The sequence below is a fragment of the Streptomyces sp. NPDC058257 genome (assembly GCF_042881845.1).
In the GTDB taxonomy this organism is placed as follows: Bacteria; Actinomycetota; Actinomycetes; order Streptomycetales; family Streptomycetaceae; genus Streptomyces.
Map to the genome: position 1 here is coordinate 194929 of NZ_JBHVXJ010000004.1, position 56969 is coordinate 251897.

Sequence of the window (56969 nt, forward strand, 5' to 3'; positions counted from 1 at the left end):
TATCACCTGGGCCCCCCCCCCCCGTCCGCCCGGCCCCCCCCGCCCCCCCCGCCCGCCGCCCCGCCCGCCGGGCCCACCCCCCGGCCGCCCCCCCCCCCGGGGGGGGGGGGCGGCCTCCCTGGTTCCCACGATTCCCGTGGCCCTCACGAGTGGACCTTCGCCCGAGAGCTCCTTGAACAGGGCCTGCGGGCCCCGACCACCAGCGGCGACGTGCGCATCTGGCCCTGTGGGCGGGTCCAGACGGTCATGGAGTTCCACTCGGCGCAGGGGGTGGCGGTCGTGCAGTTCGACGCTCCGGCGCTGGTCCGCTTTCTGCGCCGCACGTACGCGGCCACTCCCGTCCCCCACTGACGACCCAGAGGACGCAGACGGCACAGACGGCACAGAGCGGGGGCGGCGACGAGCGGGGGCGGCGACGAGCGCGTTCCCTCCTGCGCTCGTCGCCGCCCCCGCTCCCGAGACTCCGCTCCCGAGACCTCTCAGACCCCTACCGGCTCCCGGTCGGCGTCCGAACCCCGGCCCGCGTCCTTCTCGGCGTCCGTGCGCAGTCCGTCGCCCTCGACGTCCACGTTCGGCAGTGCGCGGTCCAGCCACTTCGGCAGCCACCACGCCTTCTTGCCGAGCAGCGCGAGCACGGCCGGGACCAGCGCCATGCGCACGATGAACGCGTCGAAGAAGACGGCGATCGCGAGGCCGAAGCCGATCATCTTCACCATCTGCTCGCTGGATCCGATGAACCCGGCGAACACCGCCATCATGATCACGGCAGCCGCCGAGACCACCCGCGCCCCGTGCCTGAAGCCGGTCACGATCGCCTGTCCGGGCCGCTCCCCGTGGACGTACGCCTCGCGCATGCGGGTCACGAGGAAGACCTCGTAGTCCATCGCGAGGCCGAAGACGACGCCCACCATGAAGATCGGCATCATGCTCATGATCGGGCCGGTCTGCTCGACGCCGAAGAGCGAGCCGAGCCAACCCCACTGGAAGACCGCGACGACAGCGCCGAGGGCCGCCAGGACCGAGAGCAGGAAGCCGAGCGCCGCCTTGAGCGGGACCAGGATCGAGCGGAAGACGACGATCAGGAGGAGGAAGGCGAGTCCGACGACGAGTGCCAGGTAGGGCAGCAGGGCGTCGTTCAGCTTCTGGGAGACATCGATGTTCATGGCCGTCGAGCCGGTGACCATGACGCTCGCACCGGTGTCGGACTTGATGTCGGCGCCCGCGCCACGGATCGCGTGCACGAGGTTCTCGGTCTCGATGCCGCTGGGCTTGGAGGACGGGACGACGCTGATGATCGCCGTGTCGCCCGCCTTGTTGATCATCGGCGGGGCGACCGAGAGGACGTCGTCGAGCCCGGAGATCGTCTTGGTGATCTCACCGGCCGCGGCCTTCGGGTCGGCGGACCCCTTGAGGTCGGCGACCGTCATCAGCGGGCCGTTGAAGCCGGGGCCGAATCCGTCGGAGACCAGGTCGTACGCCTTGCGCTGGGTCGTGGACGTCGGCTGCGCGCCGTCGTCCGGGAGGCCCAGTTCGAGGGAGGAGACGGGCAGCGCGGCGGCGCCGAGGCCGATGACACCGACGAGCAGGACGGTGAGCGGACGGCGCACGACGAAGCGTGCCCAGCGGGTGCCGAGGTTGTCCTTCTTCGCCCCGGCCTTCTCCGCAGCACCCTCGGCGGCACCGTCGGCTGCCGCCGCCTTCTTCTTGCCCCCGCCGAGCACCTTGCTCTTCTCGCCCATCGGCTTGACCTTCTTGCCGGCGTAACCGAGCAGCGCCGGGATGAGGGTGAGCGCGATGAGTACGGCGATGACGACCGTGCCGGCCGCCGCGAAGCCCATCTTGGTGAGCATCGGGATGTTCACCACGGCCAGGCCGACCAGCGCGATGACGACGGTGAGCCCGGCGAAGACCACGGCCGATCCGGCCGTCCCCACCGCTCGGCCCGCCGCGTCCTCGCGGTCGCGTCCGTCGGAGAGTTCGCCGCGGTAGCGGGAGACGATGAAGAGCGCGTAGTCGATGCCGACCGCGAGGCCGATCATCATGGCGAGCGTCGAAGTCGTCGTCCCCAGGTCGAGCGCGCTGGCGAGCGCGGTGATCGAGGAGACACCGATGCCCACTCCGATCAGCGCGGTGAGCAGCGGAAGACCCGCCGCGATCAGCGAACCGAAGGTGATGATGAGCACGACGGCCGCGATCGCGATGCCGATGACCTCGGTGGCCCCGGTCTCCGGCATGGCCTGCAGCGCGTCGCCGCCGACCTCGACCGTGAGCCCGGATTCGCGCGCCTGGTCGGTCGTCTTCTCAAGCGCGTCACGGCTGTCCTCGGTCAGCTCCATCGAGGTGACCTTGTACGAGACCGACGCGTACGCCGTGGAGCCGTCCTTGCTGACCGTCTTGGCCTGGAAGGGGCTGTCCGCCCGCGCCACCTCGTCCGAACCGGACTTGAGGGCGGCGACGGTCTTCTGGATCTGGGCCTTGTTGTCCGGATCGGTGACCTTCTCGCCGTCCGGTGCCTTGAAGACGACCTTGGCGCTCGCACCGTCGGCACTGGCTTCGGGCACACGGTCTTCGAGCAGGTCGAAGGCCTTCTGGGCCTCCGTCCCCGGAATGGAGAAGGAACTGGAGGCGGCGGTGGGCGCGGACGCGGCGCCGACTCCGGCGAGCGTCAGGAGCGCCACCCATATCAGGGCGACGAAGTGCCGCCGCCTGAAGGCGAGTCGGCCCAGCTTGTAGAGGAAAGTGGCCACGAGGGCGTACTCCCGGTCAGGTCGTGGTGGCTACGGGGCAGGGGGGACCAGCCCGACGGCGTAGGGGAAACCGCCCATGCCCTCAAGGCAATGGGGAGGTCGCGTCAGGTGGAACGTACGTACTGGGGAGGGGAGTCGGTCAGACGCCGAGAGCGGGGAGAATCACGGCGTCGATGTAGGAACGGAGGAACTCGCGGTCGACCGTGCGGTCCTCGATGAGGTCACGGGCGACGAAGCCGCCGATCATCATGTGGATGACGAAGCCGAGCGCCGGGTTGTCCGGGGACACTTCGCCGCGCTCCACGGCTCTGCGCAGCAGGGTGTTCAGGCCGGTGATCTCCGGCTCGATGAGCACCTGCCGCAGCGCGTGGTGGAGTTCGGGATTTCCGTGGATGACGTGGAACAGGCTCCGCATCAGCGCGGCGTCCTGCTCCATCTGACAGTCGTCCGACCGGTGCACGGATTCCATCAGGTCGCCACGGAGGGACCCGGTGTCGATGTCCGCGATGGACACCGGCTTGTTGTGCCGCAGTGCCCTGGCGATCAGCTCGGGCTTGCTCCCCCACTGGCGGTAGAGGGTGGCCTTGCTGGATTTCGTGCGGGCCGCGATGGCGTCCATCGTGAGCGCCTCGTAACCCATCTCGCGGAGCAGATCGAGCACGGCCGCGTAGATCTCGGCCTCGCGCTCGGGCGTGATCCGGCTGCGCCGCACCGTTGCCGCCTCAGCCATGACCCCTCCGCTCCTCGTCGAGTCTGCGTCGAGTCCCTGTCGGACCCTTGTCGAAACTGTTTCGTACGCCATGACTCTACTCGGCCCCTTAACGAAACGAAACCGTTTCGTACGTGTGCTGCGTCACGCGCCATGTTCGCGCCTGTCCGACCGCATGTACGAGTTGCCGGGCCCCGCACACCGGAAAAGCATGGTGAAGTGACCGACGCGCGCGATGAAGCCCACGCTGAACTTGCCGACCACGCCTACCTGCGATTTCCGCACCTCAGCGGCGACCGTCTCTGTTTCGCGGCCGAGGACGATCTCTGGGTGGCCCCGCTGAGCCCGGACTCGGAGCCCGCGGGCCGGGCCTGGCGGGTGACCGTCGACCGGACCAAGGTGAGCCACCCGCGCTTCTCGCCGGACGGCCGCCACATCGCGTACACGACATGGCGAAGCCTCGATCCGGAGATCCATCTCGCCCCGGTGGACGGCGGCCCGGCCCGGCGCCTCACCTACTGGGGGAGTACGGACACCCGGGTCTGCGGCTGGTCCCCGGACGGCGACATCCTCGCCGTCTCCTCGCACGGCCAGCCCTTCTCGTACTACTGCTGGGCCTACAGCGTGCCGACCGACGGATCACCCGGCGGCAAGCTGCCCTGGGGCCCTGTGTACGACATCGCGGTCAACGACATCGAGGGCGAACGCAAGACGCTCCTCCTGACCGGGAAGCCGCCCCACGAGCCCGCCGCCTGGAAGCGCTACCGGGGCGGCGCTAAGGGTCGCCTGTGGCTGCACGGCGACCAGCTCGTGCCCGACCTCGACGGACATCTGGACACCCCGATGTTCGTGGACGGCAGGATCGCCTTCCTCTCCGACCACGAGGGCGTCGGCAACCTCTACTCCTGCCTGCCGGACGGCTCCGACCTGCGGCGGCACACCGATCACGACACGTTCTACGCGCGGCACGCGTCCAGCGACGGCGCCCGCGTCGTCTACCAGTGCGCGGGCGACGTCTGGCTGGTGGACGACCTGTCCGCCGACTCCGTGCCGCGCCGCCTCGACGTACGCCTCGGCGGGCCGCGCGCCGGCCGGCGGATCTATCAGGTGCCGGCCGCGCAGCACGTCGACTCGCTCTCCGTGGACACGACGGGCCGGGCCAGCGCCGTCGTCGTACGGGGCAGCCTGTACTGGCTCACACACCGGGACGGTCCCGCCCGCACCATCACGGACACCCCGGGCGTGCGCGTCCGGCTCCCGGAGATGCTCGGCAAGGGCGGGCAGGTCGCCTACGTCACCGACGCGGAGGGCGAGGACGCCGTAGAGATCGCCTATCTGCCGCGCGCGAGCGGCACGCGCCTGCCGCGCAGGCTCGCGCAGGGGAAGCTCGGCCGGGTCCTCGAACTGCTCTCCGACCCCGAGGGCGAACGGCTCGCGATCGCGTCGAACGACGGCAGGCTCCTCCTGGTCGACGCCACGGAGGAGTCCGACGGCGAGGTGACGGAGCTGATCCGCTCCCTCAACGGCCCGGTGCGTGACCTGGCGTTCTCCCCGGACGGGGCCTGGCTGACGTGGTCGCACCCCGGCATCGGACGCTCCCTGCGCCACATCAAGATGGCCCGTATCGAAGGTCCTGGCTGCCGCATCATCGTCGACGTCACCAACGGCCGCTTCGAGGACGAGAACCCGGTCTTCACCCGCGACGGCCGCTATCTGGCCTTCCTGTCCTGGCGCGGCTTCGACCCGGTCTACGACGTGCACACCGGCGATCTGTCCTTCCCGCTCGGCTGCCGCCCCTACCTCGTCCCCCTGTCCTCGGCGACCCCCTCGCCCTTCGCCCTCTCCCCCGACGGCCGCCCGGCCGCGGGCGGCCTCGACCCGGCCGACGGCAGGCCGCAGGACGGCGCCGTCATCGTGGAGGTGGAGGGCCTGGAGAGCAGGGTGACGCCGTTCCCGGTGTCGGCGTCGAAGTACTCGGCGCTCCACCCCGTCAGCGGCGGCGGCCTTGTCTGGCTGCGCTGGCCGATCTCGGGCGCGCTCGGCGAGACGTTCGCCAATCCGGCGGACACCTCGGGGCGCCCGACCCTGGAGTACTTCAACATCACCAAGGGCAAGAAGTCCGCCCTGGTCGACCATCTCGACTGGTTCGCGCTCAGCGGTGACGGCTCACGGCTCGTGGTGGTCGACGACAGCGAACTGAGCGCGATCCCTTCGACGGAGGTCGGCGACATCGACACGACCGTCTGGATCGACCTGCGCCGCATCATGCACGAGGTCGACCCGGCGGCCGAGTGGCGCCAGTCCTTTGACGAGGCGGGCCGCCTCATCCGCGCCTACTTCTGGGAGCCGCACATGTGCGGCATCGACTGGCCCGCGGTCCTGAACCAGTACCGGCCCCTTGTGGAACGGGTCGCCTCCCCCGACGAGTTCGCGGACCTGCTCCGCGAGGTCCTCGGCGAGCTGGGCACTTCCCATGCGTACGTCTCCGCCGCCCGCCGCAACGAAGGGCCGCCGCACTATCAGCGGGCGATGGGCCTCCTGGGCGCCAACCTGGTCTGTCGTGACGGCAGTTGGGTGATCAAACGGATCCTGCCCGGCGATTCCTCCGACTCCAAGGCGCGTTCGCCGCTCGCGGGCGCCGGCATCCGCGAGGGCGCGGTCCTCACGCACATCGACGGCCGCCCGGTGGACCCGCTGACGGGCCCCTTCCCCCTGCTCGCGGCGGCGGGCGGCACGACGGTCGAGCTGACGTTCGAGGCGGCGGAGACGGAGGGCAGGCCGAGGAGGGTGGCGATCGTCCCGCTCATCAACGAACGCCCCCTGCGCTACCAGGACTGGGTGGCCAAACGACGTGAGGTCGTACGGGAGTTGAGCGAGGGGAAGTGCGGCTACCTGCACATCCCCGACATGGGCGGATCGGGCTGGGCGCAGTTCAACCGCGACCTGCGCCTGGAGGTCGCGCGTCCCGCCCTGATCGTCGACGTGCGCGGCAACGCGGGCGGCCACATCAGTGAGCTGGTGGTCGAGAAGCTGACGCGGAAGATCCTGGGCTGGGACCTGACACGGAACGCCCAGCCGGTCTCGTACGCGTCGAACGCACCGCGCGGGCCCGTGGTGGCCCTGGCCGACGAGGCGACGTCGTCGGACGGCGACATGATCACCGCGGCCTTCAAGCTGCTCGGCCTCGGCCCCGTGGTGGGCCTGCGCACGTGGGGCGGAGTGGTGGGGATGACCGGGCGGCACACCCTCGGGGACGGGACGGTCATCACGGTGCCGATGAACGCGGGGTGGTTCGACGAGTACGGCTGGTCCGTGGAGAACCACGGCGTGTCCCCGGACCTGGAGGTGCTCCGCACGCCCCTGGACTGGGCGGAGGGGCGGCACGCCCAGCTCGACGACGCGGTGCGGGTGGCGCTCGACCTGCTGAAAGACCGGCCGGCGGCGACACCGCCGGGGCTCGGGGACGTACCGGACCGGCGGCGTCCGAAGCTTCCGCCGCGGGGCGAGTAGCGGGGCTCTTCACGGGGCTTCCCGGCGGGCCTCTCGGGGGCCTTCCCGGCGGCCTCTCGGGGGCCTTCTCGGCGGCCTCTCGGGGGCCTTCTCGCGGCCCGTCACTGCCCGTTAATGATCGAAATGCGAGGTAGGTCCCCCCATGTAAGTCTGGTCGAGGCCCCTCCAACCTCACCCTCTAGGAGTGAACAAGCATGGGCATCAAGGACCAGTTCCAGGACAAGTCCGGCGAGCTGCAGGACCGCGCCAAGAAGGCCATGGGCGACAAGAAGGACGAGGCGGGCGAGCGCGCCTCGCAGGGCCGCGACGACGCGCAGGAGCGCGGCCAGCAGGCCCCTGACCAGGCCAGGGACGCCGCGCAGGAGCAGCAGGACAAGTTCAACCAGGACTACGACGCCTGACGCTGCGCCGAGCTGGACCAGATGAGGCCCACCCGGGACGCCGGGCGGGCCTCATCGCCGTGCGGGGCCGGGTCAGCCGGTCAGCCGGTCAGCCGGTCAGCCCTTGGAGCCAACTACCGCCCACTGCGCACCTGCTCATCGGCGGAGCCCCCCGCCCCCACGAGCCCCGTGGAGACCGACCCGAGGCGGGGTTCGAACCGCCGCATCTCGCGCTGGCCGACCGAGCCGATGACCCCCGGCAGGTATCCCCGGATGCCCTGCATGCCCCGCAGCCACCACTGCGCGTACACATGGCTGGAGCGACGCTCGATACCGGCGACGATCCGGTCGACGGCCGGGCCCAGCGGGTACGTCTTGTTGGACGGCCACGGCAGGCGCTGCCGCAACTCCCGCATCACGTCGTCCTGATCGGCCCCCCGCACCATGTCCGTGTCCGTCCAGGACAGGTAGCCGACGCCGACCTTCACACCCTTGTAGCCGACCTCGGCCCGCAGACAGTGCGCGTACGCCTCGACGCCCGACTTCGACGCGCAGTACGCCGTCATCATCGGCGCCGGCGTGATCGCGGCCAGCGAGGCTATCTGGAGCAGATAGCCCCTGCTCTCCATCAGGACCGGCAGGAACGCCCGCCCCGTCACCGCGCTGCCGATGAGGTTGACCTCGATCACCCGGCGCCACGCCTCGGGGTCGGACTCGACGAACGGACCCCCGTTGGCGACACCCGCGTTGGCGACGACGATGTCGACCTTCCCGAACCGCTCCTTGACCTCCTGGGCGACCCGGGCCATCGCGACATGGTCCGTCACGTCCGCGTGCCAGGCCTCGGCCTCGGTGTGCAGCCGCCCCGCCACCTGCTTCAGCTCGTCCGGCTCAAGGCCGACGAGCGCGATCTTCGCACCCCGCGCCGACAGCTTCCGCGCGAGCAACTCCCCCACGCCCCGCGCCGCCCCGGTGACGACCGCGACCTGGCCCTCCAGGCTGACCTTGCTCATGCGCTGCTCCCCTCAAGCCCTTCAAGCCCGTGCACCTGCTGACCGTCCACCCGTACGTACCTCTTCGCCAGCTCCCTGATCCTGCCCGTGACCGCCTCCGGCGCCTCGACCGGCGTCATGTGGCCGAGCCCCGGCAGCTCGGTGAGACCGAGGGAGTCCGGCAGCATCCCGGCGATGCGCCGGGCGTGCGTGACGGGCGTCATCCGGTCGGCCGTGCCCGCGATGACCGCGGTCGGCACGTTCAACTCCAGTACACCCGCGTCGAGTTCGAGCTCGTCGAGCACGTGGGACCAGCGGTAGCGCACCACCCTGGGGCACCCGTGCACTATGTGCGCGCACACGTCGACCCGGTCGGGGGCCGAACCCGGCCCCATCGTCGCGTACTTGAGGATCTTGCGGGCCATCGGCGTCACAGGCCCCAGCGGGGCCTTCGCGCCGAGGACCGACCGCGTGATCCGCGTCCGCAGCCGCCCGGCCCGCACCGGCACCACGAGCGACTCGGCGACAAGGCGCGAACTCCCCGTGCTGCACAGCAGAACCGCCGCCGCGTGCTCCAGGAAGACGGGCCGCGTACTCGCGGCCATGATCGTCATGCCGCCCATCGAGTGCCCGGCGAGCACAGCCCGCTCCCCCGGTTCGAGGGTCGCCGCGAGCACCGCCTCCAGGTCGTCGGCGAGAGCGGTGGTGCTGTAGCCCTCGACGCCGTCCGGCGCGACACTGCGCCCGTGCCCCCGCTGGTCGTACGCGATGACCCGGTGATCGACGGCCAGGTCACGTATCTGCGCCGCCCAGAAGGCGGTCGAGCACGTCCACCCGTGCGCGAGCACCACCGCGGGCGCGTCCTGGGGCCCGTGCACCTCCGCGTGCAGCCGCGCGCCGTCCGCCGACACGACGGTCAGCTCCCGCGCCGCGGCAGGCGGCGCGAAGGGCCCGCTCGTCACATGCGTCAGCCTGCTCATGCCCCTGCCTCAGCCTTCTTCGCCGTACGCGACGTGCTCTTCCCCGCGTTGGCGGGCTTCGCCGCCGCGCTGACCTTCGGCGGCCGCACCACCTCGTACTCGGCGAGATCCACCCGCCGCGTGGCGTTGCGGAACTCCGTCGTCGTGCCCGGCCAGATCGTCGTGTTCACGCCGTTCTCGTCGAGGTACCAGCTGTTGCAGCCGCCGGTGTTCCACACGGTGCGCTTCATGCGCTCCTGGACCTTGTCGTTCCAGGCGTTCACGGCGCTCGTCCGCACGGCAAGCGCGGCCCGGCCGCCGAGTACGTCCAACTGTCTTACGTAGTCGGCGAGATAGTTCAACTGAGCCTCGATCATCAGGATCATCGAGGAGTTGCCGAGCCCGGTGTTCGGGCCGATGACCGTCATGAAGTTGGGGAAGCCCGCAGCGGTCGCGCCGCGCAGGGACTTCATCCCGTCCTTCCAGGTCTCCATCATCGTCACGCCGTCGGCACCCACCACGCGGTTGGCGATCGGCATGTCCGTCACATGGAACCCCGTACCGAAGATGATCGCGTCGACCTCGGTCTCGGTGCCGTCCGCGGCGACGACGGTGTTGCCGCGGACCTCGCTGAGCCCGCTGGCGACGACGTCCACATTGGGCTGCGCGAGAGCCGGGTAATAGGTGTTGGAGAGCAGGATCCGCTTGCAGCCGATGCGGTACGACGGCGTCAGCTTGGCCCTCAGCGCCGGGTCCTTGACGGCGCGCGCGATGTTGCGCTTGCCGATCTGCTCGACCGCGCCGAGCTCGTTCGGCCGCTTGGTGAACGCCTGGACCTGCAACTCCCTTATGCCCCACAGGATTCCGCGCCGGGCCTGCGTGGTGAACGGCAGCTGGCGGTGCAGCCAGCGCTCGGCCTTGCTGATGGCGCGGTCCATGCGCGGAAGGACCCACGGCGGGGTGCGCTGGAAGAGAGTGAGCCTGCCGACCTCGCGCTGGATGGCGGGCACGATCTGGATGGCGGAGGCCCCGGTGCCGATCATCGCGACGCGCTTGCCGCGCAGGTCGTAGTCGTGGTCCCAGCGCGCGGAGTGGAAGACCTCGCCCTCGAAGGTGTCGAGGCCGGGGATGTCCGGCAGCTTGGGGTCGGAGAGCGGCCCGGTGGCGGAGACGACGATGTCGGCGATGAGAGTGCCCTTGCTGGTCTCGACCTCCCACCACAGCTTCTCCGCGTCCCAGCGCACGAGCTCCACCTCGGTATCGAGGCGGATGTGCGAGCGGAGCCGGAAGGTGTCAGCGACCTGCTCCAGGTACGCGTGGATCTTCTCCTGGCCGGAGAAGGTGCGCGGCCAGTCGGGGTTGGGCGCGAAGGAGAACGAGTACAGATGCGAGGGCACGTCACACGCGCAGCCCGGATAGCTGTTGTCCCGCCAGGTACCGCCCACCGCACCGGCCCGCTCAAGGACGACGAAGTCGGTAATGCCTTCCCGGCGCAGCCGGACCGCGGCACCGAGCCCACCGAACCCGGACCCGATCACAGCTACCCGCACATGCTCGCGCTCCTGCCCCTGCCCCTGCTCCTGCTCCCTCTCCCGCTCCTGCCCCTGCTGGCGCCCGTCCTCATCCTCGGCCATGCCGCCGCCTCCCGAACTGCCTCACGACTCTGCCAGTGACCACTGGCGCAATTGGGAGAGTAGAACAGCTGCGTACTGATGGGTAGGGGTCTGGCGCACCGAGTTACCGCCGGTAGAACCCGCGCACGGCGCTCCCGACGCGGCAGCACATAGGCTGCTGCCGTGGCAGATACACGCGAGTACCGCATGGAGGAGCTGGCCAAGGCGGCCGGCATCACGGTGCGCACCGTGCGCTTCTACCGTGAGCGCGGCCTGATCCCGCCGCCCCGCCGCGAGGGCCGCATCGCCTGGTACGACGACCACCACCTGGCCAGACTGCGGACGATCGCCGCCCTCCTGGAGCGCGGCCACACCCTGAGCGGCATCGCGGAACTGGCGGAGGCCTTCGAGAACGGCCGCGACGTCGGCGAACTCCTGGGCATCGGCGAACCCACCGAGGAGACCCCGGTCCGCCTCACCCCCGAGGAACTGGCCGACCACTTCGCGGGCGAGGTCACCCCCGAGAACCTCGCCGCGGCCCTGGACCTCGGCTACCTCGGCACGGACGGCGACGAAATCGTCCACGTGAGCCGTCGCCTCCTGGACGTCTCATCGGCACTGGTCCGCGAGGGCATCCCACTGGCGGCGGTCCTGGAGGCGGGCCAGCGCGTACGCGAACACGCGGACGCGCTGGCGGAGTTGTTCATCACGATAATCCGCACCCACACCCCGCCCGAAGCAGACGACGTAAGCATCGAGCGCCTGCGCCCCCTGGCGAAGAGCGTGGTGGAAGCGGAACTGTCGATGGCACTGGACCGCCGCTTGGCTTCGGAGAAGCCGGAAGAGTAGTGCCGACCGGCCGGGCGCTCGGGATCTTCAGCCTGTCCGGCGCTTGAGGACGAACGCGGGATTATCAGCCCGTCCGACGCCTGAGGACGAACGCGGGATTATCAGCCCGTCCGACGCCTGAGGACGAACGCGGGGTTATCAGCCCGTCCGGCGTTTGAGGACGAACTCGGCGAAGCCGGTGATGACGGTACGCCCAAGGCCCTCGCGCCGAGCGAGTTTTCGGGAAGGGGCGGGGTTGGGGATGAAACCGCCGGAGGCAAAACCAGCCCCCCTGCCCCCCCTGCCCCCTGCCGCCCCCCCCCTACCGAGGCAGGAACCACCGAGCCTTATAAATCCCGCCCCCCACCAGCTCATACGCCCCCCGCGGCCGATGCACACTCACCTTCCGCGTCCACCACGTCTCCTCAAGCCCACCCTCCGGCACGGTGGTGACAACCTGCCCCGTCCGCGGATCATCACCAACAGCCTTCACCGACTTCCGGACGATCTCCTCACGCCCAGCGAAGTCCTGCACAAAGGCCCCGCTCCCGATGTCGTACTGAAAGACAGACGCGTTGGTCGTCACCCAGAGCCGCCCGGAACCCCCCGACCGGCCCGACCACCCCGACCGCCCCGACGCCCCCGACGCCCCCGACCGTCCAGCCACAGGGAAAAGGTCATGACCCCCCGGCGTCTTACCCGGCGTCCCGACAGGAAGCCCCACCGAGGAAAGCTGCCGAAGCGAGGGCCGAGCCCGCGACCCGCCCACCTCGTACGTGACCAACTCATCGTCACCGATGGCCCACAGCACCTCACGCGCACCGTCCCAGTGCAGCCCGTGCGCCCCCTTGAGCTCCACCTCGGCATACCGCGAGGCCCGCGGCCCCTGTGAGGCCGCGTAAAGCCTGACCACCGCCCCCGTACTGCACGCCACGGCGACGTTGCCGTCAGGCAGGATCTCCGCGCTGTGCGGATTGAAGAGGTCGTCGCCGGGACCGATCGCCGCGCCCCAGTAGCGCTTGCCCGAGGGGTAGTGGACAACGGCGACGAAGCCGAAGGACGCGGTCGTCAGAACGTACGTATGCCCCTGGTGCCTGCGCACCTTGGACTCGCTCGGATACACCCAGCTGTACTCCGGATCAAGGTCCTCGTACCCCGCGTGCCTCATCGGCGAGAACTCCCACCGCACGACGGACGAATCGGCCTCCTCGTCCCAGACCCTGCGCCGCGGATCGAGCACGAGAATCCGCTGGGTCGCCTGCTCCGTGAGAATCACGGGCGGCGTATGCCGCGGCACCCCACCCGAGGCACCGCCCCCGCCCCCGGCCCCGGCGGGAGACGCGGCGGCCAACGGCAGCCCCGCCCCGAGCCCGACGCCCAGGGCCCCGAGCAACACACTCCGACGAGACGACTTCGACAACGACATCCCGGACATGAAGTCTCCCCCACACGCGGCCACACACGGCGGACAGTTGAGTCATTGTCAGGTACGTGCCCGCAACAAGCCATGCCGCCGCGCGGCGTCACATGTCGTAGACCACCGTGACGGGCGCATGGTCCGACCACCGCTCCTCATGACTGGCCGCCCGCTCCACGAACCCCTTGACCGCGCGCTCCGCGAGCCCCGGCGTCGCCACGTGGTAGTCGATGCGCCAGCCTGCGTCATTGTCGAAAGCGCGCCCCCGGTAGGACCACCACGAGTAGGGCCCCTCGACGTCGGGATGCAGCGCGCGCACCACGTCGACGTACCCGGCACCCCCGTCGTCGGCGTCCCCCTCGAAGACCTCGCTGAGCCAGGCACGCTCCTCGGGCAGGAAGCCCGAGTTCTTCTTGTTGCCCTTCCAGTTCTTGAGGTCGGCCTCCTGGTGCGCGATGTTCCAGTCACCGCAGACCACGACCTGGCGCCCCTCGGCGGCGGCGCGCTGCTTGAGCCCCTTCAGGTAGGTGAGGAACTCCCCCATGAAGCGGATCTTCTCGTCCTGCCGCTCCGTGCCGACCTCGCCGGAGGGCAGATAGAGGCTCGCGACCGTGACGCCGGGCAGATCGGCCTCGACGTAGCGCCCGCTGCCGTCGAACTCCTGCGACCCGAACCCGACCCGCACCCGGTCCGGCTCACGGCGCGTATAGAGGGAGACACCCGCGCGCCCCTTGGCGGCGGCCGGCGCGTGCGTGACGTGCCAGCCCTCGGGCTCCCGCACCTCCTCGGGCAACTGCTGCGGCTCGGCCCGTACCTCCTGGAGGCAGAGCACGTCGGCCGATGTCTCGGCGAGGAACTCCACGAAGCCCTTCTTGGCGGCGGCGCGCAGCCCATTCACATTCACACTGGTCACGGTGAGCATCCCGGAACGATACCGGCACACTTGATGAATGACCTCACCCCACCGCATAGAAGTACGATGGTTCGCATGAGTATCCAGTCACCGCCGCAGCGGCCCTCCGTCGAGCTGCGCCCCACCCCTTTCGACCACCCCGACGCGGTCGAGCTCAACGACCGCGTGCAGCTCGAGTACGCGCAGCGGTACGGCGATGAGGGCGACGTCACCCCTCTCGACCCGGCCATGTTCGCCGCACCGCTCGGGCTGTACCTCCTCGCCTACGACGAGAACGGCACCCCGCTGGCCACCGGCGGCTGGCGCGGCCACGAGGAGAACGACGAGGGGTACGCGGACGGCGACGCCGAGATCAAGCGCATGTACGTCACCCCGGAGGCCCGTGGCCTCGGCCTGGCCCGCCGCATCCTGGCGACCCTGGAGGACGACGCGAGGAGCGCGGGCCGTACGCGCATGGTCCTGGAGACAGGCACGAAGCAGCCTGAGGCCATAGCCCTGTACACCTCGGCCGGCTACACCCCGGCCCCCGCCAAGTTCGGCCACTACCGCTTCGAGGACCTGAGCCGCTGCTTCGCGAAGCGGCTGTAGCTCCCCCACGCTTCAAATCTGGGGCACAGCAAAGATCCCGCCCAGTTCGATGAACTGGACGGGATCTCATGTGCAGTGGACCTGTGGGGATTTGAACCCCAGACCCCCTCGATGCGAACGAGGTGCGCTACCAGACTGCGCCACAGGCCCTTGCAACGAGTGAAACTCTAGCATCCCGATCCGGGTGCTCGGAAATCCGTTCCTGGCTGGTCACCCGGCCGGTGACCCGGCCGCTGACCTGCCCGCCGACCTGCCCGCCGACCTGGCCGCCGACCTGACTGGTCAGCCTCACTCGTTGGCGGCCCGCGGCCGCTCCCCTTCGTCGTACTGATCGAAGAGCGGCGTACGTCCGCGCTCGCGCGCCCGGCGGGCGGAAGCGGCCCGCCGTGCGTCACTGCGGCCGTCGACTCCGTCCACACCGTCGGCACCTTCCGCGCCATCGGCGTACTCGGCGTACTCCGCGCCCTCGCCGTACCCACTGCCGTCCGCCTCGCCCTCCGCCTCGTCGGCGGCGGGCTCCACGGAGCTCGACCGCGCCGAGCTCCAGGCGTCGGGCGCGCCCAAGTCGACGTCACCGGTGGCCCGCGGGGCGACCGGCGCGGTCACGTACGTCGGCAGGGGCACCGGCACCGGGTCCCAGCTGTCGCCGTGCCCGGGTCGGCGCTGCCGCTCGCGCTGCTGGTCCACCCACTCGGCGTGGTCGGTCTGCTCGACCAGGGCGCGGCGGTCGGCGGCGAGCGCCGAGAGACCGGTCTCCGTATCGGGCGCCGGTCCTTCCTCCGCGTCGTCGACAACGGCTTCCGCGCCGCCCGACGCGCGCCTGCGCGGCTGGCGTTCCCGCAGCCGCTGCGCCGCGACCTCGGCCCTGCGCCGGTCCATGGTGTAGGTGAAGCGGCGTCGCTCCTGGCCTCGCAGGTACACGATGTACGCGCTCAGGAGCGCGGCCGGTGCGGCGGGCGCCCAGAGGAACGCGAGCCCGCCCACCGCGGCGACGACCGCGCCGAGCGAGAAGGCGACGAACAGCATCACCGTCGTACGCCGACGGCGCGCGAGCACCTTCGAGCGCCGTGCGCGCGCGGCGGCTTCCGCCGATGCGGCCCGCTGGGCGGGCGACTGCTGAGGCCGTGCGCCGGTCGGCGCCGGGGTCGGGGTCGGGGTCGGCGCCGGGGTATTCACCTGCGCCCGTACAGAGGGCTTGGCCGGGGACTTCGCCGCGGGCTGCGCCTGGGACCGCCGCGAAGGCTGCTGGGTCTGGGCCCGCGCCGGCGGTCTGGCCGAGGGCTGCTGTGCCTGGGGTTTGACCGGCGCCTGGGGTTTGACCGGCACCTTGCCCTGCGGCTCGGACCGCTCTTCCTGTCCGCCCTGGCCGCCGTGTCCGCCCTGGCCGCCCGGTCGATCCTGTCGATGCGGGGGCGCGACGAAGGCCCGGACGTCCACCGAGCCGGTGGCGTTGTCCGGTTCGCGCGACTCCTCCTCTTCAGGCGAGCGCGCTTGCAGGTCCTTGGCGTATCGGCGCTCCATCGCCGCCCGTCCGGACAGGAGCCGGATGGCGGTGCTGAAGCGTTCCGTCGGACGGGCTTCATTGAGCTCGTCCTGCCTACGGAGCCACATCGGCACCAAGTAGGCGGCCCAGGCCCCGACGATGACTGCGTAGATGAGGCCGCTGCTGCTCACGCCTCACACGGTAGAGGGGTTTGCTTGAGGCCATCTGCCAATTGAGCCGGTGTGTCGCACGATCTGCCTGATATCTCGAACTTTTTTTGTGACTGATGCGATCAACAGGTCACCGGGAGCGTGAAATTAATGCTCTAGAGGGACCAAGTCGGGTCTCAGACGGTCGATCACCGATTAATTTCAAACACTTATTCTATTTACGCGGTCTTCCGGGGTCGTGCCTGGTGCCAGCGCCGGAGCAACCCTTCCGGTGCCTCTTCCGCGGTGAGCGCGAAGACAAGATGGTCGCGCCAGGCGCCATCGATGTGGAGATATCGTGGACGAAGCCCCTCCTCGCGGAATCCGAGTTTCTCCACGACCCTGCGGCTCGGCCCGTTCTCCGGGCGAATACAGACCTCGATACGGTGCAGCCCGACCGATCGGAAGCAATGGTCGACCGCGAGAGCGACGGCGGTCGGCATCACGCCGCGGCCCGCGACCGACTGGTCCACCCAGTAGCCGACATGGCCCGAGCACATCGATCCCCAGGTGATCCCGGCGACCGTCAACTGCCCGACAAGCCGCCCCTGATACTCGATCACGAACGGCAGCATGCGCCCGGCGTGCGCCTCGGCGCGCAGGTGCCTGACCATCTGACGGTAGGTCGGGCGGTGCACGATCGGGCCGCTGGGCGTGGGCGGCGGGATCGTCGCCTCCCAGGGGCGCAGCCAGTCCCGGTTGCGCCGGTTGACCTCACGCCATGGCCTCTGGTCGCGCATCTTTATCGGGCGGAGGGCAACATCGCCGTCCGTCAGCTCGACCGGCCAGGAAGGGCTGTTCAGCTCGCACCACCAGGCGGTACCTCCCAGGCCTTTCGGGCACTGGGGGAGGGTCTGGGATGGTCGCCGCCCCTGAGCTGCTCGATGGCGTGCGTGAGGAGGGGTTCCAGGACTGCGATCCCGTCCCGTACGCCACCCGTGGAGCCCGGCAGGTTGACGATGAGCGTGCGTCCCGCCACTCCGGCGAGACCGCGGGACAGCGCGGCCGTGGGCACCTTCTGCCTGCCGTACGCGCGAATCGCCTCCGGGATGCCCGGCACTTCGTGGTCGATGACGGCGCGGGTGGCTTCGGGGGTGCGGTCGGTGGGCGAGATGCCGGTGCCGCCTGTGGTGAGGATCACGTCGTATCCGGCGTCGGCTCCGGCGCGCAGGGCCTGCTCGACGGGTTCGCCGTCGGGGACGACCTGGGGGCCTTCGACCTGGAAGCCGAGCGCGGAAAGGGCGTCGGCGATGATCGGCCCGCCCCGGTCGGCGTAGACGCCTGCGGAGGCGCGGTTGGAGGCGGTGACGACGAGCGCGCGGTAGGCCGTCATGCGCCGGCTCCTTCGCGGCTCCAGTGCCCGGACTTACCGCCCGACTTCTCCTCGACGCGTACGTCCGTGATGACCGCGCCCTTGTCGACGGCCTTGACCATGTCGATCACCGTGAGGGCGGCCACGGTCACCGCGGTGAGGGCCTCCATCTCGACGCCCGTACGGTCCGTCGTCTTCACCGTGGCGAGGATCTCGACGGCGTCGTCCGCCACGGAGAGGTCGAGTTTCACTCCGGAGACGGCCAGCGGATGGCAGAGCGGGATCAGGTCGGGCGTGCGCTTGGCGCCCATGATGCCCGCGATCCGCGCGGTGGCGAGGGCGTCGCCCTTGGGGACGCCCTCGCCACGCAGCAGCTCGATCACGCGGGGCGAGACCAGGACGCGGCCGCTGGCACGGGCGACGCGCGCGGTCACGTCCTTCGCGGACACGTCGACCATGCGGGCGGCGCCCGCCTCATCGATGTGCGTCAGACTCTGGTGCTCAGAGGGTCCGGGGGTCTCCCCCCGGGAAATCGCGGTCATGTGCTGTGGCGCTCCCGGTCCGGGCCTCCCGCGGTGCGGCGCAAGGGGGCCTATGTGCGCGACACCGTACCGCGCGGGCGCCCCTCTCAGCCGAGCAGGACCACTTCGACGTCGGCGCCCGGCTCCACCGATGTGGTGTCCTCCGGGACGACGATCAGCGCGTCCGCGTGTGCGAGGGCCGCCACGAGGTGGGAGCCCGCGCCGCCCACGGGCCGCACGCTGCCCGCGTCGGCGTCGTACTGCCCCCGCAGGAACTGCCGCTTCCCACCGGGCGAGGTCAGCGTCTTGTCGGCGCTGAGCACCGCACGCGCCGTGGGCCGGTGGACGTCCGGGAGGCCCATCAGGGCGCGCACGGCGGGGCGTACGAAGAGCTCGAAGGAGACGTACGACGACACCGGGTTGCCCGGCAGGGCAAGCAGCGGGGTGTGGTCGGGGCCGATGGAGCCGAAGCCCTGCGGTTTGCCCGGCTGCATGGCGAGCTTGCGGAACTCGATGCCGCTGCCCGCCTCGACCCCGTCGTCTGCGTATCCCACGGATGAGAGGGCTTCCTTCACGACGTCGTACGCGCCGACGCTGACGCCGCCCGTGGTGACGATGAGGTCGGCGCGGATCAGCTGGTCCTCGATGGTGGAGCGCAGTGTCTCGGCGTCGTCGGCGACCGCGCCCACGCGGTAGGCGATCGCTCCGGCATCGCGGGCCGCGGCGGTGAGGGCGAAGCTGTTGGAGTCGAAGATCTGGCCCTTGGCCAACTCCTCGCCGGGCTGGATCAGTTCGCTGCCGGTGGACATGACGACCACGCGGGGGCGCGGGCGCACCTTGACCGTGCCACGGCCGATCGCGGCGAGCAGGCCGATCTGCGGGGCGCCGAGGACCGTGCCCGCGGTCAGCGCGCGGTCGCCTGCCTGGACGTCGCTGCCACGCGCGCGCACGTGTGCGCGTGCCTCGGCGGGGCGGTACACGCGGACCTCTCCAAAGGCTCCGTCAGGGGCCGCGCTGTGCGCGCGCATCCCGGAGACGGGGCCTTCGCCGAGGCCTCCGTCGGTCCACTCCACGGGCACGACGGCCTCGGCACCGGGCGGCAGCGGGGCGCCGGTCATGATGCGTGCGGCCTGGCCCGCGCCGACTTCTGGCTGCTCACCCTGGCCGGCGGCGACGTCGCCGATGACCGTCAGGACGGCGGGGAACTCCTCGCTCGCGCCCGCGATGTCGGCGACCCGGACCGCGTACCCGTCCATGGAGCTGTTGTCGAAGGGCGGCAGCGAGACGGGCACCGTGACGTCTTCGACGAGGACGCATCCCTGGGCGTCGAGGAGTTGGAGCTCGATGGGCTCCAGGGGGCGGACGGATCCGAGGATGTCGTCCAGGTGCTCACTCACCGACCAGACGTGGTCCTGGCCGGTGGCTTCGGTCGTCGCGCTGCTGGTCAAAGTGCTACATCTCCTCGGACACGTAACTGCGGAGCCAGGCCTGGAAGTCCGGGCCCAGGTCTTCACGTTCGCACGCGAGTCTGACAATGGCACGCAGATAGTCGCCACGGTCACCGGTGTCATAGCGGCGGCCCTTGAAGACGACGCCGTGCACGGGGCCGCCCACCTTCTCGTCGGCGGCGAGCTGCTGGAGGGCGTCGGTGAGCTGGATCTCGCCGCCGCGGCCCGGCTCGGTCTTGCGCAGTATGTCGAAGACGTGGGGGTCCAGGACGTAGCGGCCGATGATCGCGTAGTTGCTGGGGGCGTCCGCCGCGTCGGGCTTCTCGACCAGGCCGGTCACCTTGACGACGTCGCCCTCGTCCGTGGCGTCCACGGCCGCGCAGCCGTAGAGGTGGATCTGCTCGGGGGCCACCTCCATGAGGGCGATGACGCTGCCGCCGTGCCGCTCCTGGACCTCGACCATGCGGGCGAGCAGCGGGTCGCGCGGGTCGATCAGGTCGTCGCCGAGGAGCACCGCGAACGGTTCGTTGCCGACGTGCGGTGCGGCGCACAGGACGGCGTGACCGAGTCCCTTGGGGTCGCCCTGGCGTACGTAGTGCATGGTCGCGAGGTCGCTGGACTCCTGGACCTTCGCGAGTCTCGCCTCGTCGCCCTTCTTGAGAAGGGCCGACTCCAGTTCGTAGTTGCGGTCGAAGTGGTCCTCCAGGGGGCGCTTGTTGCGACCCGTGATCATGAGGACGTCATCGAGGCCGGCGGAGGCGGCCTCCTCGACCACGTACTGGATCGCCGGCTTGTCGACGACCGGCAGCATCTCCTTCGGAGTGGCCTTGGTGGCCGGCAGGAACCGGGTGCCCAGACCTGCCGCGGGGATGACAGCCTTGCTGATCCTTGGGGGGTGAGACTCAGTCATGTCCGTAACCATAACCGGTGAGTATGTGCGAAATCTGTGGGTGAGAACATTTTGTTCTCATATGAGCGCACCTGGAAGGATCTGTGAGCGCATCATGGAAGAAACCGGCTCGGACCAGCCAACCAAGCGCACGTTGCGCGGAGAATTCCTCGCGGTGAGGCGCCGGTTGACTAGGGATGACGCGCAGAAGGCCGCCGCGGTTCTCGCCGAGCGCGCGCTGGAGCTGCCGGAGCTCGCCGGGGCGCGCACGGTCGCGGCGTACGTCTCCGTGGGGAGCGAACCGGGGACCCACGCGCTCCTTGACGCCCTCCACGCGCGCGGGACGCGGGTTCTGCTGCCGGTGCTCCTCGCGGACAACGACCTGGACTGGGCCGCCTATGAGGGCGGCGCCTCGCTGGCCCCCGTGCAACACCCGGGAAAGATCGAGCTCTTGGAGCCCTCGGGGGCGCGGCTCGGGCCCGACGCCGTCCTGGCGGCGGACGCGGTGCTGCTGCCCGGCCTGGCCGTGGACGAGCGCGGGATGCGGCTCGGGCGCGGCGGCGGGTCGTACGACAGGGTGCTCGACCGGCTCGGGCGCGCCGGGGCCGATCCCGCCCTGGTGGTGCTCCTGTACGACACGGAGGTCGTCGCCCGCGTCCCCCAGGAGGCGCACGACAAGCCGGTGCACGCCGTCGTCACCCCGTCGGGAGTACGCCGCTTCCGCTGAGCGGCCGCCGCTGCGTCCTGTGACGCCGAAAGGGCCCTCCACGCGCGCGTGGAGGGCCCTTTCACTGATCCGTACGGCTGCTCAGGGGCGCAGCACCAGAGTGTCGTTCGTACTGCCCTTCACGGCCTTCTCGGAGAAGGACCACGGCAGCAGCTCGCCCTTGACCCACTTGCTGGTCTGGTCGGTGTAGTGCGCGCTGTAGGCGTGCCCCGAAGCGCCGGTGAGGTTGATCCACTTGGACTTGTCGAGGTCGTCGAGGTTCACCACCATGCGCATCGACGGCACCCACTGCACTCCGTAGCCGCCCGCCGCGTTCCAGCCGGTGGCGTTGACCGCCGCCTCGCCGCCGCCCAGCTTGAACGGGCCGCGGTTGAGCATGAACTGGAGCCAGCCGGGACCTTCGACGCCCAGGGTCTGATTCTTCAGGGTCAGCCGGTGCAGGCGGCCCCAGCTCCAGGTGTCGACGTCCTTGCCGAGCTTGGCCGTCAGGTCCCAGCGCGCGTCCTCAAGGGCCCGGCCGAACAGCTGGTCGCGGGTCTTGGTCGCGGCGTCCGTGCGGGTCTTCGGCGACTTCCACCAGTCGTTGTCCTCGTCGTCGAGGATCGACCGGATCACTTCGTAGTAGCGGTCGCCGCCATCGGGCTGCGCGGATTCCGCGTCACGCTGGCCGCACTCGCGCACCGGCTCGGCCTCGTCGGCGGGGCCCGTGTTCCCTGCGGGGTCGACGTTCAGGCACTGGCCCTTGACCCGCAGCTCCTTGGGCAGCTTGTTGCCGATGGTGAGCTTGAGGATGTTGCGCCAGACCGAATTGAAGTACGCGGCGGCAGCCGAATCGGGGTCCTGGGTGTAGTCCCAGCCCTCCAGGAGCTTCTGCGCCTCACGGACGTAGCTGTCCTTGACGTCGATCTTCAACAGCTTGGGCACCAGCACCTTGGCGATCTCGCTGCTGTTGTCCATCTGCATCGTGCGCATGTCCTCGGTGGAGACCTTCCCACCGTTCTTGATCTTCGACTGGATCAGGTCGGTGATGCGCTGGCTGCGCGCCCCGTAGCCCCAGTCCGACGTGAGCTTGTACGGGTAGTCCTTGCCGATGACGGCCTGGTTGGCGGTCACGATGTAGCCGCGCTTCGGGTCGTACTCGTAGGGCAGCGCGGTCTGCGGGATGTAGCCGGTCCAGCGGTAGTCGGAGTCCCAGCCGGGCGCGGGCAGTGCGCCGTCGCCCTTGCCGCGTACCGGGATCTTGCCCGGTGCCTGGTAGCCGATGTGACCCTTGGTGTCCGCGTAGATCAGGTTCTGCGAGGGCACTTCAAAAGAAGCGGCCGCCTTGCGGAACTGCGTGAAGTCCTTCGCCTTGTTGAGCTCGAAGACGGCGTCCATCGACCTGCCCGGCTTCAGGGCGGTCCAGCGCAGCGAGACTCCGTAGCCGTCGCCCCGGTCGGGGGCGGCGCTGTCGACCGTGGCCTTCTTGCCGACCTTCCGCAGTTCGTCGTCGCGGTCGGACAGCAGTGGTCCGTTGCCGGTCTCCCGAACGGTGATCTTCTTGGATTTGCCACCCGCGACCTTGATCGTCTCCACGCGGGACTTGAAGGGCAGCACCTTGTCGTCGTACTCGTAGCCGTCGCCCGCGAACTTCTCCAGGTAGAGGTCGGTGACGTCGGCGCCGAGATTCGTCATGCCCCAGGCGATGTCCTGGTTGTGGCCGATGACCACGCCGGGCATCCCGGCGAAGGTGTAGCCGGAGACGTCGTACTGGCAGTCCTTGGAGACCGACCGGCAGTGCAGGCCCATCTGGTACCAGGTGGAGGGCAGCTGCGGCGACAGGTGCGGGTCATTGGCGAGCAGGGGTTTCCCGGTGATCGTGTGGTCGCCGGCGACCACCCAGGAATTGGAGCCGATGCCGTTGCCGTTCGGCCCGAGGCCCGCGTCAGGGACGCTGTCCAGGATGTCGGAGAGGCCCGACAGCTGGGACTGCAGTCCGTCGGGGGCCTGGGCGTTGCCCGCGAGGCCCGTGCCCGCCGCGCCGCCGGTCTGTGACTGGGACTGACCGCCCGCGCTGCCCTTGCCCTCGTACTCCTTGGTGACGCTGTTGTAGGCGCCCTCCTGGACGATGGGCTTGTTCCGGTCGTACGGGTACTCCGGGTACAGGTCCTTGATCTGGGACGGGCCTAGGCGGCTGGTCATCAAGGAGCGGTCGATCTCGTCCTGCATGTTGCCGCGCAGGTCCCAGGCCATGGCCTTGAGCCACGCCACGGAGTCGACGGGGGTCCACTTCTGGGGCGCGTAGTCGTTGGTGAAGCCGAGGGCGGCGTACTCCAGGGAGATGTCCTTGCCGCTCTTGTCCTTCAAGTAGGCGTTGACTCCCTTGGAGTACGCCTGGAGGTACTTCTTCGTCTCCGGCGAGAGCTTGGAGTCGTACTCCTTCTGCGCCACACGGTGCCACCCGAGTGTCCGCAGGAATTCATCGGTCTTTACCTGACTCTTTCCAAACATCTCGGAGAGCCGACCGGAGGTCGTGTGACGGCGGACGTCCATCTCCCAGAAGCGGTCCTGCGCCTGCACGAAGCCCTGCGCCATGAACAGGTCGGCGTCGGACTCGGCGTAGATCTGCGGGATGCCGTTGCCGTCGCGCTTCACGTCGACGGGACCGGAGAGGCCGTCGAGTTTGATCGTCCCCTTCGTCTGCGGGAAGGAGGCGCGCACCGTGTCGACGCTCCAATAGGCGCCGTAACCGATGCCCGCCACGATGGCCAGGACCAGGACGATCACGATGAGGCGGGCTCGGCGCCCCTTCTTCTTGCCGGACTTATGACCGGAAGAGGCGGTGGTATTCGACGGCATCGCTGTCCTTGCTGTCCTTACGCGAGCGGCAGGGCTGGCTGGGCGGTGGTGGGAGCGCTGGAGCAACCATAGGCGCAGGGCACCGCGGCCCCGGACGCGGAGTCAGGAACCTACATCGCGACTTATCGTATGGACGTTCGAAGGCGTCAAGAAAGCGTTAACAATTAGGTAAGGTAACGAAGTACTTGGCTCACACGGAGGAAGGAACGGCCCCTGACTGTCCACCACCTCAACCAGCTTCTGCTCGTCTGCTCGCTCGTCCTGCTCGTCGCGGTCGCGGCGGTCCGCATCTCGTCGCGCAGCGGGCTCCCCAGCCTGCTTCTCTACCTCGGCATCGGCATCGCCATGGGCCAGGACGGCCTCGGCAACGTCACGTTCAACAACGCCGAGATGACGCAGGTCATCGGGTATGCGGCGCTCGTCGTGATCCTGGCCGAAGGCGGCCTCGGCACGAAGTGGAAAGAGATCAAACCCGCCCTGCCCGCAGCCGCCGTCCTGTCGCTCGCCGGCATCGCGGTAAGCGTCGGCGTGACGGCCGCCGGTGCCCATTACCTGGTCGGCCTCGAGTGGCGGCAGGCGCTCATCATCGGCGCGGTGGTCTCCTCCACGGACGCGGCCGCGGTCTTCTCCGTGCTGCGGAAGGTGCCGCTGCCTGCGCGCGTGACGGGCATCCTGGAAGCGGAATCGGGGTTCAACGACGCCCCTGTGGTGATCCTGGTCGTGGCCTTCTCCACGGCGGGACCCGTGGAGCACTGGTACGTCCTCATCGCCGAGATCGCCCTCGAGCTGGCGATCGGTGCCGCGATCGGCATCGCGGTGGGCTGGCTCGGCGCCTACGGCCTGCGGCACGTGGCGCTGCCCGCGTCCGGCCTCTACCCCATCGCCGTGATGGCCATCGCGGTCGCCGCCTACGCGGCCGGAGCCATGGCGCACGGCAGTGGATTCCTCGCCGTCTACCTCGCCTCGATGGCCCTCGGCAACGCGAGGCTGCCGCACTGGCCCGCCACCCGGGGCTTCGCCGAAGGGCTCGGCTGGATCGCGCAGATCGGCATGTTCGTCCTGCTCGGCCTCCTGGTCACCCCGCACGACCTGCTCGACGACACCTGGCCCGCGATCATCATCGGCTTGATCCTGACCATGGTGGCCAGACCCCTGGGGGTCATCGCGAGCCTCCTGCCGTTCCGCATGCCCTGGCAGGAGAAGGCCCTGATGTCCTGGGCAGGGCTTCGCGGAGCCGTGCCCATCATCCTCGCCACGATCCCGATGGTGAACGGCGTCGACGACAGCCAGCGGATCTTCAACATCGTCTTCGTCCTGGTCGTCGTCTACACCCTCATCCAGGGTCCTACGCTGCCGTGGCTGGCCAAGATGCTGCGCCTGGGCGACTCTTCGGGCGCCGCCGACCTGGGCGTCGAGTCGGCGCCTCTGGAGCGGCTCCGCGGACATCTGCTCTCGGTGGCGATCCCCAAGGGGTCGCGGATGCACGGCGTCGAGGTGGGCGAGCTGCGGATGCCCGCGGGGGCCGCGGTCACGCTCGTCGTTCGCAACGGCGAATCGTTCGTCCCGCAGCCCACGACCGTGCTCCAGCGCGGCGACGAGCTCCTGGTGGTCGCGACCGACCCGGTGCGGGACGCCGCGGAACGGCGGCTGCGAGCGGTCGGACAGGGCGGAAAGCTGGCCGGATGGCTGGGAACCACTGGTCACGAGACCAAAGAGCGGGGCAATCGCAGGTGACGGGCGCCTCAATCTCCGTATTCACAGGTCTCAGTGACCACATTCCCTGTACGCTGAATACACACTTCTTCTGTACTGACTGATCGAACCAACTCTGTCTGAAGCAGAGCTGGCGCCGACCGTATGGCGGCCGCGTGTCCTCGCAGTGGGCAACCGGCATCTACCGCAGTTCCGCGCAAGAGGACAGCTCTCGGCGCCGTCGCCCTGAAAAGGGGGCCGCGCTACCAGGCGGCAGAAAGGCACGGGCCGTGGCATCCACGGTCACCTCCCGCCCGGGATACGGACAGCTGCTGCGCACCCGCGGCGCCTGGACGTTTCTCCTGCCCGGCTTCGCGGCGCGACAGCCCTTCGCGATGCTGACCATCTCCATCGTCCTGCTGGTGCAGCACACCACCGGCTCGTACGGCGTCGCGGGCGCCGTATCGGCCGTCACCGGCGTCTCCATGGCCGTGTTCGCCCCCTTCGGCGGCAAGCTCGCCGACCGGTTCGGCCAGCGGGCCGTCCTGGTGCCGGGTGTGCTCGTGCACACGGTGTCGGTGCTCTCCCTGACGGTGCTCGCGCTCTCGGACGCGCCCTTGTGGGCGCTCTTCGTGGCGGCGGTGCCCACCGGCGCCTCACAGCCGCAGATCAGCCCCATGGTGCGGGCCCGCTGGGGCGTCAAGCTCCAGGACTCCCCGCTGGCGGGCACGGCGGCCGCCTTCGAGTCGGTCACGGACGAGCTGACGTTCGTCCTCGGCCCGCTCTTCGCGACGGCGCTGTGCACGACCATCGACCCGGCGGCCGGTCTCTTCACAGAGGCCGGACTCACCCTGGTGGGCGGCCTGCTGTTCGCCGCGCAGAAGAGCACCCAGCCCGAGCCCGCCTCCCGCGACGAGCACGCGCGCGTGGAGCACGTTTCCGCACTGCGGATCCCCGGTGTGCGGGTGCTGATCGCGACCTTCCTCGGCATCGGCGCCGTCTTCGGCGGCATGCAGGTCTCGCTGGCCGCCTTCACCGAGTCCATCGGCGAACCCGGCCTGAACGGCGTCCTGTACGGCACGTTCGCGGCGGGCAACATGCTCTCCGGTCTCATCTGCGGCGCCGTCGTCTGGAAGATCGCCCCGCAACGGCGTCTCCTCGTCGGATACTCGGCGCTGACCCTGATGGCTTCCGGCCTTCTGGTCGCGCACTCCGCGGTACTGCTCGCCGGGCTCGGTCTCCTGGTCGGCGTCTGCATCGCGCCCGCGCTGATCACCGGCTACACGCTGGTGGACCGTCTCGTGGACCCGACCGGCAGGACCGAGGCGTTCACCTGGCTCACCGGCGCCGTCGCGCTCGGCCAGGCTGCCGCCGTCACGGTCGCCGGACAGTTGGAGGACCGCTTCTGGGACGGCGCCGGATTCCTGGTGCCGCTGGGCGGTACGGCGCTGGCCCTGCTGGTGCTCGTGACCCTGCGCTCGCGGCTCGTGCCGCGGTCCGCCGGGCGCACCGTGGCACGTGGCGTGGGTCACCGCGAGCCGGTCACAGTGGACTGATCTCGCGGAATAAGTCACTATGGACCGTCGTTAGCACTCAACGAGTGAGAGTGCCAGGAGGAAGCAAGTGCCGACGTACCAGTACCAGTGCACCGAATGTGGCGAGGGCCTCGAGGCGGTGCAGAAGTTCACCGATGACGCCTTGACCGTGTGCCCCAGCTGCGACGGACGCCTCAAGAAGGTGTTCTCTGCGGTCGGCATCGTCTTCAAGGGATCCGGCTTCTACCGCAACGACAGCCGCAGCTCGTCGTCGAGCAGCACGCCGGCCTCGGCCTCCGCGTCGAAGTCCTCGGACTCCAAGTCGTCAGACTCCAAGTCCTCGGATTCCAAGTCCTCCGCGAGCGCGTCGTCGTCCTCCTCATCGGGCTCCTCGGACTCGAAGTCCTCCGGCTCGTCGGGCTCGTCCTCGGGTTCGTCCAGCTCTTCGAGCTCGTCGGCCGCCTAGGGCAGACCGCCCCGCGCATCTCTTTCCTCCAGGCCCCCGCCGTCCTGCGACGGCGGGGACTTCGGCGTTCTCGGGCCCGGCTACTGTGCTGGACATGGTGAATACGGCGAACGCGAGTACGGGCGACGCGATGCGGGCCGAGATCGGTGTCATCGGCGGATCCGGCTTCTACTCCTTCCTCGACAACGTGACCGAACTCCAGGTCGACACTCCCTACGGAGCGCCGAGCGACTCCCTCTTCATCGGTGATATCGCCGGGCGGCGGGTCGCGTTCCTGCCCCGGCACGGCCGCGGACACCATCTGCCGCCGCATCGCATCAACTACCGCGCCAACCTCTGGGCGTTGCGCTCCGTGGGCGTACGGCAGGTGCTCGGCCCGTGTGCGGTGGGCGGGCTGCGGCCCCAGTTCGGGCCCGGGACGCTGCTGGTGCCCGATCAGCTCGTGGACCGCACCAAGACACGTACGCCGACGTACTTCGACGGGGTTCCGCTGCCGGACGGGAGCGTGCCGAATGTCGTGCACGTGTCGCTGGCCGATCCGTACTGCCCCGTGGGTCGCGGCGTCGCGCTGAAGGCGGCGCGCGGGCGGGAGTGGGAGCCGGTGGACGGCGGGACGCTGGTCGTGATCGAGGGACCGCGGTTCTCGACCCGGGCCGAATCGCTCTGGCACGCGGCGCAGGGCTGGTCGGTGGTGGGCATGACCGGACATCCCGAGGCCGTTCTCGCCCGTGAACTGGAGCTCTGCTACACGTCGTTGACGCTGGTCACGGACCTGGACGCGGGTGCGGAGAGCGGCGAGGGCGTCTCGCACGAAGAGGTGCTCCAGGTCTTCGCGGCCAATGTGGACCGGCTACGGACGGTGCTGTTCGACGCGGTGGCGGGGCTGCCTGCTAAGAGCGGGCGGGACTGTGCGTGTGCGGGGGCGTTGGGTGGGATGGAGCCGGGGATTCGCTTGCCGTGAGGGGTTCGGAACGGATGTGAGGCCGGAAGGCATGTGAGATCGGAAGGCACGTGAGACCCGAAGGCGTGTGAGGCCGGACGGCATGTGAGGCCGGAACTTCCCCTTCGGGTGAGGGAGTTGTCCACAACCGGGGAGTAGTACACGGGGCTCAGCGGGATTCGGCGCGGGCCTGCATCGTGAGAGCGGAAGGCAAGATCCTCAGCTCTCTCGACTCTCCGCAGGCGGTGGCCGTCGTGGCGCATGTTTCCTCAGACATCTCTTCCCCTCCCCCTCCCCCGCTGTGTCCCGTGCCGCACTTCGCCCCCGTGCGCGTCCGCGGTGGCGGAGAAGCGCGGCACCGGCTGCGCAGGCTGCTGCGGCACAGACGGCGGGCGATGGCCGTGGGGCTCGCGGTGACCGCGGCCGCGCTCGTGGCAGCAGGACCGCGGGACGCGCAGCGGGTGCGGGATTCCGAACGGGTGGGGCCGCGTGAGCATCCGGCCGCCGCTGCCGCGCCCACGCGGGAGCACGAACGCACCGGCTCCCGGAACCTGGTGACGGCGCCGGTGCGGATCGCCGACGCGGAGACGGTGCGTCTGCTGCACCGTGGCGACCGGGTCGATGTCGTCGGCGCCGATGGCTCGACGTCACGGGTGATGGCTGCCGGCGCCATGGTCGCCGAGGTGCCCGAGCCCCTGGAGGGCACGTCCGCGGGCGCCGCCGAGGTAGGGGCGTTGGTCGTGCTCTCCGTGCCTCGGTCGACGGCGGCACGGCTCGCCGGAGCCGGCGGCAGCATGCGGCTGGCGGTGACACTGTGCTGATTCACAACATGTGCAACTGCACTGACATCCTGTCAAGTCACTCATTCGTGGGACCCAATTGGACAGTGCTGCCAGGCCCTGACGTAGGTTGCGAAGCTGTCTGTTTCACGACCTGCACTTGCAACGAAAGGCCTCGTGGTGAGCGAGAAGAACGGACCGGGTCTCTGGGAGGGCTTCAAAGCCTTCCTGATGCGCGGCAATGTCGTCGACCTGGCGGTCGCGGTGGTCATCGGAGCCGCGTTCACGAACATCGTGAACTCCGTGGTGAAGGGTGTCATCAACCCGCTGGTCGGTGCCTTCGGGACGAAGGACCTCGACCACTACAGCTCGTGCCTGCAAGGTCCGTGTGTGACGAACGCCGACGGCACGGTCGAGAGCGGCATCCCGATCATGTGGGGCACGGTCCTCAGCTCGACCCTCAGCTTCCTCATCACCGCGGCCGTCGTCTACTTCCTGATGGTGCTGCCCATGGCCAAGTACCTGGCGAGGCAGGCCGCACGGAAGGCCGAGAAGGAGGGCACGCAGGAGGTCATCGAGATCTCGGAGCTGGAGGTCCTCAAGGAGATCCGCGACGCCCTGGTCGCACAGCGGGGCACGGGGTCGGGCCCGGAGTCAGGCACAGGAGCAGGCCCGGGTTCGGGTTCGACGCCGAGCGGCCAGTAGCTCGGGCTCAGAGGTGGTGGGGCGGCTTCTCGTCGAGGAAGCGGGCCAGGTCGGCGGCGCTGTCGCCGCCCGCAGGCCGTTCGCCCCACCCGCGGTCCGTGTCGTCCGAAGACTGCTGCGACAGCGGGTCGTCGAAGACCAAGGCGCTCTTCGGCTTCTTCGGCGCCGCGGAGCCCTTCGGGGTCTCCGGTTCCTCCGGGTCGTGCGGTTCGGGGGCGGGGGCGGTGCTCATGTCTCCAGGGTACGTCCGTGGGACGCGGCCCCTCCCCCGCTCAGCTCGGCGCCTCCGCGCCCTTGCGGGCGTAGAACCACCAGCAGACGACGAGGCATGTCGCGTAGAAGCCGATGAACAGCCAGAGTGCGCTGGTGACGGCCATGCTCGCGAACATCGCCGGGATGAAGAAGAAGCCGTAGGCGGCGATCGCCGCGGAGAAGCCGGTGACCGCGCCCGCCTCCATCTCGGACTGCTTGAGCGCGGCCTGCTCCGCCTGGGGGCCCTTGCCCTCCACCTGCTTGAGATGCTGGTCCCGGAAGATCACCGGGATCTGCCGGAACGTCGAGCCGTTGCCGACCCCGGAGAAGGCGAAGGCGCAGAGGAAGCCGATGTAGAAGGCCCAGAAGCTGCCCTTGTCGCCACCGGACGGCAGAGCGTTGATCACGACGACCAGCGAGACGGCCATGCCCACGAAGGACACCATGGTGACCCGGGCCCCGCCGATCTTGTCCGAGAGCCAGCCGCCCGCCCAGCGGGTGAGGGCGCCGATGAAGGGGCCGACCCAGGCGTACGTGGTCGCCTGGTAGCCGGATGCGGCGAAGTTGTTCTTGATGAGCAGCGGCAGTCCCGCGGCGAACCCGATGAACGACCCGAACGTGCCGACGTAGAGCCACGTCATCAGCCAGTTGTGCTTGCGCTTGAAGATGATCTTCTGCTGGCTGAACGGGGCGGCGGCGACCTTGAGGTCGTTCATCAGGAACCAGGAGAGCAGCGCCACGATCACCAGGAGCGGCACCCAGAGGAAGGCGCCGTTCTGCAGCCAGACGTCCTGGTTCTTGACCGTGTCGCGCTGGGAGCCGCCGGCCGGGGCGCCGAGCACGGCAGCCGTGACGACCAGCGGGGCGACGAGCTGGACGACGGAGACGCCGAGGTTGCCGAGACCGCCGTTGAGCCCGTTGGCGCTGCCCTTCTCCCTCTTGGGGAAGAAGAAGCCGATGTTGGCCATGGACGAGGAGAAGTTGGCGCCGCCGATGCCACAGACGGCGGCGATCAGGGCGAGCTCCCAGTAGGGCGTTCCGGTGTCCTGGAGCGCGAAGCCGAGCCAGAGCATCGGCGCGATCAGGATGATCGTGGAGAGCGCGGTGAACTTCCGCTCGCCGAAGATCGGCCCGATGAAGGTGTAGAGGATCCGGAAGGTGCCGCCGGTGAGGCCGGGGATGGCCGTCAGCCAGAACAGCTGCGAGGTGGAGAGGCCGAATCCGACGTCGTTGAGGCGGACGGCGGTGACCGACCACACCTGCCAGACGACGAAGCCGAGCATCAACGCCGGGATCGACACCCACAGGTTGCGGACCGCGACCTTGTGGCCGATGGGCCGCCAGAACTCGTCGTCCTCGGGGCGCCAGTCCTCGATGGTGGATCCGGGACGGTAGGTGTCGCCCGTCCGCCTGTGGCTGGTGGGAGCGCTCATGAGGCAACCGTAGGTAGGGCGCATCGGGAGCGCTCGGCCGCTGAGCCGTTCGGGTGGTGCCGGGCCCTGCGTCCGTGGTCGCTTTCAGACCGCTTGGAGGCCCTGAGCTGCGAAGATCTCCCTGGCGGCGGCCACCTGGCCAGGCGTGGGCGAAGGGGTGTCGCGCAGGGTGAAGTCCTTGCCCAGAGCCTCCCATTTCGCCTCCCCCAGCTTGTGGAAGGGCAGCACGTCGACGCGCGAGACGTTGCCGAGCGAGGCAGCGAAGCGGGCGACGCCCTCGATGTTCTGGGGGTCGTCGGTCAGGCCGGGCACGAGGACGAACCGCACCCAGACATCCTTGCCGAGGTCGGCGAGGCGGTGGGCGAAGTCGAGGGTGGGCCGCAGCGGGCGTCCGGTGACCTTCTTGTACGTCTCGCGGTCCCAGGACTTGATGTCGAGGAGCACGAGGTCGGCGTCCCGGAGCAGGGCGTCGGTGGCGCGCACGCCGAGGAAGCCGGAGGTGTCGAGGGCGGTGTGCAGGCCCAGTTCGTGCTTGAGGCGGTTCAGGAGTTCACCGGTGAAGACCGGCTGGAGGAGGGGTTCGCCGCCGCTGACGGTGGCTCCGCCGCCCGCCGCCGAGATGAACGTGGTGTATTTGGCGGCCTCCGCGATCACGTCGTCGGCGGTGGTCCGCTTGCCGTCACGCATCCGCCAGGTGTCGGGGTTGTGGCAGTACAGGCAGGTCAGCGGGCAGCCCGAGAGGAATGTGACGAAGCGGCTGCCGGGGCCGTCGACGCCGGTGGACAGGTCCCAGGAGTGGATGGAGCCCGTGACGGGGCGCCGGGTGACCGCGGCGGCCGGGGTCGCCGAGGTCGCCGGGGTCGCCGGGGTCGCCGGGGTCGCCGTGTCGAGCAGAGCAGTCATGGCAGAGCTCCAGGTGGCTCAGAGGGAGCCGTGGAAGGTGCGGTTGATGACGTCGAGCTGCTGGTCGCGGGTCAGGCGGATGAAGTTGACCGCGTAGCCGGAGACCCGGATGGTCAGCTGCGGATAGTTCTCCGGGTGCTCCATGGCGTCCTGAAGGGTCGCCTTGTCGAGCACGTTGACGTTCATGTGGAAGCCGTCGCTGGCCATGAAGCCGTCGAGGACTCCGGCGAGGTTGTGGATCCGCTCTCCGGGCGTGCGGCCCAGGGCGTCCGGCGTGATGGTGTTGGTGAGCGAGATGCCGTCCTCGGCGTCGTCGTAGTCGAGCTTGGCGACCGAGAGCGCGGAGGCGATGTAGCCGTGCTCGTCACGGCCGTTCATCGGGTTGGCGCCGGGGGCGAACGGCTCGCCCGCGCGGCGGCCGTCGGGGGTGTTGCCGGTCTTCTTGCCGTAGACGACGTTCGATGTGATCGTCAGGACGGACTGGGTGTGCAGCGCGTTCCGGTAGGTCGGGTGCTGCCGGATCTTGCCCATGAAGTCGGAGACGATCCGCTTGGCGATGGCGTCGGCCCGCTCGTCGTTGTTGCCGTAGGCGGGGTAGTCGCCCTCGATCTCGTAGTCGACGGCGAGGCCGGTCTCGTCGCGGATGACCTTGACCTTGGCGTGCTTGACGGCGGAGAGCGAGTCGGCGGCGACCGAGAGGCCCGCGATGCCGCACGCCATCGTGCGCAGGATCTCCTGGTCGTGCAGCGCCATCTCGACGCGCTCGTAGGCGTACTTGTCGTGCATGTAGTGAATGACGTTCAGCGCGTGGACGTATGTCTTGGCGAGCCAGCCGAGCATCGCGTCGTAGCGTTCGACGACGGTGTCGTAGTCCAGGTACTCGCCCTCGACGGGCTCGAAGCCCTCGACGACACGCTTGCCGGTCTTCTCGTCGCGGCCGCCGTTGATCGCGTAGAGCAGGGCCTTGGCGACGTTGACGCGGGCGCCGAAGAACTGCATCTGCTTGCCGACGGCCATCGCGGAGACACAGCAGGCGATCGCGGTGTCGTCGCCGTACTTGGGACGCATCAGGTCGTCGGACTCGAACTGGATGGCCGAGGTGTCGATGGCGACCTTGGCTGCGAAGTCCTTGAAGCCCCTGGGCAGTTCCCGCGACCAGAAGACCGTGAGGTTCGGCTCGGGGGCCGGGCCCAGGTTGTAGAGGGTCTGCAGGGCGCGGAACGTGGTGCGGGAGACCAGCGGGCGGCCGTCCTCGCCGATGCCGGCCATCGACCAGGTGACCCAGGTCGGGTCGCCGGAGTAGAGCTCGTTGTACTCGGGGGTGCGCAGGAAGCGGACGATGCGGAGCTTGATGACGAAGTCGTCGATGAACTCCTGCGCCTCGGCCTCGGTGATGCGGCCGGACTCGATGTCGCGCTGGAGATAGATGTCGAGGAAGTTGTCGATGCGGCCGATCGACATGGCCGCGCCGTTCTGCTCCTTCACGGCGGCCAGGTAGGCGAAGTACAGCCACTGGACGGCCTCGCGGCCGGTGGTGGCGGGGGCGGAGATGTCGTAGCCGTACGACATCGCCATGGCCTTCAGTTCGCCCAGGGCCTTGATCTGTTCGGAGGTCTCCTCGCGGGCGCGGATGACGTCCTCGGTGGCCCACTCCTCGCCGAGCAGGGCTTTGTCGGCCTCCTTCGCCGCGATGAGGCGGTCGACTCCGTAGAGCGCGACGCGTCGGTAGTCGCCGATGATGCGGCCCCGGCCGTAGGCGTCCGGGAGACCGGTGATGATGCCGGAGGAGCGGCAGGCGCGGATCTCGGGCGTGTAGGCGTCGAAGACACCTTCGTTGTGGGTCTTGCGGAGGTGCGTGTAGACCTCTTTGACCTCGGGGTCGGCGTCGTAGCCGTAGGCGTTGAGTGCGCCTTCGACCATCCGCCAGCCGCCGTTGGGCATGATGGCGCGCTTGAGCGGGGCGTCGGTCTGGAGGCCGACGATCAGGTCGTGGGCGGCGTCGATGTAGCCGGGCCTGAAGGCGTCGATGCGGGACGGGGTCTTCACGTCCACGTCGTAGACGCCGCGTTCGTTCTCCGCGGGGAACATCGAGAGGAGCTTCTGCCAGACCTGGGCGGTGCGTTCGGTCGCGCCGGTCAGGAAGGAGTCGTCGCCCTCGTAGGGGGTGTAGTTCTGCTGCACGAAGTCGCGGACGTCGATGGCGTCCCGCCACAGGCCGCCCTTGAAGCCGTCCCATGCCTGACCGTGCGCTGTCGTTTCCGCGGGAGTGGCAGTCATCGCCGGCACCTTCCGAGTCGCCTTTTCGCTATGCGTCCATTGCACTCCGGTTTGATCGATCAGGGGCCTCGCAATGGTCCCCACTTCAGAGCCCAAGGTCCCCTCTCTCCGCCTCTACGACCAGACACATCCACCCTGACCTGGCGTTTCTCTCGGGACTTTGGACCCAAGTTCGCTTGTGAATGCATTCACAAGAATTTCCCGGATCTCCCGTGGTACCGGGCAAGGGCATACGAATGGGCCGGGTGCTCCCACACCCGGCCCACTCCGCCCACGCCGCTCAGAGACGGGGCCTCAGCTCGGCGACTGCGCGCCCTTGCGGGCATAGAACCACCAGCAGACCGCGATACAGCTGGCGTAGAAGGCCACGAAGCCCCACATCGCGCTGGTCACGGCGAAGTTGGCGAACATCGCCGGGATGAAGAAGAAGCCGTACGCGGCGATGGCGGAGGTGAAGCCGGTGACGGCACCCGCCTCCATCTCGGACTGCTTCAGCGCCTTCGCGTACGCGGGGGTGCCCTCCGTCAGGCCCTTCAGGTGCTGGTCGCGGAAGATCACCGGGATCTGGCGGAACGTAGAGCCGTTGCCGATACCCGAGAAGAAGAACGCGCACAGGAAGCAGGCGAAGAAGCCCCAGAAGCTGCCGTCGTCGCCGCCGGAGGGCAGGAAGCTGATGACGCCGATGATCGAGAGCGCCATGCCGGCGAACGAGATGATGGTGACCTTCGCGCCGCCGATCTTGTCGGCGATCCAGCCGCCGGCCCAGCGGGCGAGCGCGCCCACGGCCGGACCCATCCAGGCGTACGTCGCCGCCGAGTAGGCCGCGTCGATCGGCGTGAACGTCGTCTTGATGAGCATCGGCAGCGCTGCCGCGAACCCGATGAAGGAACCGAACGTGCCGACGTAGAGCCAGGTCATCAGCCAGTTGTGCTTGCGCTTGAAGATGATCTTCTGCTGACTGAACGGGGTCGACGCGACCTTCAGGTCGTTCTGGCCGAACCACGCGACGACGGCCAGGATCACCAGGACCGGTACCCACAGGAACGCGGCGTTCTGCAGCCACACGGGCGTGCCGTCGGCCTTGTGCTGGGCCGAGCCGACCGCGAGGACCGAGCTGGTGATGACGATCGGGGTGACCAGCTGGACGACGGAGACACCGAGGTTGCCGAGGCCGCCGTTGATGCCGGTGGCGTTGCCCTTGTCGCGCTTGGGGAAGAAGAAGCCGATGTTGGCGAGGGACGAGGCGAAGTTGGCGCCGCCGACGCCGCAGAGGGCCGCGATGGCGACCATCACGCCGTACGAGGTGTTCGGGTCCTGGACCGCGATGCCGAGCCAGATCAGCGGGACGACCAGGACGATCGTGGAGAGCGCGGTGAAGCGGCGCTGGCCGATCATCGGGCCGAGGAAGGTGTAGAAGACGCGCGCCGTGCCGCCGGTGATGCCGGGGACGGCCGTCAGCCAGAACAGCTGCGAGGTGGAGAAGCCGAAGCCGACGTCCGTGAGGTTGGTCGCCGTGACCGACCACACCTGCCAGACGACGAACGCGACCAGGAGCGCGGGGACGGCGATCCACAGGTTGCGGGCGGCGACCTTCTTCCCGATGGACTTCCAGAAGAGTTCGTTCTCCGGCTCCCAGTCGGTGACGGTCTTGCCTGGGCGGTACTGCGCCAGGTCGTACGTCGTGGCCGCTGGTGCGGTCGGCGCTTCTTGGGCGGCAGGCGATGTCATGTTGGTTCCCAGTTCGCTACGGGTCCCGACCTTGCTCCGGGGCCTGACGATTCCACGCTCCCGCGTGCGCCCCTTCAGAGGCAGAGGCGTAGGACATCCGCAGGTCGGCCCAAAGACACCAAGTTCAGGGGGCCTTCGGACCTCGTAAGCCGCCGCGGTGCGCGAGCGGGCCCCGGACGCCCGCCATGCCCCGGGCGCCCGCCACGCCCGCCACGCCCGCCACGCCCGCCACGCCCCGCCACGCCCGCCACGCCCCGGCCGAGTGTCACGCCCCGGCCGAGTGTCACCGCCGACCCGCTGGGCGCCGCCGACCCGCTGGGTGCCGCAGCCCCGCTGGGTGCCGCAGCCCGAAGCAGCGGGAACTACCCGCTGTGCCGACCCCATGACGTCCACGCCGCCTCCCGAGCCGACACCGGCCCCACCGCGCCTCGCCCAGCAACTCGTTCTGCCCCTCAGCGCGGTGGCGACGCTCGCGAGTACGTTCTCGGGCAGCTGGGCCGTCCTGGTCGCGGGGCTCGTGGCGATGGCCACCGTCGCGACCGGCACGACGCTCACCAGCCATATGGCCCGCGAGGAGGCTGCCGGGCAACTCCCGCTAACTCCCCCGCGTGATACGCAAGTCGGCATGGACTCCTCCCGCTCCCTCGCCTCGCTCACCTCTCTCGCCTCCCTCGCCTCCCTCACCGACGTCCCTGGCCTCCGCGTGGGCCACGCGACCCGTACCGCCCCGGCGCACGAAGGCCATCTCACCGGCACCACCGTCGTGCTCGCCCCGGCGGGCGGCGCCGTCGCGGCCGTGGATGTGCGCGGCGGCGGCCCCGGCACCCGCGAGACGGACGCCCTGGACCCGCGCAACCTGGTGCAGCGCGTCGAAGCCATCGTGCTCACCGGCGGCAGCGCGTACGGCCTGGACTCCGCGAGCGGCGTGATGGCGTGGCTCGAGGAGCAGGGCCGCGGCGTGCGGGTCGGCCCCGATCCCTCCCACGTCGTCCCCGTGGTCCCGGCCGCCTGCGTCTTCGACCTCGGCCGCGGCGGCGACTTCACGGCGCGCCCCGACGCCACGACGGGCCGCGCCGCCGTGGAGGCCGCCGCGGGCACCGAGCCGTTCACCCCGGTCGAGGAGGGGAACGTGGGCGCGGGCACCGGCGCGGTGGTCGGCAAGGTCAAGGGCGGCATCGGCAGCGCGAGCGTCAGGCTGGAATCGGGGGTCACGGTCGCCGCGCTGGTCGTGGCGAACGCGGCGGGCTCGGGGGTCGATCCGGAGACGGGCGCGTTGTACGGGCGGTACTTCGAGGGACGGCGGGTGGACTACCCCGCTCCGGAGGCCCACGACGAGGCCACGCGACGCCTCGCCGAAGCAGCCGCGTCCGCCGCGTCCGCCGCGTCGAGCTCCGGCTCCAGCTCCAGCCCCGACTCCGACTCCGGCTCCGGCTCCGGCTCCGAGAGTGGGCCTCCTACGCTGAACACCACCCTCGCCGTGGTCGCCACGGACGCCGAACTCACCAAAGCGCAGGCGCAGAAGCTCGCCGGAACGTCGCACGACGGTATGGCGCGGGCGGTTCGCCCCGTCCATCTCCTCAACGACGGGGACACCGTCTTCGCCCTCGCGACCGGCGAGCGCCCCCTGCCGGGAGCCCCGCAGAACCCGCTCGCCCTGAACGAGATCCTCGCGGCGGGCGCGGACATGGTGACGGCGGCGATCGTCCGGGCGCTCCTGGCGGCGGAGTCCGTGGAGACACCGGGCGGCAACTTCCCCTCGTACCGCGACCTCTACGACGTCCAGGACCGCCACGGCAAGCAGGCTCAGTAGGGCTCTCAGGTATCCCAAAGCGCTACCTAAGGGAATTCCCAGGAAGTACAGCTACAAATAGCAACAGACCACGGCGAGTTGGGCGACTGGTGGCCATACCGCTGTGCCCGCCCTCACACCAAGCGGAGGGAACCTTTCCGCCCGCTCGCCGCTCTTATCACCTACTGGATCAGAACGCGCACTTCGCATATAGATGGAGCACCCGTGACAACGTCGCACATAGCCAAGCCCCGGCGGCGCACCCTTCTGGCGGCCACCGCGCTTGCCGCCGTGGGCGCACTCTCCCTTACGGCCTGCGGCGGCGACGCGGACGCCGGTGGTGACGGCAAGGACGGCAAGTCCAAGTCCCAGGGCGCCGACATCACCATCTCGGCGAAGGACGGCTCGACCGGCGCCTCCATCAACGCCACCGGGGTCAAGGTCGAGGGCGGCAAGCTGACCGGGGTGAAGATGACCCTGGTCTCCACCGGCGCGGCGGTCGACGGCACGCTCTCCGGCGACGGCTCGAGCTGGAAGCCCAAGGCCCAGCTCGAACGCGGGATGAAGTACAAGATCTCGGCCGACGCGAAGGACACCGAGGGCAAGGAAGCGACCGAGAACTCGATCTTCACCACCGTCTCGAAGGACAACAGCTTCATCGGGAGTTACACCCCCGACGGCGGCGCGAAGGTCGGCGTCGGTATGCCGGTCTCCTTCAACTTCGACAAGGCGATCACCGAGAAGCAGTCCGTCCAGTCGCACATCACGGTCACCTCCGACAGCGGCCAGAAGATCGTGGGCCACTGGTTCGGCAACCAGCGTCTCGACTTCAGGCCCGAGGAGTACTGGAAGGCCGGTTCCAAGGTCACGATGAAGATCGCCCTGGAGGGCGTGAAGGGCGCGGACGGCGCCACCGGCGTGCAGAACAAGACCGTCAGCTTCACCGTCGGCCGCGCGCAGGTCTCCACGGTCGACGTGAACGCCAAGAAGATGACGGTCGAGCGGGACGGCAAGGTCATCAAGACCATCCCGATCTCCGCGGGCAGCCCCTCGAACCCGACGTACAACGGGAAGATGGTGATCGCCGAGAAGTTCACCCAGACCCGTATGAACGGCGACACGGTCGGCTTCGGTGGTGAGTACGACATCAAGGACGTCCCGCACGCGATGCGCCTGTCGTCGTCCGGCACCTTCATCCACGGCAACTACTGGGGCTCGCCCTCGATCTTCGGCAGCTCCAACACCAGCCACGGCTGCGTCGGCCTGCAGGACGCACAGGGCGCGGGCGACTCCAGCACACCGGGCGCGTGGTTCTACGACAACTCCCTCATCGGTGACATCGTGACGGTCAAGGGCTCCCCGGACGAGACCGTCGCCCCGGACAACGGCCTCAACGGATGGAACATGTCCTGGAGCGAGTGGACGGCGGGCAGCGCCGGCTGATTTTTCCAGCCGCCGGGTCCAGCCCTCTCACCAGGCCCAACACCGCGAGCCGCACGGGAACTTGCCGTGCGGCTCGTGCGTTTTCCGGTTCCCGGGCATGATGTGCGACTCAGGGGCTACGGTATGCACTCACAAGGTGACATGTAGCAACGCCGGGAGAAACCTTGAGCGTTCCGTATGAGTACGAGACGGCGTGCGAGCCACAGTCGGCCGAGCAGAAGCCTCCGCACTCTCCGCAGGAGCATCTCGAGCGGCTTCTTCGCCGCGCCCTGAACTCCTTCGACCTGCCGGACGACACAGTAGGACGCCTGGAATCGGCCCTCGCGTACGACAGTTCGCTGCACTCCGCGCATCACAGCGCGGGCCTGCACCGCGAGACGTACCGACACACGTGGCTGCTCGCCGACGCCGGCGCGCTCACCCTCTGGGAGCTCGTGCACAACACAGGCCCCGGCAGCCACGCCCAGCACGAGCTGTACGCGGACGAGGACGAGGCCGGTATCGCCACCGCGCGCCTGCCGCTCCCGCCCGACACCCCCGTCGGCGTCTGCGAGCAGCCGGTCGTGCTCCAGCTCCCGGTCGCCGACGAGCCCCGGCACATGTACGTCCCCGATGACTCCGCCGACCACGCGCGCAGGCTGCTGCGCCGCGCGGAGAACTCGGTGGTCGAGGGGCGGCCCGGTGAGGACATCGGGCGGTTACTGCGCTCGGCGTTCGCGCACCAGATCACCCAGGCCTTCGGCCGCCCCTGCCTCGCGGGCGAGGCACGTCTCTGCTTCTCGCTCTACGAACACGCGTTCCTGCTCTTCGACGGCAGCGAGCTCAGCCTCTGGGAAGTCGAGCACACGGTCACGCCCGACAAGCGGCACCGGTGCGAGGTGTACGTCTCCGAGGAAGTGGCCCGCGCGGCGATGGACCAGCGCGCGCGGAGCATTCCGCAGCAGCGTACGAAGTAGCCCGGGACCGTCCGTCGACTACGACCTGCCGTCACCTACGACCGTCCGTCGACTACGACCTGCCGTCGCCGAACTGCCGCACGAGAACGGCGAAGGCGGCCCGCTCCGCCGCCGTCAGCTCGACCGTCTCCGCGCGCGGAGGGCCCGTCTGTGCGGGCAGCGCACGCAGCGCCTGGGACTGACGCCAGACGTCCACGTCGACTCGGTCGCGACGCAGCACCCGCACCAGGCCCACGGCCCAGACTGCGGTCGCCACGGCCAGTACGGCCACGCCTGCCTGCTGGAGGATCGAGACATTCTGGAGCATGCCGCACAGTAGACAACACGATCCGGGGCTTACGACAGGGGGGTTGTAGGACTTACGTCCCGAAGTGACGCATGTCGCACAACCCCCCTCATAGGGGCTGAACAGTCAGAGCTCAGACAGAAGCTCAGATAAGAGCTGAGTCAGCAGCTCAGACAGCCGCCGGTACGCGCTCCTCCGTCACCGCTTCCTCAGCCTTGGCTCCGCTCTCCGAAGGGGCCTGCTTCCGGGCGCCCTTGAGCAGGATGACCGACACGGTCGAGACGCCGACACCGGCGAGGATCGCCACGAGGTAGAGCAGCGGCTGCCCGATGAGCGGAACCACGAAGATGCCGCCGTGCGGGGCCCGCAGCGTGCAGCCGAAGGCCATCGACAGAGCGCCGGTGACGGCGCCGCCTGCCATCGACGCGGGGATCACCCGCAGCGGGTCGGCCGCGGCGAACGGGATCGCGCCCTCCGTGATGAAGGAGGCGCCGAGGAACCAGGCGGCCTTGCCGTTCTCGCGCTCGGTCTTGGTGAAGAGCCGGCCGCGGACCGTGGTGGCGAGAGCCATCGCGAGCGGCGGGACCATGCCGGCCGCCATCACGGCGGCCATGACCTTGAGGCTGCCCTCGGTCGGGTTGGCGAGGCCGCCGACGGCGAAGGCGTACGCGACCTTGTTCAGCGGACCGCCGAGGTCGAAGCACATCATCAGGCCGAGAATGACGCCCAGGATGATGGCGTTGGCGCCGGAGAGGCCCTCCAGCCAGTCCGTGAGCGCGCTCTGCAGCGAGGCGATGGGCTTTCCGATGACGAGGAACATCAGGAAGCCGACGACCGCCGACGAGATCAGCGGGATCACCACCACGGGCATGATGCCGCGAAGGACGGTGGGGATCTTCACGCGCTGGATGCCCATGACGACCGCGCCCGCGATCAGGCCCGCCGCGAGACCGCCGAGGAAGCCCGCGTTGATGGTGACGGCCACAGAACCGCCGACGAATCCGGGGACGAGTCCTGGCCGGTCGGCCATTCCGTACGCGATGTAGCCCGCGAGGACCGGCACCAGGAAGGCGAAGGCGAGCCCGCCGATCTGGAAGAGGAGCGCGGCCCAGCTGGTGGTGTCCGTCCACACGAAGTGCTCGGCGACGGACGGCGCCTTGTCGATCTTCCAGCCGCCGATGGCGAAGCCGAGCGCGATGAGGAGGCCGCCCGCCGCGACGAAGGGGACCATGTAACTGACGCCGGACATGAGCCACTTGCGCAGTTTGGTGCCGTAGCCGTCGCCGCTGTCACCGGCGTTGTCGACGGGGCTCGGGCCGACGTCCGCGGTGGCCTCGCCACGGGCCGCCTTCGCCCTGACCTCAGCGATGAGCTCGGCGGGCCTGCTGATGCCCGCCTTCACGCCGACGTCGACGGTGGGCTTACCGGCGAAACGGTCCTTCTCCCGTACGGGGACGTCGTGCGCGAAGATGACCGCGTCCGCGGCGGCCAGGACCGCCGGGTCGAGGCGGGTGAAGCCCGCGGAGCCCTGGGTCTCCACCGTGATTTCCACGCCTGCCTCGCGGGCCGCGCTCTCCAGGGACTCGGCCGCCATGTACGTGTGGGCGATGCCCGTCGGGCAGGAGGTTACCGCCACGATGCGGAACGGCTCCGCCGAGGGCGGGTCGTCTTCCGGCTGCGGCCCGGTGGGTTCTTCCGCCGCGCTGCCCGCGGCTGCTTCCCCACCCGTCCGCCCATTACCTCCAGTGATCAGAGCCGCCGCCGACTCCGCGTCGGTCGCGGACCGCAGCGCGCTCGTGAACTCCTCGTCCATCAACTGCCGTGCGAGGGACGACAGGATCGTCAGGTGTGCGTCGTCGGCACCGGCCGGAGCGGCGATCAGGAAGATCAGGTCGGCGGGACCGTCCGGCGCCCCGAAGTCGATACCGTCGGCCGAGCGGCCGAAGGCGAGGGTCGGCTCGGTGACATGGGCGCTACGGCAGTGCGGGATGCCGATGCCGCCGTCGAGCCCGGTCGGCATCTGCGCCTCGCGGGCCGCCACGTCGGCGAGGAATCCGTCCAGGTCGGTCACCCGGCCCAGGGACACCATGCGCTCGGCGAGGGCACGGGCCGCCGCTTCCTTGGTTCCGGCGGACCGGTCGATTTCGAGGTCGACCAGTTCCGCGGTGATCATCTCGCTCATCGCGGGCTCCTTCGCACGCGTATCGCCCGGAGGGCGGGGGTGGGGACGGGGGTGGAGATGGGGGTGGGGACGGGGGTGGGGACGGGGGTGGGGACGGGGGTGGGGACGGGGGGTGAGCTGAAATCCTTGTGGGGGCTGTGGGGGCTGTGGGGGCTGCGGGGGCTGCGGGGGCTGTAGGGGTGGGGAGTCATGACACCGGCTCCGTCAGTACGCGGTCCAAGGGGACCTCCGACGTGACCGTGACCGCGTCGGGCGCGAGGTCGGACGGGGTCGGCATCGCGCTGCCGGGGAGTTGCACCGCTGCCGCGCCGTGCGCCACCGCCGAGGCGAGGGCCGTGGGTCCTGTGCCGCCCGCGATGAGGAAACCGGCCAGGGAGGAGTCACCGGCGCCCACGTTGCTGCGTACGGCGTCGACCGGGGCGCTGGCGAAGTACCTGCCCGAGTCGTCCACCAGGAGCTGGCCGTCCGCGCCGAGGCTTGCGAGCACTGCCCGCGCGCCCAACTCCCGCAGTTCCTCAGCCGCCTTGACCGCGTCGCCGACCGTCGCCAGGGGGCGGCCCACCGCTTCGGCGAGCTCCTCCGCGTTCGGCTTGACGACGTCGGGCCGCTCGGCGAGCGCCGCGAGCAGCGCCGGACCCGAGGTGTCCAGGGCGATACGGGCGCCCGCGGCGTGCGCGCGGGCCACGAGATCCGCGTACCAGGAAGGGGCGAGCCCGCGCGGAAGGCTGCCGCAGCAGGCGATCCAGTCGGCGCCCGCGGATCGCTCCCGCACAGCGGAGAGCAGCAGCTCGGCCTCGACCGACGTCAGTTCGGGCCCCGTCGCGTTGATCTTGGTGAGGGTGCCGTCCGGTTCAGCCACCGCAATGTTCGAGCGGGTCTGGCCCGCGACCCACACCGGCGCGACCTTGATGCCCTGCTCGTCCAGGAGCTGGTCGACGAGGGCGCCGGGCGCGCCGCCGAGCGGCAGGACGGCGAGCGTCTCCGCGCCCGCGGCTGCGACCGCCCTCGATACGTTGACGCCCTTGCCGCCCGGGTCCATCCGATCGCCGGTGGCCCGTATGACCTCGCCGCGGTCCAGCGAGGGGACCTCGTAGGTGCGGTCGAGGGAGGGGTTGGGGGTGACGGTGAGGATCATGCGCGTACGTACCGTTTCGTTGCCGACCTGCGTGTGGCTGTTGCCGTTGTTGTTGCCGTTGCCGTCCACGTTCTCGTTCTCGTCCGTGCCGCTCACGCCCGGATCACCTCCGTGCCGCCGGCCTCGATCGCCGCGGCGTCCTCGGGGCTGAGCCCGCTGTCGGTGATCAGCAGGTCGACATCATCGAGACCGCCGAAGCGCGCGAAGTGCTCCTGCCCGTGCTTGGCGGAGTCCGCGAGGAGCACCACGCGGCGGGCCGCGCCGATCGCCGCGCGTTTGACGGCCGCTTCGGCGAGGTCGGGGGTGGTCAGTCCCGCTTCGGCGGAGAAGCCGTTCGCGGCGACGAAGAGGACGTCCGCGCGGATCTCTCCGTACGCCCGCAGTGCCCACGCGTCGACGGCCGCGCGCGTACGGCTTCGGACGCGGCCCCCGATGAGGTGGAGCTGGATGCCGGGGTGGTCGGCGAGGCGGGCGGCGGTGGGGAGGCCGTGGGTGACGACGGTGAAGGTCGCTTCCAGCGGGAGGGAGGCGGCGAGGCGGGCGACCGTCGAGCCCGCGTCGAGGATGACGCTGCCTTCGGTCGGCAGCTCGGCGAGGGCTGCGTGCGCGATGCGGTCCTTCTCGTCGGCCGCCGTTCCCTCCCGCTCCGCGAGGTCGGGCTCGAAGTCGAGGCGTCCGGCCGGTATGGCGCCGCCGTGCACTCGGCGTACGAGGCCCGCGCGGTCCAGGGCCTTGAGGTCACGCCGGATGGTCTCGGCGGTGACCTTGAACTCCTCGGCCAGCGACAGCACGTCGACTCGTCCGCCGTCGCGCGCGAGCCGCAGGATCTCCTGCTGGCGCTCCGGTGCGTACATGTCCGTTTGCCTCCGCCTGATGCCCGAGCCTGTGGATTGCCTCCGAGACTACGGCCGGATTTCCGCAAAGTAAACACGTTCGGACCCACGGCGGACACAAACGGACTTTCGTCCTGGGGCTCCGCACACCCGCCACGCACCCGCAGTCCGCATCACCCGCCTGCCTGCCCGCCTGCCCGCCTGCCCGCCTGCCCGCCTGCGCAGCGAACCAGCACCGCGTCTCACCGCACTCCCCTACGGCCAGCGAAAGCCCTCCAGGGCCTCGATGCAGCGTTCCGCCAAGGCCGCAGGCCCACCCGCGCCCCCGGCCGGGGCGTCGCTCAACGCCCACGTCTCCACCGCCACCCGCACCGCCGCACTGGCGACTCCCGCCACGAGCCGCAGCTCAAGCGAAGGCACCTGCGCCCCCTTCTGCACCTCCACCTCCACCTGTTCCTGTGCCTGTGCCTGCCCCTGTGCCCGCGCCCCGCGCCCCTCCCGCTCGGCCAGCACAGAGATCAGCGTCTCCTCGGAGGCGTGGCAGGCATCCGACCACACCGCGCGGAGAGCAGCGCTCTCCCTCGTCATCCGCAGCAGCGCCCGCACCCACTCCAGCGCTTCCGCGTCCCCGATGGCGACCCCCGGCGCGGCATCGCTGTCAGGGACCAGCGCCCGCGCCGCCGCATACCGCAGCGCGTCCCGCACGGAGAGGCCCGCGGGCGCGCCCCGCACCGCCGCGGCCCACTGCTGCGCACCGGCGGCGAAGAGCGGGGCGACCGCCTCCTCCTTAGTGGCGAAGTAGCGATAGAAGGTGCGGGGCGCGACGCCCGCCGCGCGGGCGATGTCCTCGGCGCGGGTGGCCCGCAGCCCGTCCTCGACGAAGAGCGCGGCCGCGGTACGGGCGATGTCCAGGCGCGTCTCCGCCTTGCGGCGCTCATTGAGCGAGCCGAGCGAGCCGAGCGAATCGGGCGAGTTGGGTGAACTTGCGGGCATGCGAGGCAGGTTATGCCAGCAGACGGGCAGGAGGACCACGCAGGTCTAGGCACATTCTGCCTGTGTGACAGAATCTGCCACCAATCAATGCGGTGAGATCAAGTACGTCCAAGAAGGTGGCAAGCCCGGTGCGTCGTCGACAGTTCCTGACCAACTCGGCCGGTCTCACCGGCGCCTCCGCCCTCGGCCTCGGGCTCGGTCTCGGCGCCTGTTCGTCCGGCGGCGACACCACCACCCTCAAACTCCTCGTCGCGAGCTACGACAAAAGCGTCGGCTCCTCCATCGGCGACCAGTGGGACGGCCTGGTCGCCGCCTTCGAGAAGGCGCACCCCACCGTCAAGATCGCCCTGGAACGCGTCCCCTTCGACAAGCTCGACCGGACCCTCGCCCGCCGGGTGAAGGACGGCGACGCCCCTGACATCGCCCAGTCGAACGTCTTCGCCCCCTACGCCGAGGACGACCAGCTCTACGGCGCGTCCGATCTCTTCGACATCCGCACCGAGGCCGACTTCACCCGCTCGTACGCCGAGGCGGGCTCGGTCAAGCACGTCCAGTACGGCATCCCCTTCCTCGCGAGCACTCCGCGCCTCTTCTACAACACGGCCCTCTTCAAGCAGGCTGGCATCAGCGGCGCCCCCACCTCCTGGGACGAGCTGCGGTCGGCGGCGCAGGCGTTGAAGGGGATCGGGGTGAAGACGCCGTACGGGCTGCAGCTGGGTCCCGAGGCCGCCGAGGACGAGACCCTGTCCTGGATGCTCGCGGACGAAGGCGGCTACGCGGCCCTGGCCACCGGCTACGACTTCCACACCGCGAGCAACGTCCGGACGATGACCTGGCTACGGGACGAACTCGTGGCGAAGGGGCTCGCGGGCGCCGACCCGGCGGGGCTCGACAGGACGGCCGCGTACGAGCAGTTCCTGCGCGGCGGCATCGGGATGCTGATCGCGCACCCGGTGCTCATGGGCGCCGCCGACAAGGTCAAGTTCCCTTACGCGCACGCCGCGTTCCCCACCCGCCGAGGCGGGGCGGCGGCGCCGGTGGGCCTGAGCGACTGGCTCATGGCGTTCAAGCAGAACGGCCACAGCGACGCGTGCGGCAAGTTCCTCAGCCATCTCTACGGCCGCAAGTCGGCGAAGGCGTACGGCGGCGGCCAGGCCGCGCTCCCGGTGACCAGCTCCGCTTCGTCGGCGCTGCGCGCGGACGCGGCCCAGCGTCCGCTGTGGAAGTTCATCGACCAGATGCCGCAGGCCCAGTTCCAGCCGGTAGGCCTGCGCTCGTGGCCGACGGTCCGGGCGACCATCCGCAAGGAGATCGGGGCCGCCGTCACCAAGGGCGGCGACCCCGGTGCCGTACTCAAGTCCCTCGACGCGAAAGCGGCCCGGGCGGAGCTCTAGGCTCCACCCGGGCCGCGCCCGCCCTCATCTCTCCAGAGGTCAGGTGAGTTGAGGTGAGGTCAGTTGAGGTGAGGTCAGTTGAGGTGAGGTGAGGTCAGGTCAGGTCAGGTCAGGTCAGGTCAGGTCAGGTCAGGTCAGGTGGTCAACGCGGGTTCCCGCGCGGGGAGTTCCCCGGGCGGCGACTCGGTGTGCGCGTCCTCGCCACCGCCCTCGCCACCGCCCTCGCCGCCGCCCTCGACGTGCTGGCGCGGCTTGCCCGGCAGGGCGAACATCAGCAGGAAGATGACGACGAGCACGCCGACGACCCACCACAGCGAGTTCTGGAACGCGCCCACGATCTCCATGGGCACCTCACTGCGCGCGACCTTCTCGTCGATCGCGCCGAAGAACACCACGGAGACCAGGCCGAGTCCGAGCGCCGTGCCCATCTGCTGCACGGTGTTCAGGAGACCGGACGCGGAGCCCGAGTGCTCACGCGGCACGTCGGAGAGGATGGCGTCCGTCAGGGGCGCGACGATGAACCCCATACCGGCGCCCATCACGACCAGCGGCAGCGCCATCTGCCAGGACGCGATGTCCTTGCCGTACCGGTCGGCCTCCCAGATGTAGAGCAGCACCCCGGTGGCCATGATGAGCGCGCCGCCCTGTAGCACCTTGCGCCCGAAGCGCGGCACGAGCGTCTGCACGGACATACCGGCCGCCGCCGATACCGCGATCGAGAACGGCACCCCGGTCGTGCCCGCACGCAGCGCGCTCCAGCCGAGCCCCTCCTGCATGTACAGGGTCCAGACCAGGAAGAAGATGCCCATCGAGACGCCGAACACGGTCTGCACCGCGATGCCCGCCGCGAAGCTCTTCACCTTGAACAGGGACAGCTCCACCAGCGGCGAACCGTCCTTGGCCGCCTTCGCCTTCTCGTACGCGATGAGCGCGCCGAAGACGACGAGTCCGCCCGCCATCATGACGTAGCCCCACAGCGGCCAGTCCAACTCCTGCCCACGGGTGAGCGGGTAGAGCACCATCAGCAGGCCGAGCGTGACGAGGACGACGCCGACGAGGTCGAGCTTGAGGGCCTTCGGCGCCTTGGACTCACTGATGAACTTGCGCCCCAGGATCAGCCCCGCGATACCGACGGGCAGGTTGATCAGGAAGATCGGCCGCCATTCGAGACCGAAGATGTTCCACTGGGTGAGCAGCGCGCCGAGCAGCGGTCCCGAGACGGCGCCGAGCCCCACGATCATCCCGAAGAGCCCGAAGACCTTGCCCCGCTCGTGCGCGGGGAAGGTGGCGTGCACGATCGACAGGACCTGCGGCACCATCATCGCGGCCATGCCGCCCTGCAGAATCCTCGACGCGACAAGCATCTCCGGGTTGGCGGCGAACCCGCAGAGCGCGGAGGCGAGCGTGAAGCCGCCGATCCCTATGAGGAACATCCGCTTGCGCCCGTGGATGTCGCCGAGCCGCCCGCCGGTGATCAGTCCGGCCGCGAACGCGAGCGCGTAACCCGCGGTGATCCACTGGATCTGGCTGTACGAGGCGCCGGCGTCCTGCTGGATGGACGGGATCGCGATGTTGACGATGGTGACGTCGACGAGGTCCATGAAGGCCGCCGTCATCACGATGGCGAGGGCGAACCAGCGGCGCCGGTCGGTGGCGGCGTCCGCCGCCGTTCCGGTCGGTGCTGTGGCAGGGCTGCTGTAAGTCATGCGAGGAGACTAGAAGCCATATAGGCCAGATCGTGGCCTATATGCGCGGCATCCTGGACGACATGACTTCGACTTCGGGCACGGCTTCGGGCACGGCTTCGGGCACGACACCGGGCACAGCTTCGGGCACGACCCCGAGCGCGGCTTCCGGCACGGCTTCGGGCACGGCTTCCGGCACGACCCCGGGCGAGGCTTCGGAAAGGTCCGGCGGCGGTACGGACACCCCTGGGCGGCTGCTGCAACTCCTGTCCCTCCTCCAGACGCCGCGCGACTGGCCGGGCGGGGAGTTGTCCGACCGGCTCGGTGTCAGCCGCCGTACCGTGCGGCGCGACATCGACCGGCTGCGTGACCTCGGCTATCCGGTGCAGGCGAGTCAGGGGGCGACGGGTGGCTACCGCCTGGTCGCGGGGAAGGCGATGCCGCCGCTCGTCCTGGACGACGAGGAGGCGGTGGCGATCGCCGTGGGTCTGCGGGCGGGGGCGGGGCACGCGGTGGAGGGGGTGGAGGAGGCGTCGGTCCGGGCCCTGGCGAAGCTGGAGCAGGTGCTGCCCTCGCGGCTACGGCATCGCGTCCAGGCGCTCCAGATCGCCACGACGCCGCTGACCAGCGGTGACGGCGCCAGTATCGCGCCCGAGACGCTCACGGTCATGGCGTCCGCGGCGGCGGGTCAGGAGCGGCTGCGCTTCGCGTACCGCTCCGGCGACGGTACGGAGTCCCGGCGTCTGACGGAGCCGCACCGTCTGGTGTCGACGGGGCGGCGCTGGTATCTGGTCGCGTACGACATCGACCGCGACGACTGGCGCACGTTCCGGGTGGACCGGGTGTCGTCCCCCTTCGCCACCGGCGCCCGCTTCGTGCCGCGCGAGCTGCCCACGGGGGATGCCGCGGAGTACATCCGCCGGTCCATGTGGCGGGGGCAGTCCTCGTACGCGATCGACGTGACGTTCGCTGCCTCGGCGGAGGCCGTCGCGGCCAAGCTTCCGGCGGCGCTCGGCAGGCCGGAGGCCCTGACGGACTCCACGTGTCGCCTCCGCTCGACGGTGACGGACGCCGTCGACTGGCTGGCCGTCCGCCTGGCCATGACCGGATGCGATTTCGTGGCCCACGAGCCGCCCGAGCTTGTGGCGTCCCTCCATGACCTGGGCTCCCGCTTGACGCGGGCGTCGTCCGCCGAAAGTCCGTAGGCCGGGGGCTGGGGGCCGGGGGCTGAGGGCCGGAGGCCGGGGGCCGTAGGCCGTCACCGTCGAGCGAAGGCGAGTGGGGATCCTGGCCCGCGGATCCTGGCCCGCGGATCCTGGCCCGCGCTCCGCGCGAAGCGCGGTAAGCCCTCACCCATACGCGGCCACAAGGTCGAAGAAAATGAGCCCCGGTGCCGGGGGGGGGATGGCACCGGGGCTCGGTCAGAGGGCGGTTTCGTCGGCCGCTCAGGCCTATGCCGCCGCGTCGAACCCCGTGTCCCGAGCCATCTTCTTCAGCTCGAGCAACGCGTGCTTCTCGATCTGACGGATCCGCTCCCGCGTGAGCCCATGCTGCTTGCCGACCTCCGTGAGGGTCCGCTCGCGGCCGTCCTCGATGCCGTACCGCATCTTGATGATGGAGGCCGTGCGCTGGTCGAGGCGGCCTATCAGGTCGTCCAGTTCCTCGCTGCGCAGCAGGGTCAGGACGGACTGCTCGGGCGAGACCGCGGAGGTGTCCTCCAGCAGGTCACCGAACTGCGTGTCCCCGCTGTCGTCCACACCCATGTTCAGCGAGACGGGGTCACGCGCCCAGTCCAGGACGTCCGTCACACGCGCCGACGTGGTGTCGAGCTCCGCGGCGACCTCTTCCGGATCCGGGTCGCGCCCGTTCTTGCGGTTGAACTCGCGCATGACCCGGCGGATCCGGCCCAGCTCCTCCACCAGGTGGACGGGGAGACGGATGGTGCGCGACTGGTCGGCTATGGAGCGCGTGATGGCCTGGCGGATCCACCACGTGGCGTACGTGGAGAACTTGAAACCCTTGGCGTAGTCGAACTTCTCGACCGCGCGCACCAGGCCCGCGTTCCCCTCCTGGATCAGGTCGAGGAGGGGCAGGCCACTCCTCGGGTAGCGGCGGGCCACAGCGACGACGAGCCGCAGGTTCGACCGGATGAAGACATCCTTCGCCCGCTCACCGTCGGCGACCAGTGCCTCCAGTTCCTCGCGGGACGCGGAAGCGCCGGGGACGGAGTCCTCGATGTCGCCGTCGATTATCTTCCGGGCGTACACACCGGCCTCGATGATCTGGGACAGCTCGACTTCCTTGGCGGCGTCGAGGAGCGGCGTACGCGCGATCTCGTCGAGGTACATGCCGACCAGGTCGCGGTCGGCGATCTCCCCGCCTACGGCGCGAACACTGCGTGCCGCGTCGGTCTCGCCGGTGGAGGCGGACTTACGACGGGCGACGGCACGGGTTGCCATGCGTGCTCCCTTGCGTGTGGAGGTCCTGGTCGGCCCTTTTCACGGGCCTCTGTGGTGGAAACCACACCCTCGCGGGTGCCCTGCTTCCGATGGAAACAACGACTGGAATCCGGACAGAATTCCCAAGCCGCGCACCTATTTTCCTGACGTTGCAGTACCCTGTGCCGCCACAGAGGGGGGTCAGATGCCGTCCGAACGTACAGAGGTGCAGGTCAGGCCGGGCACGGAGGCCGATCTCTGGGCTCTGACCGATATCTACAACCACTACGTACGTGAGACGGCGATCACGTTCGACACAGCCGCCTTCCTGCCGGAAGAACGCCGCCCTTGGCTGCTCTCCCATCCTGTAGACGGCCCCCACCGCCTATTGGTTGCCCAGGAGCGGGATTCCGGCCCGAGCCCCGGACCGAGTCGTCCCAGACCGAGTCCTGGCCTGAGTAGCCCCGGACCGAGTAGGCCCGGACTGAGTAGCCCCGGACCGAGTCCCGGCCTGATCCTCGGATACGCCACCAGTAGTCCTTTCCGAACGAAGCCCGCGTACGCCACCTCGGTGGAAGTCAGCGTCTACTGCGCACCGGATGCCGCGGGCCGTGGCATCGGCACCTTGCTCTACAAGACGCTCTTCGAGGCCCTGGAGGGTGAGGACCTGCACCGCGCCTACGCCGGGATCGCCCAGCCGAACGACGCGTCGGGCCGCCTCCACGAACGCTTCGGCTTCCGGCACGTCGGCACGTACCGCGAGGTCGGCCGGAAGTTCGGCCGCTACTGGGACGTCGCCTGGTACGAGCGTCCCCTCGGCCCTCAGCCACCAAGCGGGACCTAGGTCCCGCGGGCGCCGTCCTAGGTCCTGACCTAGTCCGCAAGGCCGTTACGCCCCGCCCGCGCCCCGTCTACCGTCCCCCCATGGACGCCACAGCCGACACCGCGGCCGACACCACCGGCACCCTCGACGAGGCCCTGCAGCGCCTGCACTCCTCTGGCCCCGAGCGGCTCGGGCGGCTCACCAACCACGCGCCGATGGCCGTCGAGGCGCTCGCCGCGCACGGCCTGACCGGCGGGATCCACCGCTGGCTTGAGCTGTACGCGCCGAGGCTGGAGGAGTACCCGAGCGCGGTCGAGTCAATCACCGGCGACAACTGGCGCGCCGCTCTCGGTGATCCGCGCCGCGCGGCGGACTGGATCGCGTACTTCGAAAGAGAGATCGGAGAGAGCGCGGAGAGCGGCGGACGTCCGTGGCGTGACGTCCTCGCCGCGTGGTGGCCCCGCCTGCTGCCCGGCATGTACGGCGGTTCCACGCACCCGGTGATCCGGGTGGGCCACGCGGTACGCACCCTCCTGAGCGGGGAGGAGACCCAGCCCCGCCGCACCGAACTCGCCCACGGCCTCGGCTACTGGGCCGCCCGCCACCACCCCACCACCGGCATCGCACTCCTGCCGTGCGGCACGAGCGGCACGAGCGGCACGAGCGGCACGAGCGGCTCGAGCGGCATGAACGGCATGAACGGCATGAACGGCACGAGCGGCACAGGCAACACAGGTAGCACGAGCAACACGGGCAGCACCGGCACCGCAGCCGCCGCCGCCCTCGACACCGTCGAGCCGATCCCCGACAGGGACAGCGGCAGCTTCCCCGACAGGCTCGGCCGGGTCGCGGGCCTCCCCGCGTGGGCGGCCGACGTGACCGACCCTGACGAGGCGCACCGCAGGCTCACCGAGCTGGTGCGCGCGGCCACCCACCGGTACGCCACCCACGGCCACGGCGAGGAGACCATGCTGGTGCACGCGTCGACCGCGCCCAACGCCGTTCTGCGCGCCATGCCGGCGCTGCCCCGCACCCTGTGGGCGCCGAGCCTGCACGCGGCCTGGACGGCGTCGGCCGCCGTGACCTCGATGTACGCCCCTGCCGCCCCGGCCACGTACACCGCGCCCGGCACCTTCACCCCCGAGGAGGTCTTCGAGCGGGCCCTCGCGCACGGCGACGAGCACGTCATCAAGTTCGCCGACACGGCGCTCGACGTGGGCGACGAGCGGGCCCTCGCGGCGGCCCTGCGCGCGATCGAGATCAGCGAGCCGCTGACCTAGCGCGCACGCACCCGGCGCACAGGGTCAGCCGAACTGCACCGACCTCTTCGCGAGACCCATCCAGAACCCGTCGATCACACTCCGGTGCCGCTGCCCTCCCAGATCCCCCGCGGCCTCGGCAGCCCCCAGCGTCACGAACAAGGGCGCGAAGTGCTCCGTACGCGGATGCGCGAGCTCGCCCGCCGGAGACTTGTGCCGGAAGTCGAGGAGCCCGTCCACATCGCCCGCGTCGAGCGCCTCGTGCCCCCACGCGTCGAACTCCACCGACCACGACGGCGTACCGCCCTGCCTCAGCGCCGCCAGATTGTGCGTGAAGAAGCCGCTGCCGACGATCAGCACGCCCTCGTCCCGCAGCGGCGCCAGCTTGCGGCCGATGTCCATCAGGCGCCGCGGGTCGAGGGTCGGCAGGGAGATCTGGAGAACGGGGATGTCCGCGCCTGGATACATCTCGACGAGAGGGACGTACGCTCCGTGGTCGAGCCCGCGATCCGGGATGTCCTGCACCGGCGTACCGGCCCCGCGCAGCAGTTTGCGTACGGAATCAGCCAGTTGAGGGGCGCCGGGAGCTGCGTAGGTCACTTGGTAGTAGTGCTCGGGGAAGCCCCAGAAGTCGTAGACAAGCGGCGCTGTCTCCGTCGCGCCGAGCGCGAGCGGGGCCTCCTCCCAGTGGGCGGAGACCATGAGGATGGCCTTGGGACGCGGCAGCTCCGCGGACCAGGCACGGAGCTGGTCCGGCCAGAGCTCGTCGTCGGCGAGCGGTGGTGCGCCGTGGCTGAGGTACAGGGCGGGCATGCGCTCCTGGGTTGCGGTCATGGCGGCTCCTCCGAGGACCGAGAACATGCGAAGAACGTGCGGGGACGTGCGAGGACGTGCGAGGACGTGCGAGGAACGATTTACTTTAACTCTCAAGCTTTCCTTCGGGACGACCCTACTCCGACATTGTTTAAGTTTCAAGAAAGGGTTGCGTACAGTGGAGTACATGGACACGGCACCCACTTCTTCCCCCGACGTCCCCGACGTCCCCGAAGGGGAACCGCGCTGGCTCAACGACGAGGAACAGCGCACCTGGCTCGCGTACTTGCAGGCCACCACGCTTCTGGAGGATCACCTCGATCGCCAGTTGCAACGCGACGCGGGTATGCCGCACATCTACTACGGACTCCTGGTCCAGCTCTCCGTCGCCCCGCGGCGGCGGCTGCGCATGACGGAACTCGCCAGGAACTCCAAGATCACCCGGTCCCGCCTCTCGCACGCCATCGCGCGCCTGGAGAAGAACGGGTGGGTGCGCCGCGAGGACTGCCCCTCCGACAAGCGCGGCCAGTTCGCGATCCTCACCGAGGACGGGTACGACGTCCTGCGCCGGACCGCGCCGGGCCATGTCACCGCCGTACGCCAGGCGCTCTTCGACCGGCTCACCCCGGAACAGCAGAAGTCCCTCGGCGAGATCATGATGATCGTCGCCGAGGGACTTCAGCCCAAGGAGGCGGGGGCGGACCTGCCCTGGCTCCGCTGAGCCTCCCGGTCAGAGGGCGCTGAGCCTCCCATCCAGAAAGGCGCTGAGCCCCCCTGTCGGAAAGCGCTGAGCCCCCTTGTCAGAGGGCGCCGAGCCTCCCTGTCGGAAAGCGGGGGTCAGTGCGCGACCACCGGGATCCGCACCTCGTCCTCCACCACACCGTCGGTGTCACCCGAGGCGGCGGGAGCGCCGCCCTGGGCACCGGTGTTGATGAGCGTGAAGGCGATCGCGGATGCGGCCACCAGGATGCCGACAGCCCACCAGATCGCGCTGGTGTAGCCCTCGACCATGGCCTCTGCCTGGAGCAGCTTCTGCGCGGCCGGAGTCGTCGCGCCCGCCGCGTGCGAAGTGATGTACGCGGTGGTGGCGGAGGCGGCGATGGTGTTCAGGAGAGCCGTGCCGATGGCGCCGCCGACCTGCTGCGAGGTGTTGACCATCGCGGAGGCGACACCGGAGTCACGCGCCTCGACACCGTGCGTGGCGAGCGACATGGCGGGCATGAACGCCGTACCCATACCGAGGCCGAGCAGCAGCTGTCCGGGCAGGATCACACCGGCGTACGAGGTGTTGACCTCCAGCTGCGTCAGGAACAGCATGCCGCCGGCGGCGAGCAGGAAGCCGGGGCCCATGAGCAGCCGCGGCGGGACGCGGGTCATCAGACGGGCGCCGATCTGCGTGGAGCCCGTGATCATGCCGACGATCATCGGCAGGAACGCGAAGCCGGTCTTGACCGGCGAGAAGCCCTGGACGATCTGCAGGTAGTACGTGAGGAACAGGAACAGACCGAACATCGCGATGATCGCGAGGCCGAGCGACATGTAGACGCCGCCACGGTTGCGCTCGGTCAGGACGCGCAGCGGCAGCAGCGGCGACTTGACCTTGGACTCCGTGAGGACGAACGCGGCGAGCAGGACGGCCGAAGCGACGAACATGCCGATGGTCATGGAGTCCGACCAGCCCTCGGACTCGGCACGCGTGAAGCCGTAGACCAGGGCGACAAGACCGAGGGTGGACAGGACCACGCCCGGGATGTCGAGCGGCGAGCGGTTGCGGCCACCGGCCGGCTCACGGATGACGAAGTACGCGCCCAGTGCGGCGACGGCGGCGAAGGGGATGTTCACGAAGAACGTCCAGCGCCAGTTCAGGTACTCGGTGAGGAAGCCGCCGAGGATGAGGCCGACGGCGCCACCGCCACCGGCGATCGCACCGTAGATGCCGAACGCCTTGGCGCGCTCCTTGGCATCGGTGAACATCACGGCGAGCAGCGAGAGGGCGGCGGGCGCGAGCAGCGCGCCGAACACACCCTGCAGGGCGCGGGCGCCCAGCATCATGGCCTCGCCGTTCGCGGCGCCGCCGAGCGCGGAGGCAGCGGCGAAACCGATCAGGCCGGTCACGAAGGTGCGCTTGCGGCCCCAGAGGTCGGATA

At 69.8% G+C, this 56969-nt stretch carries 48 protein-coding genes and 1 tRNA gene (1 of these 49 running past the window's edge); 20 read left to right on the forward strand and 29 right to left on the reverse strand.

All coding sequences use genetic code 11. The annotated features are described in order from the left end of the window. Window positions 1-6 precede the first annotated feature (6 nt). A complete protein-coding gene (locus ACFVXC_RS13355) occupies window positions 7-351 on the forward strand; it encodes an SsgA family sporulation/cell division regulator (RefSeq protein WP_389905285.1) in 345 nt (114 codons plus the stop codon). 128 nt (window positions 352-479) lie between these two features. Here the strand turns inward: ACFVXC_RS13355 and ACFVXC_RS13360 are convergent, their stop codons facing one another. Both ACFVXC_RS13360 and ACFVXC_RS13365 read right to left on the reverse strand, forming a co-directional pair. Continuing rightward, window positions 480-2747 (reverse strand): MMPL family transporter, encoded by a 2268-nt coding sequence (locus ACFVXC_RS13360; RefSeq protein WP_389904795.1) that lies wholly within the window; start codon window positions 2745-2747, stop codon window positions 480-482. A gap of 139 nt (window positions 2748-2886) precedes the next feature. After that, a complete protein-coding gene (locus ACFVXC_RS13365; protein ID WP_389905287.1) occupies window positions 2887-3459 on the reverse strand; it encodes a TetR/AcrR family transcriptional regulator in 573 nt (190 codons plus the stop codon). Window positions 3460-3609: 150 nt separating this feature from the next. On the opposite strand from ACFVXC_RS13365, the gene ACFVXC_RS13370 reads away from it, so the two are divergent. Then, on the forward strand, window positions 3610-6966 hold the full coding sequence (locus ACFVXC_RS13370; RefSeq protein ID WP_389904798.1) for a S41 family peptidase: 3357 nt from the start codon (window positions 3610-3612) through the stop codon (window positions 6964-6966). A 194-nt stretch (window positions 6967-7160) separates the two neighbouring features. Then, window positions 7161-7367, forward strand: a complete 207-nt coding sequence (locus ACFVXC_RS13375) for a hypothetical protein (RefSeq protein ID WP_389904800.1) — start codon at window positions 7161-7163, stop codon at window positions 7365-7367. Between the two features lie 113 nt (window positions 7368-7480). Here the strand turns inward: ACFVXC_RS13375 and ACFVXC_RS13380 are convergent, their stop codons facing one another. From ACFVXC_RS13380 to ACFVXC_RS13390, 3 genes are read right to left on the reverse strand one after another with little or no spacing between them, the layout of a single operon-like run. After that, window positions 7481-8359, reverse strand: coding sequence for an SDR family oxidoreductase (locus tag ACFVXC_RS13380; RefSeq protein ID WP_389904801.1), 879 nt, complete (start codon window positions 8357-8359; stop codon window positions 7481-7483). After that, a complete protein-coding gene (locus ACFVXC_RS13385) occupies window positions 8356-9318 on the reverse strand; it encodes an alpha/beta fold hydrolase (RefSeq protein ID WP_389904803.1) in 963 nt (320 codons plus the stop codon). The genes ACFVXC_RS13380 and ACFVXC_RS13385 overlap by 4 nt, the downstream gene beginning before the upstream one ends. Then, window positions 9315-10931, reverse strand: coding sequence for a flavin-containing monooxygenase (locus ACFVXC_RS13390; protein ID WP_389904805.1), 1617 nt, complete (start codon window positions 10929-10931; stop codon window positions 9315-9317). The genes ACFVXC_RS13385 and ACFVXC_RS13390 overlap by 4 nt, the downstream gene beginning before the upstream one ends. Before the next feature lie 186 nt (window positions 10932-11117). On the opposite strand from ACFVXC_RS13390, the gene ACFVXC_RS13395 reads away from it, so the two are divergent. Next, on the forward strand, window positions 11118-11759 hold the full coding sequence (locus ACFVXC_RS13395; RefSeq protein ID WP_389905289.1) for a MerR family transcriptional regulator: 642 nt from the start codon (window positions 11118-11120) through the stop codon (window positions 11757-11759). Between the two features lie 301 nt (window positions 11760-12060). On the opposite strand, the gene ACFVXC_RS13400 is transcribed toward ACFVXC_RS13395, so the two are convergent. Further along, complete coding sequence (locus ACFVXC_RS13400; RefSeq protein ID WP_389904807.1) at window positions 12061-13014, reverse strand: DUF6528 family protein; 954 nt, start codon at window positions 13012-13014, stop codon at window positions 12061-12063. 247 nt (window positions 13015-13261) lie between these two features. Next, entirely contained in the window at window positions 13262-14077 is an 816-nt protein-coding gene (locus ACFVXC_RS13405; RefSeq protein WP_389904809.1) for an exodeoxyribonuclease III, read from the reverse strand. 66 nt (window positions 14078-14143) lie between these two features. On the opposite strand from ACFVXC_RS13405, the gene ACFVXC_RS13410 reads away from it, so the two are divergent. Next, the gene (locus ACFVXC_RS13410; RefSeq protein ID WP_389904811.1) at window positions 14144-14656 is read left to right on the forward strand and encodes a GNAT family N-acetyltransferase; all 513 of its coding nucleotides are present in this window, start codon (window positions 14144-14146) and stop codon (window positions 14654-14656) included. 76 nt (window positions 14657-14732) lie between these two features. On the opposite strand, the gene ACFVXC_RS13415 is transcribed toward ACFVXC_RS13410, so the two are convergent. The 7 genes from ACFVXC_RS13415 to galU all read right to left on the reverse strand — a co-directional run bounded on the left by ACFVXC_RS13415 (window position 14733) and on the right by galU (window position 20539). Continuing rightward, a tRNA-Ala gene (locus ACFVXC_RS13415) sits at window positions 14733-14806 on the reverse strand. 138 nt (window positions 14807-14944) lie between these two features. Further along, complete coding sequence (gene glpR, locus ACFVXC_RS13420) at window positions 14945-16330, reverse strand: gephyrin-like molybdotransferase receptor GlpR (protein WP_389904813.1); 1386 nt, start codon at window positions 16328-16330, stop codon at window positions 14945-14947. Between the two features lie 197 nt (window positions 16331-16527). After that, complete coding sequence (locus tag ACFVXC_RS13425; RefSeq protein ID WP_389905291.1) at window positions 16528-17151, reverse strand: GNAT family N-acetyltransferase; 624 nt, start codon at window positions 17149-17151, stop codon at window positions 16528-16530. After that, window positions 17148-17681 (reverse strand): molybdenum cofactor biosynthesis protein B, encoded by a 534-nt coding sequence (locus ACFVXC_RS13430; protein WP_389904815.1) that lies wholly within the window; start codon window positions 17679-17681, stop codon window positions 17148-17150. Before ACFVXC_RS13430 ends, ACFVXC_RS13425 begins: the two co-directional genes overlap by 4 nt. Beyond that, a complete protein-coding gene (gene moaC / locus ACFVXC_RS13435; protein WP_389904817.1) occupies window positions 17678-18202 on the reverse strand; it encodes a cyclic pyranopterin monophosphate synthase MoaC in 525 nt (174 codons plus the stop codon). The genes ACFVXC_RS13430 and moaC overlap by 4 nt, the downstream gene beginning before the upstream one ends. A gap of 86 nt (window positions 18203-18288) precedes the next feature. After that, window positions 18289-19629 carry a gephyrin-like molybdotransferase Glp gene (gene glp / locus ACFVXC_RS13440; protein ID WP_389904820.1) on the reverse strand — a complete coding sequence of 447 codons (1341 nt, stop codon included), beginning with the start codon at window positions 19627-19629 and terminating at the stop codon, window positions 18289-18291. A 4-nt stretch (window positions 19630-19633) separates the two neighbouring features. Further along, a complete protein-coding gene (galU, locus tag ACFVXC_RS13445; protein WP_389904822.1) occupies window positions 19634-20539 on the reverse strand; it encodes a UTP--glucose-1-phosphate uridylyltransferase GalU in 906 nt (301 codons plus the stop codon). Between the two features lie 94 nt (window positions 20540-20633). Here galU and ACFVXC_RS13450 point away from each other — a divergent pair, with 94 nt between their 5' ends. Continuing rightward, a complete protein-coding gene (locus ACFVXC_RS13450) occupies window positions 20634-21245 on the forward strand; it encodes a 5-formyltetrahydrofolate cyclo-ligase (RefSeq protein ID WP_389904824.1) in 612 nt (203 codons plus the stop codon). An 81-nt stretch (window positions 21246-21326) separates the two neighbouring features. On the opposite strand, the gene ACFVXC_RS13455 is transcribed toward ACFVXC_RS13450, so the two are convergent. Next, window positions 21327-24083, reverse strand: a complete 2757-nt coding sequence (locus ACFVXC_RS13455) for a penicillin acylase family protein (protein ID WP_389904826.1) — start codon at window positions 24081-24083, stop codon at window positions 21327-21329. A 213-nt stretch (window positions 24084-24296) separates the two neighbouring features. Here ACFVXC_RS13455 and ACFVXC_RS13460 point away from each other — a divergent pair, with 213 nt between their 5' ends. From ACFVXC_RS13460 to mscL, 6 genes are all read left to right on the forward strand, one after another. After that, window positions 24297-25817, forward strand: coding sequence for a potassium/proton antiporter (locus ACFVXC_RS13460; RefSeq protein ID WP_389905293.1), 1521 nt, complete (start codon window positions 24297-24299; stop codon window positions 25815-25817). A gap of 248 nt (window positions 25818-26065) precedes the next feature. After that, the gene (locus tag ACFVXC_RS13465; RefSeq protein WP_389904828.1) at window positions 26066-27331 is read left to right on the forward strand and encodes an MFS transporter; all 1266 of its coding nucleotides are present in this window, start codon (window positions 26066-26068) and stop codon (window positions 27329-27331) included. A 67-nt stretch (window positions 27332-27398) separates the two neighbouring features. Next, window positions 27399-27776 carry an FmdB family zinc ribbon protein gene (locus ACFVXC_RS13470; protein ID WP_389904829.1) on the forward strand — a complete coding sequence of 126 codons (378 nt, stop codon included), beginning with the start codon at window positions 27399-27401 and terminating at the stop codon, window positions 27774-27776. 94 nt (window positions 27777-27870) lie between these two features. Next, the gene (locus tag ACFVXC_RS13475; protein ID WP_389904830.1) at window positions 27871-28737 is read left to right on the forward strand and encodes an S-methyl-5'-thioadenosine phosphorylase; all 867 of its coding nucleotides are present in this window, start codon (window positions 27871-27873) and stop codon (window positions 28735-28737) included. A 287-nt stretch (window positions 28738-29024) separates the two neighbouring features. Beyond that, window positions 29025-29537, forward strand: coding sequence for a hypothetical protein (locus tag ACFVXC_RS13480; protein WP_389904832.1), 513 nt, complete (start codon window positions 29025-29027; stop codon window positions 29535-29537). Between the two features lie 138 nt (window positions 29538-29675). Next, complete coding sequence (gene mscL, locus ACFVXC_RS13485; protein ID WP_389904833.1) at window positions 29676-30200, forward strand: large conductance mechanosensitive channel protein MscL; 525 nt, start codon at window positions 29676-29678, stop codon at window positions 30198-30200. 7 nt (window positions 30201-30207) lie between these two features. On the opposite strand, the gene ACFVXC_RS13490 is transcribed toward mscL, so the two are convergent. From ACFVXC_RS13490 to ACFVXC_RS13510, 5 genes are all read right to left on the reverse strand, one after another. Beyond that, complete coding sequence (locus tag ACFVXC_RS13490; RefSeq protein WP_389904834.1) at window positions 30208-30432, reverse strand: hypothetical protein; 225 nt, start codon at window positions 30430-30432, stop codon at window positions 30208-30210. Between the two features lie 40 nt (window positions 30433-30472). Further along, window positions 30473-31885 carry a NarK family nitrate/nitrite MFS transporter gene (locus tag ACFVXC_RS13495; protein ID WP_389904836.1) on the reverse strand — a complete coding sequence of 471 codons (1413 nt, stop codon included), beginning with the start codon at window positions 31883-31885 and terminating at the stop codon, window positions 30473-30475. An 84-nt stretch (window positions 31886-31969) separates the two neighbouring features. After that, complete coding sequence (pflA, locus tag ACFVXC_RS13500) at window positions 31970-32788, reverse strand: pyruvate formate-lyase-activating protein (protein ID WP_389904838.1); 819 nt, start codon at window positions 32786-32788, stop codon at window positions 31970-31972. 18 nt (window positions 32789-32806) lie between these two features. Beyond that, window positions 32807-35065: a formate C-acetyltransferase gene (pflB, locus tag ACFVXC_RS13505; RefSeq protein ID WP_389904840.1), complete on the reverse strand. Its 2259-nt coding sequence runs from the start codon at window positions 35063-35065 to the stop codon at window positions 32807-32809. 294 nt (window positions 35066-35359) lie between these two features. Further along, the gene (locus ACFVXC_RS13510) at window positions 35360-36793 is read right to left on the reverse strand and encodes a NarK family nitrate/nitrite MFS transporter (RefSeq protein WP_389904841.1); all 1434 of its coding nucleotides are present in this window, start codon (window positions 36791-36793) and stop codon (window positions 35360-35362) included. Between the two features lie 625 nt (window positions 36794-37418). On the opposite strand from ACFVXC_RS13510, the gene ACFVXC_RS13515 reads away from it, so the two are divergent. From ACFVXC_RS13515 to ACFVXC_RS13525, 3 genes are all read left to right on the forward strand, one after another. Beyond that, window positions 37419-38603 (forward strand): P1 family peptidase, encoded by a 1185-nt coding sequence (locus ACFVXC_RS13515; protein WP_389905294.1) that lies wholly within the window; start codon window positions 37419-37421, stop codon window positions 38601-38603. A gap of 204 nt (window positions 38604-38807) precedes the next feature. Then, window positions 38808-40025 (forward strand): Ig-like domain-containing protein, encoded by a 1218-nt coding sequence (locus ACFVXC_RS13520; RefSeq protein WP_389904843.1) that lies wholly within the window; start codon window positions 38808-38810, stop codon window positions 40023-40025. 164 nt (window positions 40026-40189) lie between these two features. After that, complete coding sequence (locus tag ACFVXC_RS13525) at window positions 40190-40981, forward strand: DUF6227 family protein (protein WP_389904846.1); 792 nt, start codon at window positions 40190-40192, stop codon at window positions 40979-40981. A gap of 52 nt (window positions 40982-41033) precedes the next feature. On the opposite strand, the gene ACFVXC_RS13530 is transcribed toward ACFVXC_RS13525, so the two are convergent. The 5 genes from ACFVXC_RS13530 to ACFVXC_RS13550 form a co-directional block, all read right to left on the reverse strand. After that, on the reverse strand, window positions 41034-41288 hold the full coding sequence (locus ACFVXC_RS13530) for a hypothetical protein (protein ID WP_389904848.1): 255 nt from the start codon (window positions 41286-41288) through the stop codon (window positions 41034-41036). A gap of 148 nt (window positions 41289-41436) precedes the next feature. After that, the gene (locus ACFVXC_RS13535) at window positions 41437-43449 is read right to left on the reverse strand and encodes a fructose-specific PTS transporter subunit EIIC (protein ID WP_389904850.1); all 2013 of its coding nucleotides are present in this window, start codon (window positions 43447-43449) and stop codon (window positions 41437-41439) included. Window positions 43450-43636: 187 nt separating this feature from the next. Then, window positions 43637-44584 (reverse strand): 1-phosphofructokinase, encoded by a 948-nt coding sequence (gene pfkB, locus ACFVXC_RS13540; RefSeq protein WP_389905295.1) that lies wholly within the window; start codon window positions 44582-44584, stop codon window positions 43637-43639. Between the two features lie 92 nt (window positions 44585-44676). After that, a complete protein-coding gene (locus ACFVXC_RS13545; protein ID WP_389904851.1) occupies window positions 44677-45438 on the reverse strand; it encodes a DeoR/GlpR family DNA-binding transcription regulator in 762 nt (253 codons plus the stop codon). Window positions 45439-45672: 234 nt separating this feature from the next. Beyond that, window positions 45673-46410, reverse strand: coding sequence for a TetR/AcrR family transcriptional regulator (locus tag ACFVXC_RS13550; protein ID WP_389904854.1), 738 nt, complete (start codon window positions 46408-46410; stop codon window positions 45673-45675). Window positions 46411-46538: 128 nt separating this feature from the next. On the opposite strand from ACFVXC_RS13550, the gene ACFVXC_RS13555 reads away from it, so the two are divergent. Continuing rightward, on the forward strand, window positions 46539-47804 hold the full coding sequence (locus ACFVXC_RS13555) for an extracellular solute-binding protein (RefSeq protein ID WP_389904856.1): 1266 nt from the start codon (window positions 46539-46541) through the stop codon (window positions 47802-47804). A 134-nt stretch (window positions 47805-47938) separates the two neighbouring features. Here ACFVXC_RS13555 and ACFVXC_RS13560 read toward each other — a convergent pair whose 3' ends face one another. Continuing rightward, window positions 47939-49510, reverse strand: coding sequence for an MFS transporter (locus ACFVXC_RS13560; protein WP_389904858.1), 1572 nt, complete (start codon window positions 49508-49510; stop codon window positions 47939-47941). Between the two features lie 62 nt (window positions 49511-49572). Between ACFVXC_RS13560 and ACFVXC_RS13565 the strand changes: the two genes are divergently transcribed. After that, on the forward strand, window positions 49573-50694 hold the full coding sequence (locus ACFVXC_RS13565) for a helix-turn-helix transcriptional regulator (RefSeq protein ID WP_389904860.1): 1122 nt from the start codon (window positions 49573-49575) through the stop codon (window positions 50692-50694). 246 nt (window positions 50695-50940) lie between these two features. On the opposite strand, the gene ACFVXC_RS13570 is transcribed toward ACFVXC_RS13565, so the two are convergent. Continuing rightward, entirely contained in the window at window positions 50941-51948 is a 1008-nt protein-coding gene (locus tag ACFVXC_RS13570; protein WP_389904862.1) for an RNA polymerase sigma factor RpoD/SigA, read from the reverse strand. A 184-nt stretch (window positions 51949-52132) separates the two neighbouring features. On the opposite strand from ACFVXC_RS13570, the gene ACFVXC_RS13575 reads away from it, so the two are divergent. Beyond that, entirely contained in the window at window positions 52133-52771 is a 639-nt protein-coding gene (locus ACFVXC_RS13575) for a GNAT family N-acetyltransferase (RefSeq protein ID WP_389904863.1), read from the forward strand. 80 nt (window positions 52772-52851) lie between these two features. After that, window positions 52852-54030: a questin oxidase family protein gene (locus tag ACFVXC_RS13580; RefSeq protein ID WP_389904866.1), complete on the forward strand. Its 1179-nt coding sequence runs from the start codon at window positions 52852-52854 to the stop codon at window positions 54028-54030. A 24-nt stretch (window positions 54031-54054) separates the two neighbouring features. Here ACFVXC_RS13580 and ACFVXC_RS13585 read toward each other — a convergent pair whose 3' ends face one another. Continuing rightward, the gene (locus ACFVXC_RS13585) at window positions 54055-54843 is read right to left on the reverse strand and encodes a dioxygenase (RefSeq protein WP_389904868.1); all 789 of its coding nucleotides are present in this window, start codon (window positions 54841-54843) and stop codon (window positions 54055-54057) included. A gap of 166 nt (window positions 54844-55009) precedes the next feature. Here ACFVXC_RS13585 and ACFVXC_RS13590 point away from each other — a divergent pair, with 166 nt between their 5' ends. Continuing rightward, window positions 55010-55543 (forward strand): MarR family winged helix-turn-helix transcriptional regulator, encoded by a 534-nt coding sequence (locus ACFVXC_RS13590; protein ID WP_389904869.1) that lies wholly within the window; start codon window positions 55010-55012, stop codon window positions 55541-55543. 116 nt (window positions 55544-55659) lie between these two features. Here the strand turns inward: ACFVXC_RS13590 and ACFVXC_RS13595 are convergent, their stop codons facing one another. Beyond that, a protein-coding gene (locus tag ACFVXC_RS13595) for an MFS transporter (protein WP_389904870.1) crosses the window boundary here: on the reverse strand, window positions 55660-56969 show its 3' portion. It continues 202 nt past the right edge of the window; only the last 1310 of its 1512 coding nucleotides appear in the window; its start codon lies off the right edge, out of view — the gene reads right to left on this strand; it ends in the stop codon at window positions 55660-55662.

What these genes read in the sequence shown, in the direction of transcription:
- ACFVXC_RS13390 (WP_389904805.1), bottom strand. Translation starts at nt 10,931, where the DNA reads ATGGCCGAGGATGAGGACGGGCGCCAGCAGGGGCAGGAGCGGGAGAGG.
- ACFVXC_RS13395 (WP_389905289.1), top strand. Translation starts at nt 11,118, where the DNA reads ATGGAGGAGCTGGCCAAGGCGGCCGGCATCACGGTGCGCACCGTGCGC.
- pfkB (WP_389905295.1), bottom strand. Translation starts at nt 44,584, where the DNA reads ATGATCCTCACCGTCACCCCCAACCCCTCCCTCGACCGCACCTACGAG.
- moaC (WP_389904817.1), bottom strand. Translation starts at nt 18,202, where the DNA reads ATGACCGCGATTTCCCGGGGGGAGACCCCCGGACCCTCTGAGCACCAG.
- pflB (WP_389904840.1), bottom strand. Translation starts at nt 35,065, where the DNA reads ATGACTGCCACTCCCGCGGAAACGACAGCGCACGGTCAGGCATGGGAC.
- ACFVXC_RS13515 (WP_389905294.1), top strand. Translation starts at nt 37,419, where the DNA reads ATGGACTCCTCCCGCTCCCTCGCCTCGCTCACCTCTCTCGCCTCCCTC.
- ACFVXC_RS13385 (WP_389904803.1), bottom strand. Translation starts at nt 9,318, where the DNA reads ATGAGCAGGCTGACGCATGTGACGAGCGGGCCCTTCGCGCCGCCTGCC.
- pflA (WP_389904838.1), bottom strand. Translation starts at nt 32,788, where the DNA reads ATGACTGCTCTGCTCGACACGGCGACCCCGGCGACCCCGGCGACCCCG.
- ACFVXC_RS13375 (WP_389904800.1), top strand. Translation starts at nt 7,161, where the DNA reads ATGGGCATCAAGGACCAGTTCCAGGACAAGTCCGGCGAGCTGCAGGAC.
- ACFVXC_RS13550 (WP_389904854.1), bottom strand. Translation starts at nt 46,410, where the DNA reads ATGCCCGCAAGTTCACCCAACTCGCCCGATTCGCTCGGCTCGCTCGGC.
- ACFVXC_RS13495 (WP_389904836.1), bottom strand. Translation starts at nt 31,885, where the DNA reads ATGAGCGCTCCCACCAGCCACAGGCGGACGGGCGACACCTACCGTCCC.
- ACFVXC_RS13565 (WP_389904860.1), top strand. Translation starts at nt 49,573, where the DNA reads ATGACTTCGACTTCGGGCACGGCTTCGGGCACGGCTTCGGGCACGACA.
- ACFVXC_RS13560 (WP_389904858.1), bottom strand. Translation starts at nt 49,510, where the DNA reads ATGACTTACAGCAGCCCTGCCACAGCACCGACCGGAACGGCGGCGGAC.
- ACFVXC_RS13475 (WP_389904830.1), top strand. Translation starts at nt 27,871, where the DNA reads ATGGTGAATACGGCGAACGCGAGTACGGGCGACGCGATGCGGGCCGAG.
- galU (WP_389904822.1), bottom strand. Translation starts at nt 20,539, where the DNA reads ATGACTGAGTCTCACCCCCCAAGGATCAGCAAGGCTGTCATCCCCGCG.
- ACFVXC_RS13405 (WP_389904809.1), bottom strand. Translation starts at nt 14,077, where the DNA reads ATGCTCACCGTGACCAGTGTGAATGTGAATGGGCTGCGCGCCGCCGCC.
- ACFVXC_RS13585 (WP_389904868.1), bottom strand. Translation starts at nt 54,843, where the DNA reads ATGACCGCAACCCAGGAGCGCATGCCCGCCCTGTACCTCAGCCACGGC.
- ACFVXC_RS13575 (WP_389904863.1), top strand. Translation starts at nt 52,133, where the DNA reads ATGCCGTCCGAACGTACAGAGGTGCAGGTCAGGCCGGGCACGGAGGCC.
- ACFVXC_RS13410 (WP_389904811.1), top strand. Translation starts at nt 14,144, where the DNA reads ATGAGTATCCAGTCACCGCCGCAGCGGCCCTCCGTCGAGCTGCGCCCC.
- ACFVXC_RS13510 (WP_389904841.1), bottom strand. Translation starts at nt 36,793, where the DNA reads ATGACATCGCCTGCCGCCCAAGAAGCGCCGACCGCACCAGCGGCCACG.
- ACFVXC_RS13370 (WP_389904798.1), top strand. Translation starts at nt 3,610, where the DNA reads ATGTTCGCGCCTGTCCGACCGCATGTACGAGTTGCCGGGCCCCGCACA.
- ACFVXC_RS13545 (WP_389904851.1), bottom strand. Translation starts at nt 45,438, where the DNA reads ATGTACGCACCGGAGCGCCAGCAGGAGATCCTGCGGCTCGCGCGCGAC.
- ACFVXC_RS13590 (WP_389904869.1), top strand. Translation starts at nt 55,010, where the DNA reads ATGGACACGGCACCCACTTCTTCCCCCGACGTCCCCGACGTCCCCGAA.
- ACFVXC_RS13535 (WP_389904850.1), bottom strand. Translation starts at nt 43,449, where the DNA reads ATGAGCGAGATGATCACCGCGGAACTGGTCGACCTCGAAATCGACCGG.
- ACFVXC_RS13580 (WP_389904866.1), top strand. Translation starts at nt 52,852, where the DNA reads ATGGACGCCACAGCCGACACCGCGGCCGACACCACCGGCACCCTCGAC.
- ACFVXC_RS13455 (WP_389904826.1), bottom strand. Translation starts at nt 24,083, where the DNA reads ATGCCGTCGAATACCACCGCCTCTTCCGGTCATAAGTCCGGCAAGAAG.
- ACFVXC_RS13570 (WP_389904862.1), bottom strand. Translation starts at nt 51,948, where the DNA reads ATGGCAACCCGTGCCGTCGCCCGTCGTAAGTCCGCCTCCACCGGCGAG.
- ACFVXC_RS13450 (WP_389904824.1), top strand. Translation starts at nt 20,634, where the DNA reads ATGGAAGAAACCGGCTCGGACCAGCCAACCAAGCGCACGTTGCGCGGA.
- ACFVXC_RS13490 (WP_389904834.1), bottom strand. Translation starts at nt 30,432, where the DNA reads ATGAGCACCGCCCCCGCCCCCGAACCGCACGACCCGGAGGAACCGGAG.
- ACFVXC_RS13430 (WP_389904815.1), bottom strand. Translation starts at nt 17,681, where the DNA reads ATGACGGCCTACCGCGCGCTCGTCGTCACCGCCTCCAACCGCGCCTCC.
- ACFVXC_RS13530 (WP_389904848.1), bottom strand. Translation starts at nt 41,288, where the DNA reads ATGCTCCAGAATGTCTCGATCCTCCAGCAGGCAGGCGTGGCCGTACTG.
- ACFVXC_RS13380 (WP_389904801.1), bottom strand. Translation starts at nt 8,359, where the DNA reads ATGAGCAAGGTCAGCCTGGAGGGCCAGGTCGCGGTCGTCACCGGGGCG.